Source organism: Streptomyces sp. NPDC002209 (assembly GCF_042890265.1).
Lineage (GTDB): Bacteria > Actinomycetota > Actinomycetes > Streptomycetales > Streptomycetaceae > Streptomyces.
In genome coordinates, this window is the sequence record NZ_JBIARX010000005.1 from 1 (window position 1) to 55,247 (window position 55,247).

Consider the following 55,247-nt stretch of genomic DNA (forward strand, 5'->3'; position numbering starts at 1 on the left):
ACGCCCGGTTACATTCCGAACCCGGAAGCTAAGCCTTTCAGCGCCGATGGTACTGCAGGGGGGACCCTGTGGGAGAGTAGGACGCCGCCGAACAATCATTGTAGAAAAGCCCTGTACCGGGTATCCGGTACAGGGCTTTTCTGCGTTCAGGGGCCGTGCAGCTTCCTGTAGGGTCATGAGGCATCGTTCGTACGTTCAACAGTGGAGGCCCCCGGGTGGAGGTCCAGGAGACTCGGGTTCAGACGGACCGAATTTTCACCATTCCGAACATCCTGAGCATGGCTCGCCTCGTCGGCGTGCCCCTGTTCCTCTGGCTGATTCTGGAGGAGCACGACGGTTGGGCCTTGGCGGTCCTCATGCTCAGCGGGGTCAGCGACTACCTCGACGGCAAGCTGGCACGGCGCTGGAATCAGATCAGCAGCCTGGGCCGGCTGCTGGATCCGGCCGCGGACCGGCTGTACATCCTCTCCACGCTCTTCGGCCTGACCTATCGAGACATTCTGCCGCTGTGGCTCACCGGGGCGCTGATCGCCCGTGAGCTGATGCTGCTGGTCATGGTCTGGATCCTGCGCCGCCACGGCTATCCGCCGCCGCAGGTCAACTTCCTCGGCAAGGCCGCGACCTTCAACCTGATGTACGCCTTCCCTCTGCTGTTGCTCAGTGACGGTACGGGTTGGTTGGCCTGGATGGGGGCAGTTTTCGGATGGGCGTTCGCCGGATGGGGTACAACCCTCTACTGGTGGGCAGGAATCCTTTACGTGGTGCAAGTCCGCCGGCTCGTGAAGGCGGACGCCGCGGCCGATTGAGCTCGCTCGGCGCCCGGCTGACGCGGAAAAGTTGCGGAGTCACCGTCCGGGACGGGTGAGGTCGGCGAGAACGTCGTCTCTCAAGGAGGACTCTTCCGACATGAAGGCCGTCGTGATGGCCGGCGGCGAAGGCACTCGCCTTCGCCCCATGACCTCGAGCATGCCCAAGCCGCTCCTGCCGGTGGCCAACCGGCCGATCATGGAGCACGTGCTCAGGCTGCTCAAGCGGCATGGGCTCAGCGAGACCGTTGTTACCGTCCAGTTCCTGGCGTCACTCGTCAAGAACTACTTCGGTGACGGCGAGGAGCTCGGAATGGAGCTCACCTATGCCAACGAGGAGAAGCCACTCGGCACTGCCGGCAGTGTGAAGAATGCCGAGGAGGCCTTGAAGGACGACGCTTTCCTCGTCATTTCCGGCGATGCACTCACCGACTTCGACCTCACCGACCTCATCCGCTTCCACAAAGAGAAGGGCGCACTCGTCACGGTGTGCCTGACCCGGGTGCCGAACCCGCTGGAATTCGGCATCACCATCGTGGACGAGGAAGGAAAGGTCGAGCGCTTCCTCGAAAAGCCGACGTGGGGCCAGGTGTTCTCGGACACCGTCAACACCGGTATCTACGTCATGGAGCCCGAGGTCTTCAATTACGTGGACCCGGATGTTCCGGTCGACTGGTCCGGCGATGTCTTCCCGCAGCTGATGAAGGAAGGCCGGCCGATCTACGGCTATGTGGCCGAGGGCTACTGGGAGGACGTCGGCACGCACGAGAGCTACGTCAAGGCGCAGGCCGACGTACTCGAGGGCAAGGTCCAGGTCGAGATGGACGGGTTCGAGATCTCGCCCGGCGTGTGGATCGCCGAAGGCGCCGAGGTGAGCCCCGACGCCGTGCTCCGCGGGCCGCTGTACATCGGTGACTACGCCAAGGTCGAGGCCGGTGTGGAGATCCGCGAGCACACCGTCGTCGGGTCGAACGTCGTCGTGAAGAGCGGGGCCTTCCTGCACCGGGCCGTCATCCACGACAACGTCTACATCGGGCAGCACAGCAATCTGCGCGGCTGTGTCATCGGCAAGAACACCGACATCATGCGGGCCGCCCGGATCGAGGACGGGGCCGTCATCGGTGACGAGTGTCTGGTCGGTGAGGAATCGATCATTCAGGGGAACGTGCGGGTCTACCCCTTCAAGACGATCGAGGCCGGCGCCTTCGTCAACACGTCGGTGATCTGGGAGTCCCGCGGGCAGGCGCACCTCTTCGGCGCCCGTGGCGTCTCCGGGATCCTGAACGTGGAGATCACCCCCGAGCTGGTGGTCCGGCTCGCCGGCGCGTACGCGACGACCCTGAAGAAGGGGGCGACGGTCACCACGGCCCGAGACCACTCCCGTGGCGCGAGAGCGCTCAAGCGGGCCGTGATCTCGGCGCTGCAGGCCAGCGCGATTAACGTGCGCGACCTGGAGAACGTACCGCTGCCCGTTGCGCGGCAGCAGACCGCGCGCGGCAGCGCGGGCGGGATCGTGCTGCGGACCTCGCCGGGAGTGCCGGACTCGGTCGACATCATGTTCCTGGACGAGCGGGGAGCGGACCTCTCGCTCCAGCAGCAGCGCAAGCTGGACCGCGTGTACGCGAGGCAGGAGTACCGGCGGGCGTTCCCGGGCGAGATCGGTGACCTCCAGTTCCCGGGCAGCGTCTTCGACGCGTACACGGGTTCTCTGCTGCGGCGGGTGGATACGACCGGGATCGCCGATTCCGGGCTCAAGGTGGTCGTGGACGCCTCCAACGGCAGTGCCGGGCTGGTTCTGCCCAGCCTGCTGGGCCGGCTCGGCGTGGACGCACTGACGATCAATCCGGGGCTCGACGAGACCAGGCCGACGGAGACCGCGGAGTCCCGGCGGGCCGGGCTGGTGCGGCTCGGGGAGATCGTGGCCTCGGCGCGGGCCGCGTTCGGGGTGCGGTTCGACCCGGTGGGAGAGCGGATCTCCCTGGTGGACGAGCGCGGGCGGATCATCGAGGACGACCGGGCGCTGCTGGTGCTGCTGGACCTCGTGGCGGCCGAGAAGCGCAGCGGCAAGGTGGCGCTGCCGGTGACCACGACCCGTATCGCCGAGCAGGTGGCGGCGTACCACGGGACGCAGGTCGAGTGGACGACGACCTCGCCCGACGACCTGACGCGGGTGGGCCGGGCGGAGAACACGATCTTCGGCGGGGACGGCCGGGGCGGATACATCGTCCCGGAGTTCAGCAGCGTCTTCGACGGTTCGGCGGCCTTCGTGCAGCTGATCGGTCTGGTCGCGCGGACCCAGCTCACGCTGAGTCAGATCGATGCGCGGATACCGCGAGCCCATGTACTCAAGCGGGACGTACCGACCCCGTGGGCGGTGAAGGGGCTCGTGATGCGGCGGGTCGTGGAGGCGGCCGGGGACCGGCAGGTGGACACCACCGACGGTGTGCGGGTGGTCGAGGCCGACGGGCGGTGGGCGCTGGTCCTGCCGGACCCGGCGGAAGCGGTCACGCACCTGTGGGCCGAGGGTCCCGACGACGCGTCCGCGCAGGCGCTGCTGGACGAGTGGGCGGGCGTGGTGGACGGCGCCGGGCACTGAGTGCCGGAGACGTCGTGGACCTGCGCAGTCCGGTGGACGGGGTGAGGAGCGCGTTGCTCCCTGTCCACCGGACGGGCGCATTCGGTGCGGGCGGCGCCGACATGCGACGATGAGCGGCATGTCGCAGCCGCCCCACAACCGGAGTTCGGCGCCGGCGCCTCCTGCGCGTCCGGACGCATCCATGTCGCTGCTGACGCACGTGATGGACCACAGTCTCGACGAGGGCTATGCGGAAGCGTCGGCCCGGCGCGAGGCGGAGGGTACGGCGGGCCTGCCGCGCACCCTCAAGGCCAAGCTGGCGCTCGGCGCCGGGCTCGTGCTCGCCGCCATGGTCGTCACGCTGGGCGCCGCCCAGGCGCGGATAGCCGCCCCGGTGCTGGCCAAGGAGCGGCAGGAGCTGATCGACCGGGTGCAGCGGGCCGACGAGCGCGCGGACGGCCTGGAGCGGGACATCGAGCGGCTGAGGGCGATCGTCGCGAGCCGCCAGCGTGAGGCGCTCAAGCAGCACGGCGGTGACCAAGGACAGCTCGTGGCACTGCTGGCCGGTGCCACGGAGGCCCGCGGTCCGGGGGTCAAGCTGGTCGTGGACGATGCCAAGGGCTCCTCGTCGGGCGGCGGCGGCAAGCCGCGTGAGAACGCCGGGTTCTCGGATACCGGCCGGCTCCGGGACCGGGACATGCAGAAGATCGTCAACGGGCTCTGGCAGTCCGGGGCCGAGGCCATCTCGATCAACGGGCAGCGGCTGACGGCGCTGTCGGCGATCAGGGCCGCGGGTGACGCGATACTGGTCGACAACAGGCCGCTGGTACCGCCGTACGAGGTGCTGGCGGTGGGGGACAAGAAGCGGCTCGGTACCGCGTTCCAGGACTCCGCGGACGGCCAGTACCTGCACGCGCTGCAGGAGAACTACGGGATCCGCTACACCCTGTCCCCCGCGGACGAGCTGCGGCTGCCGGCCGCGTCGAGCCTGACCGTACGTACAGCTACAGCAGAAGAGCCGAAGAAGGGTGCATCGTGATCGCGGTACTGGGCCTGGTGGCCGGAGTGGTGGTCGGACTTCTGGTCCGGCCCGAAGTGCCGGCCGTCGTGGAGCCTTATCTGCCGATCGCCGTGGTGGCGGCGCTGGACGCGGTGTTCGGGGGCTTGCGCGCGATGCTGGACGGCATCTTCGTGGACAAGGTCTTCGTGGTGTCGTTCCTGTCGAACGTGGTCGTGGCGGCGCTGATCGTCTTCCTCGGTGACAAGCTGGGCGTCGGCTCGCAGCTGTCGACGGGTGTGGTCGTGGTCCTCGGCATCCGCATCTTCTCCAACGCCGCGGCCATCCGCCGGCACGTGTTCCGGGCGTGAGGCCGATGAGTACGAACGACAACCCGCCCGAGGAGCCGATGGGCTCGGAGCTCCCGCCGCAGGACCGGCCCGAGCAGGGCGCGCAGCGCGAGGCAGAGCCCGCCCGGCCGCCCCAGCCGACTCGGCCCGCCGAACCCGCCGAACCCGGTGAGACCGCCGCACCCGGCGAACCCGGCGAGACCGCCGCACCCGGCGAGACCGCCGTATCCGAGGCGGCCGCCGCACAGGCCGCCGAGCCTGCGCAGACCGGCCGGCAGCGGCTGGCGGAGGGGCTGTGGCCGCCGCGGGTGAGCCGGGCCCAACTGATCGTGGCGCTGCTCCTGTTCGTCCTCGGGCTGGGCCTGGCCATCCAGGTGCGCTCGAACAGCGACTCCAGCGCGCTGCGCGGGGCCCGTCAGGAGGACCTCGTGCGGATCCTCGACGAGCTCGACGGGCGGACCAAGCGCCTGGAGGACGAGAAGCAGCAGCTGGAGGACCAGCGCAAGGAGTTGGAGAGCAGCTCCAACCAGGCCGAAGAGGCCCGGCGCCAGACGATCGAGAAGGAACGCCAACTCGGGATCCTGGCCGGTACGGTGGCTGCGCAGGGGCCGGGCATCACGCTGAAGATCACCGATCCCAAGGGCCAGGTGCAGTCGGACCAGCTGCTGGACACCCTCCAGGAGCTGCGGGCGGCCGGGGCCGAGGCGATCCAGATCAACGGTGTGCGCATCGTGGCGGGCTCGTTCTTCTCGGACGAGGGCGGCGGGATCGGGATCGACGGTAAGAAGATCACACAGCCTTACGAGTTCAAGGTGATCGGCAAGGCGCAGGATCTGGAGCCCGCTCTGAACATTCCCGGCGGTGTCGTGCAGACGCTGGAGAAGGAACAGGCCACCGTCGCCGTCACACGGTCGGCGAAGATCGTTGTGGATGCCTTGCGGGCTGCGAAGCAGCCTGACTACGCTCGGTCGTCATCGTCGTGATGCGGGACGGGGAGCGGACGGCCCCACGCGGGCTGATGCCTGCGGGGGGTCGGCGCACTGAAGTCGTGGTGCGTGGTGGAAACTGTCTGGTGGTTACGGACGTTGTGAGAATGTCCGGGTCGGCAGGTGTGTGCATTCGGAGTTCGTCCTGCCCCACGGGCGGGTCTGTTTCGTTCAAGGGGAATCGCCCGTGAAGTTGTTTGAGAAGTTGTTCGGAAAGAAGAACCGCGAGGACGGTGCAGCGAAGCACCGCGCGGGGCAGGGAGAGGTGGAAGGGCAGGGCGACCGGCCGCTCTTCCGTGACGAGGTCGCCGGCGCGGGTGATGTTCCGGGCGCGCCGGGCGCGTCGTCTGTTGACCCTGCCGGTTCCGGACGCATAGGTTTCGGTGAACCATCAACCTCAAGTTCGGGTGGAGGGTTTGCCCCCGACCCGTATGCCACCAATGCCTCCGCGGGGCAGCCGCGGCGCGAGGAGCCGTCCATGTCGGCCGAGCAGGTTTGCAGCAGGTGCGGACACCGCAGCGATGCGGCCAGCCGGTTCTGCTCCAACTGCGGCGCGCCGCTGCGGGCGGGCCTGACGCCGGAGCGTGCCTCGGAGACCACGTCCACCATCTCGATCTCGGGCCTCGAGGCCTACGAGGCCGAGGTGTCCGGACAGCAGCACGTGTCGTCCTCGCTGTCCCCCGAGGCCCAGGCCGCGGTGGAAGCTCTGCCTCCGGGTTCCGCCCTGCTGATCGTGCGGCGCGGCCCCAACTCCGGCAGCCGCTTCCTGCTGGACGGTGAGCTGACCACGGCGGGCCGGCACCCGCAGAGCGACATCTTCCTGGACGACGTCACGGTCTCCCGGCGGCATGTCGAGTTCCGCAGGAGCCAGGACGGCGGCTTCACCGTCGCCGACGTGGGCAGCCTCAACGGCACGTACGTCAACCGTGAGCCGATCGACTCGGTCGCCCTGCACAACGGCGACGAGGTGCAGATCGGCAAGTACCGGATGGTCTTCTACGCGAGCCTGCGGGGCATCTGACCGCCCCCTGGGCTCCGCCCGGGGGGACCCCCACCTCCGGCTGCGTCCGGGGGGATCCCCAGAGGGAAGGTCCCATGCTGCGTACCCCCACCGGCGGTGCCCCGAAGAGCGGCACCGCCGGCTCGTCCGGGCGGCTGGTGAGCATCGGCACGGTGCTCACCATGCTGCGCGACGAGTTCCCCGAAGTCACGATCTCGAAGATTCGTTTCCTGGAGGCGGAGGGGCTCGTCGAGCCCAGGCGCACACCTTCCGGATACCGCAAGTTCAGTACGCAGGACGTCGAGCGGCTGGCCCGCATCCTGCGTCTGCAGCGGGACCACTACCTGCCGTTGAAGGTCATCCGCGAACAGCTGGACGCGCTCGCCCGCGGTGAGCAGATCCGCATCCCGTCGCCCACGGCGCACGGGGACTGCGTCGATCCGGCCGGCCCTTCCGCCGTCTACGGCGAGGTGGGCCGGGAACGGCCGGCCACGGCCCGCGTGGGCCGCGCCGAGCTGTTGGCCGCGGCCGAGGTGGACGAGGCCCAGCTGGCCGAGTGGGAGTCGTACGGGCTGATCGGCGAGGCTCCGGGCGGCGGATTCGACGCCGAGGCGGTCACGGTGGCCCGCCTGGTGGCCGATCTGGGCCGGTTCGGGCTGGAGCCCCGGCACCTGCGGGCCATGAAGGCCGCCGCGGACCGGGAGGCGGGGCTGGTGGAGCAGGTCGTCGCACCGCTGCGGCGGCACCGCAACCCGCAGACCAGGGCGCATGCCGAGGCCACCATGAAAGAACTCGCGGGGCTCTCCGTACGGCTCCACGAGGCCTTGGTACAGACGGCTCTCGGGGTCCGTCTGCACTGACGTCGGGGATCTTCGAGGGGGGCCCGACTACCCAAACCTGCCGAGCAGGTCCTAGGGTTGCTGTGTGAACGAGCTCGACGTTGTGGGTGTCCGGGTGGAAATGCCCTCCAACCAACCGATCGTGCTCCTGCGTGAAGTGGGAGGCGACCGGTACCTCCCCATCTGGATCGGACCAGGGGAGGCGACCGCCATTGCCTTCGCGCAGCAGGGCATGGCCCCTGCCCGGCCGCTGACGCACGACCTGTTCAAGGACGTGCTGGAGGCGATCGGCGAGGAGCTCACCGAGGTCCGGATCACGGATCTGCGGGAGGGCGTCTTCTACGCGGAGCTCGTCTTCGCCAGTGGGGTCGAGGTGAGCGCGCGGCCCTCCGATGCCATAGCGCTGGCCCTGCGGACGGGGACGCCGATCTACGGCAGCGACGGCGTGCTGGACGACGCCGGAATCGCCATTCCGGACGAGCAGGAGGACGAGGTGGAGAAGTTCCGCGAGTTCCTCGACCAGATCTCTCCGGAGGACTTCGGCACCGGGCCGCAGTGAGCCGCCGACCGCGCCGTCCACGGGGAGCGACAGCTCATTCGGTCAGCAATTCCCCGATATAGGGCACGGGAAACCACTCTCAGGGTGATTATCACTCGGCGTGCCGAGTGTGGCGATCGTTGACGCACCCCTGGTGACTGCCTACCTTCGAGGGGGCAGGTCAAGGACGGAGGGTCGGCGTGAGAGTCACGGGCGACGGTACGACCGGGGGCATCCCCGTGCGGAGTGACGGTGGGCCGTACCCGCTCCACGGCAGCGCGGCAGGTTCCGCGCGCCGTCAGCCGGAGGCGGCGACGGTCACAGCCGCCGGCGCGGACCCGGCACCCGAACAAGTCGGCTACCGGGGTCCGACGGCGTGCGCCGCGGCGGGCATCACGTACCGGCAGCTCGACTACTGGGCGCGGACCGGGCTGGTGGAGCCCACGGTGCGCCCCGCGTACGGCTCGGGCACGCAGCGCCTGTACAGCTTCCGGGACGTCGTCGTCCTCAAGATCGTCAAGCGCTTCCTGGACACGGGTGTGGCGCTGCAGAACATCCGGACCGCGGTCCAGCACCTGCGGGACCGCGGATTCGCGGACCTCGAGCGCATGACGCTGATGAGCGACGGCGCCACCGTGTACGAGTGCACCTCGCCGGACCAGGTCGTGAGCCTGCTCCAGGGCGGGCAGGGCATCTTCGGGATCGCCGTGGGCGTGGTCTGGCGCGATGTCGAGAACGCGCTGTCGCAGCTGCACGGCGAGCGGGTCGACACCGGCGAGACGGTGGTCGGCCACAACCCGACGGACGAGCTGGCCGCACGGCGCAACCGGGCCGGTTGAGACCGGGCCCCGGCCCGGCCGCGCACGCGCCGGGCCCGGCCCCGGCCGATTGTCAGTGACGTAAGGCAGCATCGGGGCTGTGAGAGCCGCGCCGACCATCCTGCATCTGGACATGGACGCCTTCTACGCATCCGTGGAGCAGGCATCGAAGCCGAGCCTGCGCGGCAAGGCCGTGATCGTCGGCGGGCTCGGCCCGCGCGGCGTGGTCGCCACCGCCTCCTACGAGGCCCGCCGCTTCGGGGTGCACTCGGCGATGCCGATGGCCCAGGCGCGGCGGCTCTGCCCGAACGGCGCCTGCCTGATCCCGCGCTTCAGCCTGTACCGGGCGGTCAGCGACCTGGTCATGGCGCTGCTGCGGGAGCTGTCGCCGCTCGTGGAGCCGCTCAGCCTGGACGAGGCGTTCGTGGACCTGGAGGCGGGCGGAACCGCCTTCGACGCGGAATCCGCCCTGGAGACGGGGCAGCGGCTGCGGGCGGACATCCTGGCGGCGACCGGGCTCAGCGCCTCGGTGGGGCTCGCGGGGTCGAAGATGCTGGCGAAGGTGGCCTCGGAGGAGGCCAAGCCGGACGGGCTGCTGCTGATCGAGCCGGGCACGGAGCGGGCCCTGCTCGCCCCGATGTCGGTACGGACCCTGCCGGGGGTGGGGCCGGCCACCGGGGAGCACCTGCGGCGGGCCGGGATCACCACCGTGGGGGAGCTGGCCGAGGCCGGCGAGGACGAGCTGGTCCGGATGGTCGGGCGCGCGCACGGGCTCGGGCTGTACCGGATGGCGCTGGGGCTGGACGACCGGCCGGTGGTCGCCGAGCGCGACGCGAAATCCGTGTCCGTCGAGGACACCTTCGACGTGGACCTGCACGACCGGGTGCGGATCCGGGGCGAGGTGCAGCGGCTCGCCGACCGGTGTGTGCACCGGCTGCGGGAGTCGGGGCACTCCGGGCGCACGATCGTGCTGAAGGTGCGGCGCTACGACTTCTCGACCCTGACGCGCTCCGAGACGCTGCGGGGGCCCACCGACGACCCCGCGGTGGTGCGGGAAGCCGCCGCGCGATTGCTGGAGGCGGTGGACACCACGGGCGGGGTGCGGCTGCTGGGGGTGGGCGTGACCGGGCTGGCGGACTACACGCAGGAGGACCTGTTCGCGCAGTCCATGGCCGCGGAGGCGGCTGCCGGCGCCGCTGCGGAGGCTGCCCCGGCGGGCGAGGGCGGGGCCGCTGAGCCGGACGGGGCTGCGGAGGCGACCGGAACGGCAGGGCCGGGAGGGTCCGCTGGGCCGGCAGGGCCTGGTGGGCCCGCAGAGGCCCCCGAGGGCGCGGAGCCGGGCGGGGAGCCCGAGCCCGCCCGGGAGCGCCGCTGGGCGGCCGGCAGTGACGTACGGCACGCCGTGTACGGGCCGGGGTGGGTGCAGGGCAGCGGGGTCGGGAGGGTGACCGTGCGCTTCGAGCGGCCCGGATCGCCACCGGGCCGGGTGCGCACCTTCCGGGTGGACGACCCCGAGCTGGAGCCGTCCGATCCGCTGCCCCTCGTGGGGGAACCCGTCCCGGGACAACACACCTAGGGGGTGTCGTCGCCGTTCGCCAGGCGGCCGAAGTCGCGCTGGATGTCCGACGGGAGGGAGACGTCCAGTCCGTAGTGGTGGTAGAGCTGCAGCTCCTGTTCGGGGGAGAGGTGGCGGCCGACGCCGAAGTCCGGGGCGTCCTTGATCAGGGAGCGTTCGAAGGGGACGCGCAGGGTGTCGTCGACCACCTCGCTCGGTTCCAGTGGGACGAACGCGTCCCGGCTGAACAGGCCCGTCCGGACGGCGGCCCACTCGGGCACGCCCGTGGCATCGTCGAGGTAGACCTCGTCGACGGTGCCGATCTTGGTTCCGTTGCGGTCGAACGCCTTGCGGCCGATCAGGCTGCGCGGATCGATGTCGGTCTGCACGGTCCCTCCATATGGTCGCAACTCCTCCGTAACGACTACAAAAGTGCATTTCCGGAGTGGGGGCCACTCGAAGGAGGGCGGAGAACCTCGCTGGTAGGCTGGGTGACGGCTGTTGACCCTGTGCGGGAGAGTCCTCCGAGTGAGCTCGACGGAGGCGCCGAAGGAGCAAATCCTCCCCGGAATCTCTCAGGCATACGTACCGCACGTGACGAGGCCACTCTGGAAAGCAGGGGCAGGTACCGGGCATGCAGTGCCGGTTCCTCCCCTCACCGACGGTGAAAGCCGGAATCCGCGGGTCATCCCCGCGACTCCGGCGAAGCTCTCAGGTTGAGATGACAGAGGGGGAGGCCGTCCGGGTGCCCGCGCCGTGGTACCCCTCGCAGGTCGTACGACCCAGGAGGCCTCCGTACATGACCGCCAACCGCATTCCGCTCTCCCAGCTGGAGCGAGGGATCCCCTTCGAGCAGCGCCACATCGGCCCGGATGCCGAGGCGCAGGCGAAGATGCTCGCCCACGTGGGCTACGGCTCGCTGGACGAACTGACCGCCGCCGCGGTACCGGATGTGATCAAGAGCGCCGAGGCGCTGAACCTGCCCGAGGCGCTGACCGAGGCCGAGGTGCTGGCCGAGCTGCGCTCGCTGGCCGACCGCAACCAGGTCCTGACGCCGATGATCGGCCTCGGCTACTACGGGACCTTCACCCCGCCGGTGATCCTGCGCAACGTCATGGAGAACCCGGCCTGGTACACGGCGTACACGCCCTACCAGCCCGAGATCTCGCAGGGCCGCCTCGAGGCGCTCCTCAACTTCCAGACCGTCGTCGCGGACCTCACCGGCCTGCCGACCTCCGGCGCCTCCCTGCTCGACGAGGGCACCGCGGCCGCCGAGGCCATGACGCTGGCCCGCCGCGTGGGCAAGTCCAAGGGGAACATCTTCCTCGTCGACGCCGACGCGCTGCCGCAGACCATCGCCGTGATCGAGACCCGCGCCGAGCCGATCGGCATCGAGATCGTCGTCGCCGACCTGTCCGAGGGCATCCCGGCCGAGGTCGCCGAGCGCGGCGTCTACGGCGTGCTCCTCCAGTACCCGGGCGCCTCCGGTGCCGTACGGGACATCAAGCCGGTCATCGACCAGGCGCACGGCCTCGGCGCGATCGTCGCCGTCGCCGCCGACCTGCTCGCCCTGACCCTGCTGACCTCCCCGGGCGCGCTCGGCGCGGACATCGCCGTCGGCACCACCCAGCGCTTCGGCGTCCCGATGGGCTTCGGCGGCCCGCACGCCGGCTACATGGCCGTCCAGGACAAGCACGCCCGCTCGCTGCCGGGCCGCCTCGTCGGCGTCTCCGTGGACGCGGACGGCAACAAGGCGTACCGCCTGGCGCTGCAGACCCGTGAGCAGCACATCCGCCGTGAGAAGGCCACCAGCAACATCTGCACCGCGCAGGTGCTGCTCGCCGTCATGGCCGGCATGTACGCCGTCTACCACGGTCCGGACGGCCTGCGGACGATCGCCCGCCGTACGCACCGCTACGCGGCGCTGCTCGCGGCCGGCCTGACGGCCGGCGGGGTCGAGCTCGTGCACGGCGCGTACTTCGACACCCTCACCGCCCGGGTGCCCGGCAAGGCCGCCGAGGTCGTCGCCGCCGCCCGCGAGGGCGGGGTCAACCTGTTCCAGGTCGACGCCGACCACGTCTCCGTCTCCTGCGACGAGACCACCCTGCGCGCCGGCGTCGAGGCGGTCTGGGCCGCCTTCGGTGTCACCGCCGACATCGAGGCCCTCGACGAGACCGCCGCCGACGCCCTGCCCGAGGGCCTGCTGCGCTCGGACGACTACCTGGCGCACCCGGTCTTCCACCAGCACCGCAGCGAGACCGCGATGCTGCGCTACCTGCGCAAGCTGGCGGACAAGGACTACGCGCTGGACCGCGGCATGATCCCGCTGGGCTCCTGCACCATGAAGCTCAACGCGACCACCGAGATGGAGTCGGTCACCTGGCCGGAATTCGGCCAGCTGCACCCGTTCGCCCCGGTCGAGCAGGCCGAGGGGTACCTCACGCTCATCACCGAGCTGGAGGAACGTCTCTGCGAGGTCACCGGCTACGACAAGGTCTCCATCCAGCCGAACGCCGGCTCCCAGGGTGAGCTCGCCGGCCTGCTGGCCGTCCGCGCCTACCACCGGGCGAACGGCGACGAGCAGCGCACCGTCTGCCTCATCCCGTCCTCCGCGCACGGCACCAACGCCGCCAGCGCCGTGATGGCCGGCATGAAGGTCGTCGTCGTCAAGACCGCCGACGACGGCGAGGTGGACGCGGCCGACCTGCGCGCCAAGATCGAGCAGTACCGCGACGAGCTCGCCGTGCTGATGATCACGTACCCGTCCACGCACGGTGTGTTCGAGGAGCACGTCGCCGACATCTGCGCCCAGGTGCACGAGGCCGGCGGCCAGGTGTACGTGGACGGCGCCAACCTCAACGCCCTGGTGGGCCTGGCCAAGCCGGGGCACTTCGGCGGCGACGTCTCGCACCTGAACCTGCACAAGACCTTCTGCATCCCGCACGGCGGCGGCGGCCCGGGCGTCGGCCCGGTCGGTGTCCGGGCCCACCTGGCCCCGTACCTGCCGAACCACCCGCTCCAGCCGACCGCGGGCCCGCAGACGGGCGTCGGCCCGATCTCGGCGGCGCCGTGGGGATCGGCCGGCATCCTGCCGATCTCGTGGTCGTACGTGCGCCTCATGGGCGGCGAGGGCCTCAAGCGCGCCACCCAGGTGGCGGTGCTCGGCGCGAACTACATCGCCAAGCGCCTGGAGCCGCACTACCCGGTGCTCTACACCGGCCCGGGCAACCTGGTCGCGCACGAGTGCATCATCGACCTGCGCCCGCTGTCGAAGGCGACGGGCGTCAGCGTGGACGACATCGCCAAGCGCCTGATCGACTACGGCTTCCACGCGCCGACCATGTCGTTCCCGGTCGCCGGCACGCTGATGATCGAGCCGACGGAGTCCGAGGACCTCGCCGAGATCGACCGTTTCTGCGATGCGATGATCGCCATCCGCGCCGAGATCGAGCGGGTCGCGGGCGGCGAGTGGCCGGTGGACGACAACCCGCTGGCCAATTCCCCGCACACGGCGGCGGCGCTGGGCGGCGAGTGGAACCACCCGTACAGCCGCGACGAGGCCGTCTTCCCCGGCGGGGTGACGGCGGCGGAGAAGTACTGGCCGCCGGTACGCCGTATCGACGGTGCCTTCGGCGACCGCAACCTGGTGTGCTCCTGCCCGCCGCTGGACGAGTACGACAACTGAGCCGTACGGCACTACGACACCGTGTCCGTTCGGTGACATGACATATTCGTATGACATGACGGCATGACGAAGGGGCCGGTCCGGGAGAATGATTCCCGGGCCGGCCCCTCTGCGTTCTTGTTCCGTTCCGTTCTGTTCCGTTCACGCCGTGCTGTCGTCGGACTAGGCCGCTTTCATCACCTGCGCCGCCGCGAGCGGGCGGTGCGGGGCGATGATCTGGCCGTCCGGCAGCAGCTCACCGGTGTCCTCGAAGAGCAGGACGCCGTTGCACAGCAGGCTCCAGCCCTGTTCCGGGTGGTTGGCCACGGGCTTGGCGGCCTCCCGGTCGGCGGAGTCGGCTGACGGGCACGCTGGCTGGTGCTGGCACATGGATGCGTTCTTTCGCTGCGATGTGGTCTGTGTGCTGCGGCTCGATGCGTTGTTCATGGCCGCCCCCCGTATCAACGTCTTGGTTTGGTCAGGGTCCCAGTGTTGCCCTCCGGACTTGAGTCCGCAGGGATTTCCCGGCAGCTGTCCTCATAGATTGATGACGCATCACTCGTGCGGGCGGTTCAGCTCAACTCCCCTGTCATTTCGGGTGGTTCGCAGGTGACCCGAGTGGGCTAGACCGAATGGGTCGTACGGGTCACCGGCCCCGCAACGGGCCAGCTCAGACCATGACCGCACGCCGCTCGGACCGTGTTCGGACCGTGTTCGGACCCGGCTCGGGCTCCGCTCGGGACCTGCTCGGGCCGCGCGTCAGGCCGCCGGCGCGGCCAGCGACGGCGGGAGCGGCGGACTCGGCGGAGCGAGCCGGTGGGTCATCACGGGCAGCAGCTCGGACACCGGATGCGGCCGGTACGCGGCGATGCCGGGCGGGGCGGGCGCCAGCGGTACCAGCAGATCCGCGGCGGCCGGCAGCCCGGAGGACGCGTCGGCGCCGACCGCTCCGTGCAGCCACAGCGTCAGCATGTACAGCTCCGGTACGGACAGCAGTCGCGGCTGGTAGCTCTTGCCGAGGGATTCGGCCTGGCGCAGGGCGCGTTCGGTGGCCGCGACATAGGGGCCCTCGAAGAAATGGGAGAAGGCCCAGCCGTCCGGCGTCAGCCGGGTGTCCGCGGCGGCGACGTAGCGGTCGCCGCTGCGGATCAGGAACCGCCAGGCGGTCAGCCGGGTGCGGGGCGGACGGCCCCCCGCAGTCAGCTCCGAGATGTTCAACCGGTCGAGGACGTGGACCGGAAGCGGCAGTTCGGCGGTCATCGGACCCTGCAGCGCGCGCAGGGCCGGAGTGTGCGCCTCGTGGACGGCGGTGGGGGAACCGAGTGCCGCGAGGACGCTGCGCAGGGCGGGCGCGGGAGCCGGAGGGACATGCAGCGGCATGGTGGGTCGCCTCTCACTTGGGAGACCTGTGGATCGGGGCAGGTGCGGACGGCGCTGTCGCATTCTGGGGCCAGAGGGGGGCTGAGGGGCAATGGCCGCGCGCCAACTCTCTGCCTCGTTTGCGGAGTTTATACGACATGTGTTCACGCAGTGTTTCGGCTAGCTGTCCCGCCTATTGCCGACAAGGCGCTTACCGGTCCCGCTGACATGGCGTTCATGCCGGTTGCGCGCGAACAAGTCGCGCTGACCTCGGAGGTTACCGGACAGGGGCTCGGCTGGAAAGCGCCCATTTTGCGGAACCGGCACAACGCATGCGGAATTTGCATACGGTGTCTTGCCAAGTGAATGTGCCATAGCGCCCTTCGGCCAAACCGGCGCGCGCTCCCCGCCACACACGCCCCCTCGGCGTTATCGATCACGCCGCCGGGGCATCATCGACCGTACACGCGCGCCTGGGTGGCACAGGCCAGGCCCACTCGAGGAGGGACGCTTCGATGGGGGAGAAGGTCGTGGCGGGCGGATTCGACCTGTCCGATCGGCAGAAGTATCGGAGGAAGCTTCACGAGTGCTTGGAGGGGCTGGAGCGGCTTCTGGCGGAGAAGAGGTTCGATCGGCCCAAGAACATGATGGGGCTGGAGATCGAGCTGAATCTCGCGGGTGCCGACGGGTTGCCGAGAATGGTGAATGCCCAGGTTCTGGAGCGGATTGCGAGCCCTGATTTCCAGACCGAACTCGGAATGTTCAACCTGGAGGTGAACGTGCTTCCGCACCGGCTCGGCGGCCGGGTATTCGACCAGCTCGCCGAGGAACTGAGTGCGGGGCTCGGCTATGCCCACCGGCAGGCCGCGGAGATCGACGCCGGGGTGGTGATGATCGGCATCCTGCCGACGATCACCCGCTCCGACCTGGTCACCGCGAACCTTTCGGCGGTGGACCGCTACTCGCTGCTGAACGAGCAGATCCTGATGATGCGCGGCGAGGACTTCATGCTCGACATCGACGGGGTCGAGCGGCTCACGTGGAGCACCGGGTCGATCGTCCCGGAGGCCGCCTGCACCTCCGTGCAGCTGCACCTGCAGGTGACCCCGGCCCGGTTCGCCGACGTGTGGAACGCGGCGCAGGCGGTGACCGCCGTACAGATAGCCGTGGGCGCCAACTCCCCGTTCCTGTTCGGGCGTGAGCTGTGGAGGGAGTCCCGGCCGCCGCTGTTCACCCAGGCCACCGACACCCGGCCGCCCGAGCTCCAGGCCCAGGGGGTGCGGCCGCGGACCTGGTTCGGGGAGCGCTGGGTGGAGTCGGCGTACGAGCTCTTCGCGGAGAACGTCCGCTACTTCCCGGCCCTGCTGCCCATCTGCGACGAGGAGGAGCCGCTGCGCGTGCTCGCCGAGGGCGGGGTGCCGAGCCTGCAGGAACTGGTCCTGCACAACGGCACGGTCTACCGGTGGAACCGGCCCGTGTACGGGGTCGCCGACGGGATGCCGCACCTGCGGGTGGAGAACCGGGTGCTGCCGGCCGGGCCGACGGTCGCCGACGTCGTGGCGAACGCCGCCTTCTACTACGGACTCGTCCGTACGCTCGCCGACGAGCAGCGGCCGGTGTGGACCCGGCTGCCGTTCGCCGAGGCGGAGGCCAACTTCGACGCGGCCTGCCGGTACGGGATCGACGCGCGGCTGCGCTGGCCGCGCCGGGGACGGGGCGGCGGGCTGGCCAGTGTGTCGGCCGTACGGCTGGTCCTGGACGAACTGCTGCCGATGGCGGCGGCAGGGCTGGACGCCTGGGGCATCGAGCCCGCCGACCGCGACCACTACCTCGGCATCATCGAGGAGCGCTGCCAGCGGCGGGTCAACGGGGCGACCTGGCAGGTGGACACCTACCACCGGGCGCTCGCATCCGGGATGGAACGGGACGCGGCGCTGGCCGCGATCACCCGGCGCTACAGCGAGCTGATGCACAAGGGCGACCCCGTGCACACCTGGCCCGTCGGCCTGGTGGACGAGGAGGTGAGCGCCCCGGTGCCGGCCCGGCGCTGAACCTCCGCCGAACCGGTCGCCGTGCGCGCGTTCCGGATCCGGTGATCCCCTTGCCCTGCCGACGAGGCAGTATGGGGTGGACGGAAGCGGAACGGCGGGACGGAGTCGGACGTGCGGGCGGAGCCGGAGCCGGTGGTCAAGGCGTTGCACGAGGACGGGCGGGGGGTCCTGCGCACCGAGACGCTGCTCGTGCTGGCATTGTCGCTGGGGGCGAGCGCCTTCTCCTCGCTGATCAGCTTCATCGGCTCGCTGACCAAGCCGGGCGGCCTCAAGGACCAGGCCGCCACGCTCAACGGCTCGCACGCCCCCGGCCGGCCGTGGCTGGACCTGGCCTGGCAGATGTTCGGCATCGCCACCGCGCTGGTGCCGGTGCTGCTGGTCGCCCACCTGCTGACCCGGGAGGGCGCGCCGGGGCTGCGGGTGCTGGGCTTCGACCGCACCCGGCCCGGCTGGGACCTGGGGCGCGGGGCCCTGGTCGCGGCCGGGATCGGGAGCGCGGGGCTGGCCTTCTACCTGGCGGCGCAGGCGAGCGGCTTCAACCTCACGGTGGTGCCGGAGGCGCTGCCGGACGTGTGGTGGAAGTTCCCCGTGCTGATCCTCTCCGCGCTGCAGAACGCGGTGGTGGAGGAGATCATCGTGCTGGCCTACCTGCTGCGCCGACTCGATCAGCTGGGCTGGTCGCCGACGGCCGCGCTGCTGGCCAGTGCGGTGCTGCGCGGCTCGTACCACCTCTACCAGGGCATCGGCGGCTTCCTCGGCAACATGGTGATGGGCGTCGTCTTCGTCCTGGCCTACCGGCGCTGGGGCCGGGTGGCTCCGCTCGTCGTCGCCCACGCACTGCTCGACATCGTGGCCTTCGGCGGGTACGCGCTCCTCGCGGGCAAGGTGGGCTGGCTGCCGACCCCGTAGGCGGCCACCCCCTAGGGGGCGGCCAGCAGCTCGCCGTCGATGACGGTGACCGCGTTGCCGGTCAGGAGCGTACGGTCGCCGGCCAGCCGGACCGTGACGAGGCCGGTGCGCGCCCCGCCCTGGAGCCCGACCAGCGAGGTGCGGCCCAGGCGTGCGGCCCAGAACGGGGCGAGCGCGGTGTGGGCGCTGCCGGTGACCGGGTCCTCGTCGATCCCGAAGGCCGGGAAGAAGCCGCGGGAGACGAAGTCGTACCCGCGGGAGGGGTCCTCGGCGGCCGCGGTGACGATCACCCCGCGGCGGGAGTAGCCGCGCAGGGCGGCGATGTCGGGGGTGAGCTCGCGTACGGCCCGCTCGTCCGCCAGCTCGACGAGCAGGTCGCCGATGTGCTCGGACGTGTCGTGGACGGACCTGATCCCGGCGCCCAGGGCGCTGCGTACGGCGGGGTCCGCGTCCACCGGTGTCAGCGAGGACGTCGGGAAGTCCATCGTGATCGTGCCGTCCTCGGCGGCCTCAGCCGTGAGGACGCCGCACCGGGCGGAGAACCGGATCAGGCCCGTGGCCAGGCCGCTCGTCGCGATCACGTGCGCCGTGGCGAGCGTGGCGTGGCCGCACATGTCGACTTCCGCGGACGGGGTGAACCAGCGCAGGGCCCAGTCGGCGTCCCCGCCGGGCGGCAGCGGGCGGGCGAACGCGGTCTCGGAGAGGTTGACCTCGCTGGCGACCTGCTGGAGCCAGGTGTCCGCAGGGAACTCCCCGTCGAGGAGGAGGACCCCGGCGGGGTTGCCGCGGAAGGGGCGGTCGGTGAAGGCATCGACGATTCGCAGGCGCATGGAGCGACCGTAGGCCCGGTTCCTGATCGTCGGCAAAGGCCAATCCGGGATGACCGGCCCCGTCCCGGTGACGATGGGGCCTGCGCTCCGCCCTCTCACACGCTCAGGACCGGAGGACCGCGTCCGCGAGCGCGACGACGACCCCGTCGCCATTGCAGGAGGACGGCTCACTGATGTCCGGCTGGATGCTGAGCCTGACCACGTTGGAGATGTCCACCGTCACGGTCTGTGGATGGTTGATCTCCAGCATGACGTTCTTGCGTACCTTCCCATCGCCGTTGATCGACAGCTTTCCGGGCTTGGCCACGCTGTTGTCGTCGAGCCCCACGGTGAGGGTGAGGGTCTTGTACCGCTGGTTGATGCTGTACTCGAGGCCTTCTTGACAGGGGTAGCGAAAAACCATGGCGTTTGAGTAGGTCTTGCCCCCCAGGGTGGCGGAACTGAGGCTGGTCTTGTCGCTGTCGAAGGGGCCGAGCGAGGTGAGGTCTTTCAGGGGGACTCCACCCGACGGCAAAGGAGCGGGACCGGGCGGCTCCCCTGTGCCACCCACTTGGGCGGGCGGTGAAGCCGTAACGGTGACGGTCGCCGTTGCGCGGATGGTCTCCGTGACCGTGACGGTCCTTGCGGTGGGTGAGTTGACCACGGCCGGCAATCCGAAGAAGCCGAGCAGCAGACCGATGACTGCGGTGATGGCGGAGACCAGGGCTGCGACCTCCCCCAAGCGCCGGGGTGTGGGTGTGGGCGTGGGCACTGGCTCGGGGCCCGGTGGCGTCGACGGTAACGGCGGAATCCCGTCGCCCGGCGGTGGTGATGCACTCACAGAACGGCCCTCCAGCAGGCATGGGTGGAAGAGCATTGAACTCGATCAGTTGGTCGTGGCACCAGATGTCAGGCCTCGTGGGGACCGGCCAAAGTCCAGTGAGACGGGACAGCCTGGTCAGACGCGTGTTCGTTACGAGTTTCCGATATATCGTTGACGCATCGCGATGGGTCAGCGATAGTTGACGTATCGCAAGAGCGATAGCGAGAAACCGGAAGGCGAAAGGAGCGCAGCCATGCGTTCACACGGACAGCACGAACACGAGCACGGACGGGGCCACGGCCACTGCGGGCCCGATCGTCGGGAGGAGTTCCAGGGGAGGCGCGGAGCCTTCGGTCCGTTCGGACCGCCCTTCGGCGGCGGCCCCTTCGGCGGGCGCGGCGGACGCGGCGGACCGCGCGGCCGGGCCCGGCGGGGAGACGTGCGCGCCTCGATCCTGGCGCTGCTCAAGGACCGGCCGATGCACGGCTACGAGATGATCCAGGAGATCGGCGAGCGCAGCGGCGGGGCCTGGAAGCCCAGCCCGGGCTCGGTCTACCCGACCCTGCAGCTGCTCGAGGACGAGGGGCTCATCACCAGCGAGAGCGAGGGCGGCAAGAAGCTGTTCACGCTCACCGACGCCGGCCGCACCGAGGCCGAGTCGGCCCCCGAGGCCCCCTGGGCCGAGGCCGGGCGCGGGTTCGACTTCGAGGCGATGCACGAGGTCCGGACGGCCGGAATCGGCCTGTTCGAGGCCTTCGGCCAGGTCTTCAAGACCGGCTCGCCCGAGCAGCGCGAGAAGGCCCTCGCGGTCATCAACGACGCCCGCAAGAAGCTCTACCTGATCCTGGCCGACGAGCACTGAGCCCGCCGGCCGGCGAAAACCGCGCGCCCCGCGAGTCCTCTCGCGGGGCGCGCCGTCGTACCTGCGTACCGGCCGGGGAGGCGGGGTCAGACGACCAGGCCGGCGAGCTTGCGGAGCGACTCGTTCAGGGCGGCGGTGGCCGAGTCCTTGAGCTTGCCCGCCATCAGGGAGACCGCGGCCCCGTTGAACTCGCCGTCGATGCGGACCGTGGTGGCCCCGCCGTCCGGGATCAGGGTGTACCGGGTGAGGATGGCCACGCCCATCGGGCCCTTGCCGGTGATGGCGAAGACGCGCTCGGTCTCCAGCTCCGAGACGGTCCAGGCGACCTCGGCCGGGAAGCCCATCATCTTCATGTTCTCCTCGAAGGTGGCGCCGACCGCGAGGGTCTCGGGGCCGCCCTTCGGGAAATTGGTGTGGGTCATGCTCCACTGGCCGTAGGCCGCCCAGTCCGTCAGCTGGGCCCAGAGCTTCGCGGCGGACGCCTCGATGCGTGATTCCGCGGTGACTTCGGCCATGCGACCACCCCTTCTCGTCGGGTACGTGCGGCGGAACGTAGCCCCGGTGGGCGGAACATTCAATACTGACGACCTGTCAGAAATGGACGGCCCGGTCACGGCGGGTCTCGGATGCGTCTCAACAGGTGTCATGTCTGTGACGGTACTGACCGGCCCTGCCATGATGGCCGGATGCAAGCGTCAGGGAGAAACGCCGGACTGGGCCTCGCGCTCGTCTCGGCGTTCACGTTCGGTGGTTCGGGTGTGGCGGCCAAGCCGCTGATCGAGGCGGGTCTGGACCCGCTGCACATGGTCTGGCTCAGGGTGGCCGGGGCGGCGCTGGTGCTGTCCCCGCTGGCCTGGCGGCACCGGGACCTCCTGTTGCGCAAACCCCTGCTGCTCGCCGGCTTCGGGCTCGTCGGCGTCGCGGGCGTGCAGGCCTTCTACTTCGCCTCCCTGTCCCGGATCCCGGTCGGCGTGGCCCTGCTCCTGGAGTACCTCGGCCCGGCGCTGCTGCTCGGCTGGATCCGCTTCGTGCAGCGCAAGCCGGTGACCCGGGCCGCCGCCGCCGGCGCCGCCGTGGCCGTCGTGGGGCTGGCCTGTGTCGTCGAGATCTGGTCCGGGCTGAGCCTGGACCTGCTCGGAGTGCTGCTCGGCCTCGCCGCCGCCTGCTGCCAGGCCGGCTACTTCGTGTTCGCGGACCACGGTGCCGACGGCGCCGTGGGCGACGACGTGCCCGACCCGCTCGGGGTGATCGCGTACGGCATGCTCGTCGGCGCGCTGGTGATGACGGTGATCGCCCGGCCGTGGGAGATCGACTGGCAGCTGCTGGGCGGGCAGGCCGCGATGGGGGAGCTGACGGTGCCCGCGTGGGTGCTGCTCGGCTGGGTGGTGCTGATCGCGACGGTCTTCGCGTACCTGACCGGTGTGGTCTCGGTGCGCAAGCTGACCCCCCAGGTGGCCGGCGTCGTGGCCTGCCTGGAGGCGGTCGTGGCCACCGTCCTGGCCTGGATCCTGCTCGGCGAGCACCTGTCGACCCCGCAGATCGTGGGCGGTGCGCTGGTGCTGGGCGGGGCCTTCATCGCCCAGTCCTCGCGGCCCACCCCGCCGGGAGCGGTGGAACCGGAATCGGCTGTTCTGGACCGCGAGACGACGACGGCCTAAGGTGGCGATCATGCATTCGACCGTGCTTCCGCCTCCCGCCGCGTAGCCGCGGGCAGCTGCCCCTCGTGACGAAGGCCCGGCCCGGGGAGTTCCCGGGCGGGTCCGCGCTGCCCGCGAAGCGATGACCTTCCCTTTCATCCTTCTCGCATGCGCGGAGCACACTCGTGTCGAATCCTTCGCCCGCCTCTCCCTCGGCTGCCGCTGGGGGCACCCCCGGGCGCAGTCTGCTGTACCTCGTCGTCGCCGGAGCCGCCTGGGGCACCGCCGGGGCGGCCGCCTCCCTCCTCTTCCTGGCCAGTGACCTCGGCCCGCTCGCCCTGTCGTTCTGGCGGTGTGCCGGCGGGCTGGTGGTGCTGCTGGGGGTGCTCGCCGTACGCCGGCCCCGGGGCCCGCGGCGGGCGGCGCGGCCGTCGGTGGCCTCGCTGATCGGGACGGGGCTGATGTTCACCCTGTTCCAGGCCGCGTACTTCGCCGCCGTACGCGAGACCGGCCTCGCGGTCGGGACCGTGGTGACCCTGGGCGCCGGGCCGGTGCTGATCGCGCTCGGGGCGCGGCACTGGATGGGCGAGCGGCTCGGCCGGGGCGGGGTGGCCGCCGTCGTCGGGGCGCTGGCCGGGCTCGCCGTGCTGGTCCTGGGCGGCGGGGGCGGCGAGGTGCGGCCGGCCGGCGTCGGCTGGGCCCTGCTGTCGGCCGCCGGGTACGCCGCGATGACCCTGCGGGCCCGCTCGCTGGGGCGGCGCGGGGCGGGCGGGGACCCGCTGGTCACCACCGCCTGGTCGGTCGCGGTGGGCACGGTGTGCCTGCTGCCGCTCGCCGCGGCGGAGGGGCTGGTGCCGCACACCGCCGAACTCGGGCGGGTGCTCTGGCTGCTGGTGTACGTGGCCACCGTGCCGACGGCCCTGGCGTACGCGCTGTACTTCACCGGGGCCGCCGCGGTGCGGGCCGCGACGGTGTCCGTGATCATGCTGATCGAGCCGGTCAGTGCGGCGGTGATCGCCGTGCTGGTGCTCGGCGAGCGGCTGACCGGCGCCGTGGTGCTGGGCACCGTACTGCTGCTGACCGCGGTGGGCGCGCTGATCGCGGCCGAGGCGCGCAGGCCGGCGGGCGGGCCGGTGGTCCGGCCCGCCCGTGAGAGCCGTGAGGCTCATGAGACCCGCGAGTCCCAGGAGCCCCGGGAGGCTCAGAGCGCGGCGAGGTAGCCCGGGGTGGCGATCCCGGGGGCCAGGTCGTCGGCCGGGATCGGGGTCCCGTGCACCGGCGCGACCGGGACCACGCCCGCCCAGTAGGGCAGGTCCATGTCCTCGGGCTCGTCGTTGGGGCCGCCGGTGCGGAGCTTCGCCGACACCTCGTTCAGGTCCAGGCGGATCACCGCGGTGGCGGCGAGCTCCTTCGCGTTGGCGGGCCGGGAGTCGGCCGAGCGGCCCGGCACCACGTGGTCGACGAGGGCGTCCAGGGCCATCCGGCGCTCGTCCTCGTCGGTCACCTGGTAGGCGGTGCCGTGCACGATCACCGAGCGGTAGTTGATCGAGTGGTGGAAGGCCGACCGGGCCAGCACCAGGCCGTCCACGTGCGTCACGGTCAGGCAGACGGGCAGGCCCGGGTCGGTCTGGCCGGCGGCGAGCAGCGGGCGCGAACCGGTCGAGCCGTGGACGTACAGGGTCTCGCCGACCCGGCCGTAGAGCGTCGGCAGGACCACCGGCGCGCCGTCGCGGACGAAGCCGAGGTGGCAGACGTAGGCCTGGTCGAGTATCGAGTGGACCGTCTCGCGGTCGTAGCGCGCCCGCTCGCGGGAGCGGCTCGGGACGGTGCGGTCGGTGGGCTCGTATCCGCCGTTCGTCCCGTTCGTCTCGGGCATCTCTTGCGTGTCGGTCGTCGCGGTCATGATGCGCGCTCCGTTGTACTAGTGCATACTGGGCTTTGTGCTAGGAGAGTATCGGATCGCAGGGCGCCGCGCATCGGATATCGCGGCCAGTGTCGAGGCGGGCGTCGGATCGGGCGCGCTTGCGCCGGGAACGCTGCTGCCGCCGATGCGGGAGCTCGCAGGGGTGCTGGGGGTGAACCCGAACACCGTGGCCGCCGCCTACCGGACGCTGCGCGAGCGCGGGGTCATCGAGACCGACGGGCGGCGCGGCAGCCGGGTGCGGGGGCGGCCGGCGAGTGCGCCGCGCGACGAACTGCGGATGGCGGTGCCGCCGGGCGCGCGGGACGTCGCCTCGGGGAATCCCGACGTACGGCTGCTGCCTTCGCTGGACGGGGCCCTGGCCGAGGCCGCGCGCCGGTACGCACAGGCCCCGACCCTGTACGGGGACGACCCGGTGGTACCGGACCTGCAGCGGCTGGCCAGGGCGGACCTCGACGCGGACGGGGTGCCGGCCGGGCCGGTGGGCGTGACCTCGGGCGCGCTCGACGGGATCGAGCGGGTCCTGGCCGCGCACCTGCGGCCGGGGGACGCGGTGGCGATCGAGGACCCGGGGTGGGGGAGCGTGCTGGACCTGGCGGCGGCGCTGGGTCTGCGCGTGGTGCCGGTGGCGGTGGACGACGACGGGCCGGTCGTCTCGTCGGTGGAACGGGTGCTCGCGGAGGGCGCGCGGGCGCTGCTCGTGACGGCGCGGGCGCAGAACCCGACCGGGGCGGCGGTCGGCGCGGACCGGGCGGCGGAGCTGCGCGGCGTGCTGGCGCGGTACCCGGAGGTGCTGGTGGTCGACGACGACCACGGGCACGCCATCGTGGACGTGCCGCTGCACTCGCTGGGCGGGGTGACCCGGCACTGGGCGCTGGTGCGGTCCACGGCGAAGGCGTACGGGCCCGACCTGCGGCTGGCGGTGCTGACCGGCGACGCCGTGACCCTGGACCGGGTACGGGGGCGCCAGCGGCTCGGCCCGGGGTGGGTGAGCCGGCTGCTCCAGTACGCGGTGGTCGAGCTGTGGACCTCGGGCGCGGTGGACCGGGCGGCTGTCGCGCGCTCCTACGGGGAGCGGCGGGACGGGCTGGTCACGGCCCTTCGGGAGCGGGGCGTACGGGCCCACGGGCGCACCGGGATGAACGTGTGGGTGCCCGTCGCCGACGAGACGGGGGCGGTGACGCGGCTGCTGGCCGCGGGCTGGGCGGCGGCCCCGGGCGGCCGGTTCCGGGTGGAGTCGGGGCCGGGCGTACGGATCACGGTGTCGGGCGTGCAGATCGGCGAAGTGCCGGGGCTCGCGGCCGCGGTGGCCGCATCGGTCCGGCCCGCGACGGGCGGCCGCTTCGACTGACTGCCCCGCCGGCCGGACGATGCTTCGACGACACGGCCTAGCTTCGGCGGGTCTGGGTCAGGGCTGCTCCGGCCAGGACGATCGCCGCGCCCACCGGGGTGTTCCAGTGGAGCTGTTCGCCGAGGAGCAGGACGCCTGCGGCGGTGGCGATGACCGGGATGAAGTACGTGACCATCTGGGCCGTGGTCGGGCCGACCTCCGCCACCAGGCCGTACTGCATCTGCAGGGCCATCCCCGTGCCCAGGGCGCCCAGCGCGATCACCGACAGGGTCGGCCAGAGCGGGAACGAGGCGGGCGCCGAGGTGAACGCGACGCTGACCGCCAGCAGTTGGAGCGTGGAGAGCATCAGCTGGGCGCCGGTCATCGCCACCGGTGAACCGGGGACCGACGCCAGCGTGCGCCGGACGTAGATCCAGCCGATCGGGTAGCAGAGCGAGGCGAGCAGGGCGAGCGCGGTGCCCTTGGCGTCGATGCCCGAGAAGCCCTGCCAGGCGCCGAGGACCGTCAGGACGCCGAGGAAGCCCAGGCCCAGGCCGGCGAAGCGGCGGCGCGTCGGGCGGTCCTCCGACAGGGCCACCAGCGACAGCGCCATGCCCCACAGCGGCGAGGTGGCGTTGCAGATCCCGGCCAGGCCCGACGGGATGCTCAGCTCTGCGTACGAGAAGAGCGAGAACGGGGCGGTGTTGAGCAGGAGCGCCGCCACGGCCAGGTGCGCCCAGGTGCGGCGGCCCCGGGGGAGGGGCTCGCGGCGGACCACGAGCACGGCCAGCAGCGCCAGCGCCCCGAACAGCACCCTGCCGAGGGCGACCTGGAAGGGGGCGTACGCCTCCGTGCCCACCTTGATCAGCAGGAAGCTGAAGCCCCAGACCACCGAGAGGACCGCGAAGCGGAGCCGCCAGTCCACCCGCCTGGTCCGGGTGGGGGCGGCCGGCAGGGCGAGGGTGGGGCGAGGGGTGGCGGGTGCGCTCATGCGGAGTACTCTGCTCCGCCCGACTGCTTAGGACAAGCGAGACTTCTTCGCGGTGACGGCGTAGCATTGCTTACATGTTGAACCTGGAGCGCCTGCGTACCCTCGACGCCCTCGCCCGCCACGGTTCGGTCAGCGGCGCGGCCGACGGGCTCCACGTCACCACCTCCGCCGTCTCGCAGCAGATGGCCAAGCTGGAGCGGGAGGTCGGCCAGCCGCTGCTGGCCAAGAACGGCCGCGGGGTCCGGCTCACCGACGCGGGCCGGCTGCTCGCCGATCACGCGGCCCGGATCATCTCCCAGGTGGAGCTCGCCCAGGCCGACGTGGAGGCTCAGCGGGGCTGCGCCGTCGGCGAGCTGCGGATCGGCGCCTTCCCGACCGCCATGCGCGGACTGCTGCCCCAGGCGCTGACCGCCCTGCGCGCCGACCACCCCGAACTGCGGCCCCTGGTACGGGAGCAGGAGCCCGAGGACAGCATGGCGGCCGTCGTGCGCGGCGACCTCGACCTGGCCCTGGCCATCGACTGGCACAACAAGCGGATGCCGGTGCCCGCCGAGCTCACCCGGGCGCACCTGCTCGACGACTCCTGCGACATCGCCGTGCCGGCCGGGCACCGGCTGGCCGACCGCGACCCGATCTCCCTCTCCGAGTTCGCCGACGACGACTGGATCTCCTGGAACGAGGGCCAGTTCTGCCACGAGTGGCTCGTCTACACCCTGCGCGGCACCGGCATCGAGCCGCGCATCGCGCACATCGCCGAGGAGCACCACACCCAGCTGGCCTTCGTGGAGGCCGGGCTCGGGGTGTGCGTGACCCCCCGGCTCGGGCGCGGTCCGGTGCCGGCCGGGGTCCGGCTGCTGTCCGTGAGCGACGCCGTCCGCCGCCACGTGTACGTCGTCTGGCGGGCGGACGCCGACCGGCGGCCCTCGATCCGGGCCGCCGTCGAGGCCCTGCGGCAGGCCGCCGCCTCGGTGCGCTGACGACGCGGCCGAGCAGGCCGAGCAGGCCGAGCAGGCCGCGCAGGCCGCGCGGGCGCCGCAGCGTCAGAGCTTGCGGAAGTCCCACGAGACGATCGACTCCGGGGTGAGGCGGATCCACGCGTGGCGGCCGTCGTGCGGCATCTCCTCGATGCCGAAGTTCTTGGCCGGGAACAGCCGTTCCGCCTCGGCCAGCTCCGGGCAGGGCTCGCCCGTCCGCGGGGACTCGCCCACGAAGACGGCGCTGCCGGAGAGTTCGACCCCGCGCAGCTCGTCGTACGTCTCGCCCGCGTCCACGACCACGGAGATCCGCGGGTCCCCCCGCAGGTCGGACCAGCGGCGGCTGCGCGTGATCGAGTACAGCCACAGCGAGGCGCCGTCCCAGGCGAACCACAGGGCGCCCACGTGCGGACGGCCGTCAGGGGAGACGGTCGCCACCCGGCAGGTGCGCTGCTCGCGCAGGAAGGCGTCCACTTCCTCGTCGGTCATCATGATGCGGCGGCCCCGCCGCTGTGATCCGTCCATCCGTCCCGCACCCCTTCACATCTGACTGAGTGTCAGGAATCATGCGGGATCGACGGTCGCCACGCCAGGGGGAGCCATGCCGCAGCCGGAACTCGATCCCGCCACCACCGCATTGCTCACCGTCGAGTGCCAGAACGGCGTCGTCGGCGAGGAGAGCGCCCTGCCCGAGCTGGCGAAGGAGGCCCGGGACTCCGGGATGCTGGGGCGGGTGGCCGCGCTGGTCGACGCCGCGCACGGGGCCGGCGTACAGGTGCTGCACGCGATCGCCGAGCGGCGGCCGGACGGGCTGGCGGCCAGCGCCAATGCGCGGCTGTTCCGAGCCGCCGGGAAGCTGCCCGTCCGGCAACTGTCCGGCAGCCGGGCCGTGGAGGTGGCGGCCCCCATCGAGGTCGCCGGGAACGACCTGGTGGTCCGCCGGCTGCACGGGCTCTCGCCGATCGCCGGCACCGACGTGGACGCCCTCCTGCGCAACCTCGGCATCCGCACCCTCGTCGTCGCGGGGGTCTCCTCGAACATCGCGATCCCGAACACCGTCTTCGACGCCGTCAACCTCGGCTACCGGGTGGTGGTGCCGTCCGACGCCATCGCGGGGGTGCCCGCCGCGTACACCGCCGAGGTGATCCGCAACTGCCTGGCGCTCGTCGCGACGCTCACCACGACCGAAGCCCTCCTCGCGCAGTGGGCCCCCGCGCGCTGACCCCCGTAACCTGGGCGGATGCTGTCCGAAGTGATCGCGACCCGTTACGTCACGCCTCTGCGTGAGGGCGGCTCGCTCCCGGGGATCGTCGAGGCCGACGACCTCGGTACCTACGTCATGAAATTCACCGGAGCCGGCCAGGGCCGCAAGACCCTGGTCGCCGAAGTCGTCTGCGGGCGCCTGGCGCAGCGCCTGGGCCTGCGCGTCCCGCGGCTGGTGCAGATGCAGCTCGACCCCGTGATCGGGCTCGGCGAACCCGACCAGGAGGTCCAGGAGCTGCTGAAGGCCAGCGGCGGACTCAACCTCGGGATGGACTACCTGCCGGGGTCGATCGGCTTCGACCCGCTCGCGTACCAGGTGGACCCGGCCGAGGCGGGGCGCGTGGTCTGGTTCGACGCACTGATCAACAACGTCGACCGGTCCTGGCGCAACCCGAACATGCTGGTCTGGCACGGGGACCTGTGGCTCATCGACCACGGCGCCACCATGATCTGGCACCACAACTGGCCCACCGCCGAGAGCGCCGCGGCCAAGCCGTACAACGCCTCCGACCATGTCCTGGCCCCCGTCGGCCCGGACATCGCGGCGGCCGCCGCCGCGCTCGCGCCCCTGGTGACCCGGGACCTGCTCGAGGAGGTCGTCGCGGACGTGCCCGACGAGTGGCTGGTCGACGAGCCGGGCTTCGACTCCACCGACGCGGTGCGCCGCGCCTACGTGGAGGTGCTGCTGCCGCGCGCGGCCACGATCCACGAGAGGATCTCGATGGAGGCCGAGGTGAAGGCGCCCTCCAAGCCGCCCGGGTGGCTGACCGACCATCTGACCGAATGGCCCCACAAGACCAAGAAGAAGAGCGACAGCGAGTGACCAAGCGGGACGTGTTCGAGTACGCGCTGGTGCGCGTGGTGCCCCGGATGGAGCGCGGCGAGTGCTTCAACGCCGGCGTGATCGTCTACTGCCGGGCGCGCTCGTACGTGGCCGCGCGCACCCACCTGGACGAGGCCAAGCTCCTCGTCCTGGACCCGGAGGCCGACGTGGCCGGCGTACGCGCCGCCCTGCACGGGGTCGAGGGCGTGTGCACCGGCGGCGAGTGGGCCGGGCAGGCGGCGGGCGACGACGCGGGCCGCAGGTTCCGCTGGCTGATCGCCCCGCGCAGCACGGTGGTGCAGCCCGGGCCGGTGCACACCGGGCTGACGGCCGACCCGGAGGCCGAGGTGGAACGGCTGCTGGACCTGCTGGTGCGCTGATCCGTACGGCCGCCGCACGACGCTTTCCACGGTGGCCTCCGTGACGTGAGGAGCCTTGGGGCCGGGTGCCGTTGACACCGGGTGCCAGGGCTCCTAGCGTCTCCTCAGCTGAAGCTACTAAGCGGTTGCTCACCCATGAGGAGCCGCTGAGGATTCCGAGCGCGAGGAGATCCACCATGTCCACCACCGAGCAGCGCGTCGCGATCGTGACCGGGGCGGCCCGGGGCATCGGCGCGGCCACCGCCGTGCGTCTGGCCGCCGAAGGCCGGGCGGTCGCCGTGCTCGACCTCGACGAGGCGGCCTGCAAGGACACCGTCGAGGCGATCACCGCGGCCGGCGGCAAGGCCCTGGCGGTCGGCTGCGACGTCTCCGACGCGGCGCAGGTGGAGGCGGCCGTCGAGCGCGTCGCGAGCACCCTGGGCGCCCCGACCATCCTGGTCAACAACGCGGGTGTGCTGCGCGACAACCTGCTCTTCAAGATGAGCGAGAACGACTGGGACACCGTCATGAACGTCCACCTGCGCGGTGCGTTCCTGATGTCGAAGGCCTGTCAGAAGCACATGGTGGAGGCCAAGTTCGGCCGCATCGTCAACCTCTCCAGCAGCTCGGCGCTGGGCAACCGGGGCCAGGTCAACTACTCCGCGGCCAAGGCCGGTCTGCAGGGCTTCACCAAGACCCTGGCCATCGAGCTCGGCAAGTTCGGCGTCACCGCCAACGCCGTGGCCCCCGGTTTCATCGTCACGGAGATGACCGCCCAGACGGCCGCCCGTGTCGGCATGGGCTTCGAGGACTTCCAGGCCGCCGCGGCCACCCAGATCCCCGTCCAGCGCGTCGGCCGCCCGGACGACATCGCCAACGCGATCGCCTTCTTCACGGGCGAGGCCGCCGGCTTCGTCTCCGGCCAGGTCATGTACGTGGCCGGCGGCCCGCTCAACTGACGAGAGGCAGGGCGCAGGCTCATGACGAACAGCAGCACGAACGCGGCGGACAGCGGCAAGGTCGCACTGATCACCGGTGCGAGCCGGGGCATCGGCTACGGCATCGCCGAGGCGCTCGTCGCGCGCGGCGACCGGGTGTGCATCACCGGGCGCAACGAGGACGCCCTCAAGGAGGCCGTCGAGGCGCTCGGCGCGGACCGGGTGATCGGGGTCGCCGGCAAGGCGCACGACGAGGCCCACCAGGCGGTCGCGGTCGAGCGGACGATGGAGGCCTTCGGGCGGGTCGACTTCTTGATCAACAATGCGGGCACCAATCCGGTCTTCGGTCCCATCGCCGACCTGGACCTCGGGGTCGCGCGCAAGGTCTTCGAGACCAATGTGATCTCGGCGCTCGGCTTCGCCCAGCGGACCTGGCACGCCTGGCAGAAGGACAACGGCGGTGCGATCGTGAACATCGCGTCCATCGCCGGAGTCTCCGCCTCGCCCTTCATCGGCGCGTACGGGATGAGCAAGGCCGCCATGGTCAACCTCACCCTCCAGCTCGCGCACGAGATGGCGCCCGGGGTCCGCGTGAACGCGATCGCGCCCGCGGTGGTCAAGACGAAGTTCGCCCAGGCGCTCTACGAGGGCCGGGAGCAGGAGGCCTCGGCGGCCTACCCGCTCGGCCGGCTCGGGCTCCCGGAGGACATCGGCGGGGCTGCGGCTTTTCTTACATCTGCACAAGCGGAATGGATCACTGGGCAAACTCTGGTCGTTGACGGAGGAATGTTCCTCAATGCCGGAGTCCACTGATCGATAATCGGACGCATTTGCCTCCTCGGGGGAGGCAAATGCGTACCTAATATGCACGAAATCGGTCAAGTGTCACATGAAACCTGCCCATTGGATTTGTGAGGCACTGCGGTAGGGTCTGCCGCACCCCTGGCTGATCGAGGAGCGTGCACGTGTTCATCCGGACCAGATGCCTGCAGATCACTGCGGCCCTTGCGTCCATATCCCTGCTCGCCGGATGCGGTCTGCTTTCGGACGACAGCAGTGACGCCGCGAAGAGGATCGTCGTCGGCACGACGAGCGCCCCGAGCACCCTCGATCCCGCCGCCGCCTGGGACGGCTCCTGGGAGCTGTACCGGAACGTCTACCAGACCCTGCTGGCGTTCCCCACGGGCTCCACCAAGCCCCAGCCCGACGCCGCCCAGAACTGCGAGTTCACCGACGCGGCGAACGAGTCGTACCGGTGCACCCTGAAGAAGGGCCTGAAGTTCTCCAACGGCGAGGCGCTCGACGCCAAGGCAGTCAAGCACTCGCTCGACCGGATCCGGACGATCAACTCCCAGACCGGCCCGCAGGGCCTGTTCGGCAGCCTGGACAAGATCGAGACCCCGGACGCGCTGACGGTCGTCTTCCACCTGAAGACCCCGGACGCCACCTTCCCCTTCGTCCTCGGCTCGCCGGCCGCCTCGCTGGTCGCCCCGAAGGACTACCCGGCCGACAAGGTGCGGGAGGACGGCAAGGTCACCGGCTCCGGCCCGTTCGTGCTCGACTCCTACAAGGAGGGCAGCGAGGCGGTCCTCGGCAAGAACGGGACCTACAACGGCTTCGCGAACCGGCGTAACGACGGGGTGACCATCCGCTACTTCGCGGACTCCACCAAGATGGTCGCCGCGCTCAAGGACAAGGAGATCGACGCCACGTACCGCGGTCTGTCGGCCCCGGAGATCAAGGACCTGCAGACCCCCGCCGCGCACGCGCTGGGCGTCCAGGTCGTCGAGAACGTCGGCGCCGAGATCCGCTACCTGGTCTTCAACCCCAAGGACCCGCAGGTCGCCAAGCTGCCGGTGCGCCAGGCCATCGCCCAGGTCATCGACCGCGGCGCGATCGTCTCCAAGGTCTACCAGGGCACCGCCGAGCCGCTGTACTCGATGGTCCCCAAGGGGGTCGTGGGCCACAAGACGCCGTTCTACGACAAGTACGGCCAGGGGGACGTCAAGAAGGCCCAGAAGATCCTCAAGGACGCCGGGATCACCACGCCGGTGGAGCTGACCTTCTGGTACACCACCGACCGCTACGGCGCCTCCACGGCCGACGAGTTCACCGAGCTCAAGCGCCAGCTGGACGAGAGCAACCTCTTCAAGGTCACCCTGCGGGGCCAGCCCTGGAAGGTGTTCCAGGTCGGCTACAAGAACGGCGAGTACCCGGTCTTCGGCCGCGGCTGGTTCCCCGACTTCCCGGACCCGGACAACTTCATCGCGCCGTTCGTCGGCAAGGACAACGCGGTCGGAACCCCGTACGAGCCCGCCGAGATCCTCACCGACCTGCTGCCCAAGTCCCGCCGCGAGAGCGACCGCGCGGCCGGTGTCCGCGAGTTCGAGCAGGCCCAGCAGATCTTCGCCGAGGACGTCCGGCTCCTGCCGCTGTGGCAGGGCAAGCTGTACGTCGCCGCCCGTGAGGACATCGCCGGCGCCGAGCGGGCGCTCGACCCGCAGACCGTCTTCCAGATGTGGGAGCTGTACCGCAAGACCAGCTGGTAGCCCCTGCCGCGGGCGCCCCCGGGCGCCCGCGGATGAGGCGTTGTCAGTGCCCCCCGGTAGGTTCTGAGCTGTTGCACCACGCAGTTGCACGAACTTGTACCGGAGGTTGTAGACGTGACCCAGATGCTGCCCGAGTCCTGGCTCCCCGTCCTCGGCGACGAGCTGGACCAGCCCTACTTCAAAGAGCTCACCGAGTTCGTCGAGAAGGAGCGGGCGAACGGGCCGGTCTACCCGCCCCGCGAGCAGGTCTTCGCTGCCCTGGAGGCCACTCCCTTCGACAAGGTGAAGGTCCTCGTCCTCGGCCAGGACCCCTACCACGGCGCCGGCCAGGGCCACGGCCTGTGCTTCTCCGTGCAGCCCGGGGTCAAGACCCCGCCCTCGCTGCGCAACATCTACAAGGAGATGCACGCGGAGCTGGGCACGCCCGTCCCGGACAACGGGTACCTGATGCCGTGGGCCGAGCAGGGCGTCCTGCTGCTCAACGCGGTGCTCACCGTCCGCGAGGCCGAGCCCAACTCGCACAAGGGCAAGGGCTGGGAGAAGTTCACCGACGCCGTGATCCGCGCGGTGGCCGACCGCCCCGACCCGGCCGTCTTCGTGCTGTGGGGCGCCTACGCGCAGAAGAAGCTCCCGCTCATCGACGAGGAGCGGCACGCGGTCGTCAAGGGCGCCCACCCCTCCCCGCTGTCGGCGAAGAAGTTCTTCGGCTCCCGGCCCTTCACGCAGATCAACGAGGCCGTCGCGGCGCAGGGCCATGAGCCGATCGACTGGCGGATCCCGGACCTGGGCTGACGCCCCACCGCGCCTCGGCGCCATTGCCGGTGCCTGCCGTTAGCGTCGTGACGAACCAGGCCGGAGCAGGTCTGGCCGAGCAAGCCGGAGGCCGCCGTGACGGAGCAGCAGGAGGCGTCGGAGGACGCCGTCATGACCAGGATCGGCCAGGCCGTCATCCTGCTGCACGCCGGTGACCGCGAGGAGGCCCGCAACCGCCTCGGCGAGATCTGGAACGAGATCGGCGAGGACGGCGACTGCCTCCACCGGTGCACGCTCGCGCACTACATGGCCGACGCCCAGGACGACCCCGCCGACGAGCTGGCCTGGGACCTGCGGGCCCTGACCGCCGCCGACGGGCTGGGCAGGGGGCAGCGGGACGGGCTGCCCGCGCAGCACGAGCCGCACCCCGCCGTGCGCGTGTTCTACCCGTCCCTGCACCTCAGCCTGGCCGCCGACTACGTCAAGCTCCGGCGGCCGGAGGCGGCGCGGGTCCACCTGGCCCGGGCGCGGGCCGCCACCGGGGCCCTGGCCGACGACGGGTACGGGAACGGCGTACGGGCCGCCATCGCCCGGCTGGAGCGGCGGCTGGCCGCGGAACCGGACAGGGGGCCCCGGCCGTTTCCGGAGCAGCACCCGTAGCGCGCTCAGCCGCCGTGGACGCCCGCGCAGATACGGGCCTCCGGGCTGTCCGGGTGCCAGCGGCCGTGCCGGCGGCCCAGCGCGCACACGTCGGCGGGCCGGACCGGCAGCTCCTTCACCAGCTCGCGCGGCACCTGCGCGTCCGGCCCCGACGGGCCCGTACGGCCCCCCTTGCCCGCTGAGGGGCGTGCGGCGGGCCGGTGCGGCTCCGGGATGTCCGGAACCGGCGGTACGGCCTGTGAGGGCCCCTCGGGCGCCGTGCCCGCCGCACCCGATGCACCCGTCGTGCCTGCCGGGAGCGCCGCGCTGCGGGGCGCCGCCTGCCGGCTCCCCGCGGAGGCCGCCGGCTGCGCGGAGTGCCCCGGTACGGCCTTCAGCGCCTCCAGGGCGGGCGCCTGGACCGCCACCGGCGCGGCCCCCGGTCCGCCGCGAGGCTCGTACTGCGGCGGCGCCCCCCTCGTGCCGGGGGCGGCCGCCGGCTGCATCGGGGCGGGGGTCACATTCACGCAGCCGGAGACGGCCGAGACGGCACAGGCGACTCCGAGCAGCAGCTTTGTCGTGGTTCGCGTTGGATGCACTCGCGCAACTCTGCTGTGCGAGGACCCCGTTGCGAAAACCCGGAGCCGATATTGACCCCGCACGGGTGACGGACATCCGCCGGACACCGGCCCGGCACCCGCTCGCGCCGGACGCCTCAGTCGCCCGTGGCGCCGTCGATCTGCTCGCGCAGCAGGTCGGCGTGCCCGTTGTGGCGCGCGTACTCCTCGATCATGTGCGTGTAGACCCAGCGGAGGCTGAACGTCTCGCCGCGGTGGTGGCTCCCGGGATCCGACAGCAGGTCCAGCGAACGGCCCGCCGCGGCCCGGCGCGCCAGCTCGACCTCGGTCTGCCAGGTCTGCTCGGCCTCGGCCCCGGTGTCCCCCGCGCCGAACTGGAAGTCCCCGTCCGGGTTCTCCCGCGTGCAGTACAGCTCGGGGAGGTCCTCGCCCAGCATGATCTCCCGGAACCAGTACCGCTCCACCTCCGCCATGTGCCGTACGAGGCCCAGCAGGCTCAGTTCGGAGGGGGCGAGCGCGGCGCGGCGCAGCTGCTCGTCCCCGAGCCCCTCGCACTTCCAGGCGAGGGTGGCGCGGTGGTAGTCGAGCCAGCCGTCCAGCATCTCCCGCTCGCTCGCGGTGGTGGAGGGCTCGGTGCGGTGGGATCCGGTGGTGGTGGTCATGACCCACATCCTCGGCGAACGCGGGCCCCGCCACCAAGGATTAAGCTGCGGAAGTCCAGCACGGATCAACCTGGAGGTTCCCGGTGAAGGTCGGCGTCATCGGACTCGGCGACATCGCCCAGAAGGCGTACCTGCCCGTCCTCACGGTCCGCCCGGGCGTCGAGCTGCACCTGCAGACCCGTACCCCGGCCACGCTGGAGCGGATCGGGGAGATGCACCACATCCCGGCCGCACGCCGGCACACCGACCTCGACGGACTGCTGGCCGAAGGCCTCGACGCGGCATTCGTGCACGCCCCGACGGCCGTTCACCCCGAGATCGTGACACGGCTGCTCGAAGCGGACGTGCCGACGTACGTGGACAAGCCGCTCGCCTACGAGCTCGCGCGATCGCGGCGGCTGGTCGAACTGGCCGAGGAGCGAGGGGTGTCGCTCGCCGTCGGCTTCAACCGCCGCCACGCGCCCGGCTACGTGCAGTGCGCCGACCACCCGCGCGACCTGATCGTCATGCAGAAGAACCGGATCGGGCTGCCCGAGGACCCCCGAACCTTCGTCCTCGACGACTTCATCCACGTCATCGACACCCTGCGCTTCCTGCTGCCCGGCGAGACCGACCACATCGACGTCCGGGCCCAGGTGCGCGACGGGCTGATGCACCAGGTCGTCCTGCAGCTGTCGGGCGCCGGCTTCACCGCGCTCGGCATCATGAACCGGCTGTCCGGCTCCAACGAGGAGATCCTCGAGGTGTCCGGGCAGGAAACCAAGCGGCAGGTCGTCAACCTCGCCGAGATCATCGACCACCGGGGCCAGCCGACCGTGCGGCGCCGCGGGGACTGGGTGCCGGTCGCCCGCCAGCGCGGCATCGAGCAGGCCGTGGACGCGTTCCTGGAGTCCGTCGCCGCGGGCAGGACGGTCGGTGCCCGCGACGCGCTGCTCACCCACGAGCTGTGCGAGCAGGTGGTGTCGTCGGCTCTGGAGCAGGCTTCCTGAGCCCGAGCGACCGGGCGCCCTCGAGCGTGCAGTACGCCGCCAGCAGCGCGAGGGCGGCCCCCACGGGCCAGTCCCCGAAGCGGACGTAGAACGTCGTGCCGCGGGCGAGCGGGACGTCGTACACCTGCGCCGCACGCGCGGAGGTCGCCAGCGCCGGACCGATCCGCTCGCCCGAGGGGCCGTGCACCTCGCTGATCCCGGTGAGGGTGGCGTGCACCACGGGGCGGCCGTTCTCGGCGGCGCGCACGGCGGCGAGCGAGGCGTGCTGCGCCGGCGCCCAGCTGTGCTGGAAGCTCGAGGTGGCCGACTGGGCGATCAGCAGGGCGGCCCCGTCGCGGGTCAGGCGGCGGCTCATGTCGGGGAAGGCCGACTCGAAGCAGACCAGCGGGCCGAACCGCACACCGGGCCGCCCCGGCAGGCCCATCAGCACCGGGTGCTCCCCGCGCCGGCGGTCCTCGCCGGCGGCCTTGCCGACCGATGTGGCCCAGCCGAGCAGGGACCGGGCCGGTACGTACTCGCCGAAGGGGACCAGGCGCATCTTGTCGTACCGGTCGCCGGTCGGCCCGCGGGGGCCGACGAGGACGGAGCTCTTGTAGATGCCGCCGTCGGGCAGCGCGGCCGCCGTGGCGACCGGCGTCGCAGCCGGGCCCGGCGGTCGCCGGGCGTCGACGTTGACCAGCAGCGGGGCGCCGACCTCGGCGGAGAGCGAAGCGAGGCGCCGGGCCAGGTCCGGACGCGCCGCCAGGTCCGCCCCGACGCTGCTCTCGCCCCACACCACCAGGTCCACCGGCTGCCCGGCCAGCGTCCGTGTCAGCCGCTCCCCGGCGGCGAACCGGACGTCGGTGCTGTCCGGGCCGTCCGCCACCAGGCCCGGCTGTACGACGGCCACGCGGAGCGTGCCCGACACCTCGGGCCGCGGCACCCACAGCCACACCACCCCGGTCAGCACCGCGCACCCCGTCATCCCGGCCACCGCCGGGACCCGGGCGCCCGGCACCGCGATGAGCAGCACCAGCCCGCAGTTCACCGCCACCACCAGCAGGCTCACCAGCCACACCCCGCCCACCGAGGCGAGCCGCAGTGCGGGCGCCACCTGCCACTGGCTCGCCCCCAGCAGCCCCCACGGCCCGCCGAGCCCCTGCCAGGACCGGGCCAGCTCCGCCAGCAGCCAGGCCGCCGGTACGAGGAACAGCGCGGCCGTCGCCCGGCCCGGATCCGGGACCCCGCCGAGGAACTCCCTCACCAGCAGGGCCCAGGGGATCCAGAGCAGCCCCAGCAGGGCCGCCACCAGCAGCAGGAACACGTGCAGGCTGGGCAGCAGCCAGTGGTGCACGGCGACGATGAACCCGGCGCCGCCGAGCCAGCCTTCCAGGGCGGCGCGCCGCCCCGTCGGCGCCGACCTCAGCAGCAGCATCCAGGGCACGAGGGCGACGTACGCGAACCACCAGAGCGACGGGGCGGGGAAGGCGAGGCAGGCCAGCGCCCCGGCGGCGACCGCGGCCGCCGCACGCCAGCACCGGGTCCGCTTCGAGAGCATGACGCGCCTCCGCTTCCAGTGTGGAACAGGGCCGCCCGGGCGGCCGTTCGAGCAGGGTCCGGAGACGGTCTACGCGGACACGTGCCGCCATTTCTCGTGCACGGTGACGCGGGTGAGGCGCCAGCCGTCGCGGGCGGTACGGGCGAGAGCGAAGGTGTAGCGGCCGGCGGCGACGAAGTTCGGCGCGGTGACCGACCCGTCGAACTCCTCGCCGGCCAGCCGCATCGGGTTGAGGAAGTCGGCGCGCACCTCGGCCCGGTCGCCGGGGGAGCCGCCGAGGTACTCCAGCCGGATCAGCCGGTTGACGATGAGGTGCTGGCGCACCGGGAACAGCTTCATGGTCTGCGCGAGCCAGTCCGCGACCTCGGCGGCCGGGCCCTCGATCCCGCCCGCCGAGCCGTAGTCGGCCCGTCCGGTGGGAGTGAACAGCGCGCGGTACGCCGTCCAGTCGCCGTCGTCCACGGCCACCGCGTAGCCCGTGACCACCTCGTCGATCGCCAGCCGGTCCATGACCGTGGCGAGGTCCACACGCTGCGTCATCGGGTCAGTGTGGGGGCGCGGGGCGGCGAGGCCAAGGGGCGTGCGCGCACCGGATCTCCGCGCAGGCGATCAATGACCGGAATGCGCCTCCCGCTGCCGGACCACGACGAGGAACGCGTCTGTGGCCAGGTCCATCACCACCTCGGCCGGCACGCCCTCGCGCATCCGCTCGGCGGCGTACTCCTCGGCGGGCCAGCTTCCCCTCGGACTTCCGGCCGGAAACCGCTCCAGCACCACTCGACCCATGGGACACCCCCTGCTGCTTGCCTTCCGGTCTCTTCAGGTCTCTTCAGGCACAACGACGCGGAGGCCGCCCGGGAACGTTCCCGAGCGGCCTCCGGTTCACGCGAAGCGGTGAGCGGCGGCGGTGTCAGCCGGCCGACTCGGCGGCGAAGGGGCTGAGCACGCCCATGCCGATCAGTACGAACAGTGCGATGCCCAGGGCGATCCGGTAGACGACGAAGGGCATGAAGCTCTTGCTGGAGATGAACTTCATGAACCACGCGATGACGGCGTAGCCCACGAAGAACGCGATGACCGTGGCGAAGATCGTCGGCCCCCAGGTGATGTGACCCGGGCTCTCGATCACGTCCTTGATCTCGAACGCGCCCGAGGCCAGCACGGCCGGGATGGCGAGGAGGAACGAATAGCGGGCGGCCGCCTCGCGCGTGAAGCCCAGCAGCAGACCGCCGGAGATCGTCGCACCGGAGCGGGAGACGCCCGGGATCAGGGCCATGGCCTGGCAGAGACCGAAGATCAGGCCGTCCTTGACGCCGAGCTCCTTGAGCGTCTTGCGCTCGCGGATGGCGCGGTGCCGGCCACCCTCCTCGTCGCGGGCGGCCAGCCGGTCCGCGATGCCGAGCACGACGCCCATGACGATCAGGGTGGTGGCGGTCAGCCGGAGGTCGCGGGCCGGGCCCGTGATCTGGTCCTTGAACGCGATGCCGAGGACACCGATCGGGATCGACCCGACGATCACCAGCCACCCCATCTTGGCGTCCTGCTCCGAGCGCAGCGCCTTCGTGAACAGCGAGCGGAACCAGGTGGAGATGATCCGCGCGATGTCCTTGCGGAAGTAGATCAGCACGGCGGCCTCGGTGCCGATCTGCGTGATCGCGGTGAAGGCCGCGCCCGGGTCCTGCCAGCCGGCGAATGCCGCGGTCAGCCGGAGGTGGGCGCTGGAGGAGATCGGGAGGAACTCCGTAAGCCCCTGGACGAGACCGAGGATTAGGGATTCGAACCAGCTCATGTCGGGGTGCGCTCGTCCTTGTGATCGTCGGGCAGTTCGGGTCCGATGCTAGGGCCCGTGGGGAGCGGCACTGACCACAGGGGGGTGCTGGGGTACATGATCGTACGTTTCGCACGCCGGTACGGGCACCAGCCGGCGCCGTGCCCGCCACCCGACGACCGCGGCCGCCACCGCCGAGACGGCGATGAAGCCGAAGGAGGCGAGGAAGGCGGGGGAGTCCGGCGAGGAGGCGCTCGCGCCCGCGACCACGTACGCGGCGGTGTTCGGGACGACGCCGATCGCCGTCGCGAGGAGGAAGGGGAGCCAGCCGCAGCGGGACACGGCGGCGCAGTAGTTGGCGACCGCGAACGGCAGCCCGGGGAAGATGCGGACCGCCAGCATCGAGCGGAAGCCGTGCCGGGCCAGCTGGTCGTCGGCCGCCCGCAGCCAGCGGCCGCGCAGCAGCGGCCGTACGGCGTCCCGGCCCATCAGCCGGCCCAGCCCGAAGGAGATCCCGGCGCCGATGACGGAGCCGCCGACCGCCGCGACCAGGCCGAACGGGATGCCGAAGACGGCCCCCGCCGCCAGGTTGAGCAGCGGGCGCGGCACCAGGGCCGCCGTGGCCACCCCGTACGCGGCCGCGAACAGCAGGACCGCGGCGCCCACCGGCAGACCCGGGGGCCAGCCCTCCGACAGGATGCGCTGGGGCTCGTACACCACGACGCACACGCCGGCCGCCAGCAGCAGCACGACGAGCAGCGACAGCCGGGTCCACGGCGCGAGGAGGAGGGACATCCCGGGAGACTAGCCGACCGGTGTGACGTCGCGCCGTAATCTGGGCCTCATGCGGCCGAACGACCAGCGCCCCCCGAAGGTCCCGCGCAGCGCCCTGGCGGACACCCTCCTCGACCGCCTCACCACCACGTACGGAGCGGCCGCCGACCAGGCCGAGGCCCGGTCCATGGCCGCGTACATGAAGGACGTCGCGCCCTTCCTCGGCCTGCGCACCCCGCTGCGGCGCGAGCTGTCGAGAGCCGTGACCGCGCAGACCCCGAAGCCGGCGGAGGCGGACGTGGCGGCGCTCGTGCTGCGGTGCTGGGAACTGCCGGAGCGCGAGTACCACTACTTCGCCGTGGACTATCTGCGCTGGCACGTCGGGGTGTGCTCCTCCGGGTTCCTGCCGGTGGTCCGGCAGCTGATCGTCACCGTCCCGTGGTGGGACACCGTGGACCACCTCGCGGCCCACGCGGTCGGCCCGCTCGTGGCCGCCGACCGGGCGCTCACGGCCGTGACGGACGAGTGGATCGGGGACGAGGACCTCTGGCTCGCCCGCACCGCCCTCCTCCACCAGCTGCGCTACAAGTCCGCGACGGACACCGGGCGTCTGTTCGGCTACTGCCGCCGCCAGTGCGGCCACCCGGACTTCTTCATCCGCAAGGCCATCGGCTGGGCGCTGCGCGAGTACGCGAAGACGGACCCGGCGGCGGTGCGCGCCTTCGTCGAGGCGGAGCGGGCCTCGCTCTCCCCGCTCTCCGTGCGCGAGGCGCTCAAGAACCTGTAGGGGGTGTCCGGCGGATCGCGGCCGGGCCCGGGTCCGCCGAACACCCCCCGTCCGCGCGGTAATTCGTTCGACGTGCCCGGGCCGGTCCGGCAGGATCGGGGGCATGTCCCGGTACGCCTTCCCCGCAGCGCCGTCCGCAGTCGCGGACGCGCCGAAGGCTGCCGCTTTCCTCTTCGAGGCAACTGCCTTCGCCGCATTCGACGGCGCACGAAGCTGACCCTTCCCGGACAGTCCGGCGGACCCCGCAGGGGGAGGGTCGGCTCGGCCTCCGGGGTCCCGTCGCAGTTTCGGATCATCGAATCAACGGGAAAAGACATCATGGCCAAGACGGCCTTCGTGCGCACCAAGCCGCACCTCAACATCGGCACCATGGGTCACGTCGACCACGGCAAGACCACCCTCACCGCCGCCATCACGAAAGTCCTGGCCGAGCGCGGCGGCGCCTCCTTCGTGCCGTTCGACCGGATCGACCGGGCCCCGGAGGAGGCCCGGCGCGGCATCACCATCAACCTCACGCACGTCGAGTACGAGACCGACACCCGGCACTACGCCCACGTGGACATGCCCGGGCACGCCGACTACGTCAAGAACATGGTCACCGGCGCCGCGCAGCTCGACGGGGCGATCCTCGTCGTCTCCGCGCTCGAGGGGGTCATGCCACAGACCGCCGAGCACGTGCTCCTCGCCCGGCAAGTCGGGGTCGACCACATCGTCGTCGCGCTCAACAAGGCCGACGCCGGGGACCCCGAGCTCACCGACCTGGTCGAGCTCGAGGTCCGCGAGCTGCTCACCGCCAACGGGTACGGCGGGGACGGTGCGCCGGTCGTACGGGTCTCCGGACTCGGTGCGCTGGAGGGCGACCCCCGCTGGACCGGGGCGATCGAGGCGCTGCTCGACGCCGTGGACACGTACGTGCCGATGCCCGTGCGGTACACGGACGCGCCGTTCCTGCTGCCCGTCGAGAACGTCCTGACCATCACCGGACGCGGAACGGTCGTGACCGGCGCCGTCGAGCGCGGCAGCGTCCGCACGGGAGACCGGGTGAGCGTCCTCGGCGGCGACGGCGAGCCCGTCGAGACCGTGGTGACGGGCCTGGAGACCTTCGGCAAGCCGATGGAGTCCGCCGAGGCCGGGGACAACGTCGCGCTGCTGCTGCGCGGGGTGCCCCGGGACGGAGTGCGCCGCGGGCAGGTGGTCGCCGCGCCCGGGAGCGTCGTGCCCAGGCGCCGTTTCACCGCGCAGGTGTACGTGCTGTCCGCGCGGGAGGGCGGGCGTACGACACCGGTGGCGTCCGGGTACCGGCCGCAGTTCTACATCCGCACCGCCGACGTGGTGGGGGACGTGGACCTCGGCGCGGCGGGGGTGGCCCGGCCGGGCGAGACGGTCGCGATGACCGTCGAGCTCGGACGGGACGTTCCGCTGGAGGCGGGGCTCGGCTTCGCCATCCGTGAGGGCGGACGGACCGTCGGCGCCGGGACGGTCACGGCCGTCCTCGACTGAACCGCCGCCCGCAGCGGCGTCGGCGTCCCGACGCCCCTGCCGTGGTGGCGGCGGTCCGGTTGCGCCAGACTGCCGTCACCACGGGGGCGCGAAGAAGGGCGGGCGGGGATGGACGGCGGCGGTACGGCACTGGTGCTGGGCGGCGGAGGACTCACCGGCATCGGCTGGGAGTCCGGGATCCTGTACGGCCTCGCGCAGGCGGGCGTGGACCTGGCCGCCGCCGACCTCGTCGTCGGCACCTCGGCCGGCTCGGTGGTGGGCGCCCAGCTCACCTCCGGGCTGCTCACCCCGCAGGAGCTGTACGAGCGCCAGCTCGGCGACCCCGCCGGAGAGGCCGTCGCCCGGTTCGGTACGGGACTCCTCGCGCGGTACGCCGTCGCGATGGTGCGCTCGCGGGACCCGGAGGGCTACCGCAGGCGGGTCGGCGCCCTCGCGCTGGCCGCCGACACCGGCGGGGAGGCGGAGCGGCGCAAGGTACTGGAGGCCCGGCTCGTCTCGCACGAGTGGCCCGAGCGCAGGCTGGTGGTCACCGCCGTCGACGCGCTCACCGGCGAGCTGGCGGCCTTCGACCGGGAGAGCGGGGCCGGGCTGGTCGACGCGGTCTCGGCGAGCTGCGCGGTGCCCGGGGTGTGGCCGCCGGTCACCGTGGGCGGGCGCAGGTTCATCGACGGCGGGATCCGGTCGGCGACCAACGCCGACCTGGCCTCCGGCTGTGCGCGGGTGGTGATCCTCGCGCCGCTGGCGCTCGGATCCGGGCTCGTCCCCTCGCCGGCCGCCCAGGCGGCGCGGCTGCGGGAGGCGGGGGCGCAGGTGCTGCTGATCACCCCGTCCGCGCAGGCCCGCAAGGCCTTCGGGCGCAACGTCCTGGACCCGGCGCGGCGGGCCCCGGCGGCGCGCGCCGGGCTCGCGCAGGCGGCGGAGCACGCGGCCGAGGCGGCGGCCGTCTGGGCGGCCTGAGGTACTGCCTGCCGGACAATGGTGCGGTGAGCGACGAACAGATCCCGGTCGTCCGGGACGTGGGCCAGGGCACCGCCAAGCTGATGCCGGACGTGGACCGGGAGCGGGCCTGGCTGCTGACGGTCGACGGCGCACCGCAGTCGTACGTGGACCTCGACCATCCCGAGTACCTGGAGTTCGAGTACGTACGCCGGCTCGCGCACGTCCTGGACTGCGTGGCGCAGCCCGGGACCGCGCTGGACGTGCTGCACCTCGGCGGCGGCGCGCTGACGCTGCCGCGGTACGCGGCGGCGACCCGTCCGGGCTCCCGACAGGAGGTGGTGGAGTTCGACGCCGCTCTGGTGGAGCTGGTCGCGGAGCACCTGCCGCTGCCGGCCGGGTCGGGCGTCACGGTGCACGCCGCCGATGCCCGGGCCTGGCTGGAGGGCGCGGCCGCCGACAGCGCGGACCTCCTGGTCGCCGACGTGTTCGGCGGCTCGCGGGTGCCGGCGCAGCTGACTTCCGTGGAGTACGCGCGGGAGGCCGCCCGGGTGCTGCGGCCGGGCGGGGTCTACGCGGCCAACCTGGCGGACGGGGCGCCGTTCGGGTTCCTGCGGGCCCAGCTCGCCAATTTCGGCGCGGTGTTCGGGGAGCTCGCGCTCGTCGCGGAGCCGGGCGTGCTGCGCGGGCGGCGGTTCGGGAACGCGGTGCTGCTCGCCTCGGACGCGGAGCTGCCGGTGGCCGCGCTGGCGCGGCTGTGCGCGGCGGACGCGTTTCCCGCGCGGGTCGAGGCGGGGGCGGCCCTGGCCCGGTTCATGAAGGGGGCGTCGCCGGTGGGGGACTCGGACGCCGTTGCCTCGCCGGAGCCGCCGGAGGGCGCGTTCAGCCTGGGCTGATCTTGGTGGCCGCGGCCGCCGGGTCGGATGCCGCGGCGGCCGGGACCGAGGAGGCCTTCGGGGGCGAGGGCTTGCGGGTCAGGCGGCGCACGTCCGGGACGAAGAGGACGGCCGCGGTGCCCAGCACGACCAGCGAGGCGCAGCCCCACAGGGCCCAGGTGCGGCCGAAGGCCGACTCGACCGGGCCGGCCACGGCGGTGGCCAGCGGGAGCATCGACACCGAACCGAACCAGTCGTACGCGGAGACCCGGGAGAACTTCTCCTCGGGGATCTCCTGGTGCATGGTCGTCATCCAGTTCACGCCGAACACCTCGATGGCCGTGCCGCTGACGAACATCACCGCGCACAGGCCCCACACCGGCAGCGGGACCGCCAGACCCGCCGACGGCAGCGCCAGCGGGAACACGCACAGGGTGCCGACCAGCAGCAGCCGGCGCGGTTTCCACACCATCATCAGGACGGCCCCGGCGATGGTGCCGATGCCGAAGAAGCCCAGTGCCAGGCCCCAGGGGGCGGGCCCGCCCAGCTGGTCGCGGGCGACGAGCGGGCCGTAGACCGCCTCGGCCGCGCCGACGACGGCGACGACCACGGAGAACTGGAGCACGATGCTCCACAGCCAGGGCCGGGTCCGGAACTCCACCCAGCCCTCGCGCAGGTCCGCCAGCAGGCCGCCCCCGCCGGCCCGGTCGGGGACGTGACTGACGTCGAGGAAGGCGCGGAGGGCTCCGGCCAGCGCGAACGCGGCGGCGTCCACCGCCAGGACCCAGCCGGGGCCGATCGCGGCGATCATGGCTCCGCCGAGGGCCGCCCCGCCGATGCCGGCGCCGTTCATCGCCATCCGGAAGAGGGCGAAGGCGCGGTTGGCGTGCTCGCCGGAGACGCTGGAGAGCAGCATGCCCTCGGCGGCCGGGTTGAAGAAGGCCGTGCCGGTACCGCACAGCGCGGTGAGCAGCATCATCTGCCACAGCTGCGGATGCCCGGTCAGGACCAGTACGGCGAAGGCCGCCTGCGAGACGCAGTTGAGGGCGTTGGCCGCGACCATCACCCGGTGCCGCGGCAGCCGGTCGGCGAGGGCGCCGCCGATGAGCAGGAAGAGGACGAGCGGGAGCGTGCGGGCCGCGGCCACGAGGCCGACGTCGCCGCCGGACCCGCCGGCCTCCAGGACGGCGAAGGCCGAGGCGATGAGGGCTCCGTGGCTGCCGAGGTTCGTCACGACCGCGGCACCCGTCAGAAGGGTGTAGTTGCGGCCTGCCCAGGCGGGCCGGCGGCGGTGGGCGGTCGTACGGGACGGGGCGGCGGGGGGAGAGCTCACCCCCGGACTATCCACGCCCCGGGCCGAGAATCCAAACGGATTGCGGCCCGGGGCGCGGGGTCGAACGGATGGTGCGAAGGGGCGGACCTGTGACGTGTGACCCGTGCGTCAGCCGTTGCTTGCGGTGCCGTTGAGGCGTACCGAGCTGAGGATCTTGTCCATCGTCTCCTGGGGGACCTCGCCCTGGACGCCCGAGGCGGCGAAGAGGACCCAGCTGGAGAAGTCACCGTTCGCGGTCTTGAAGCTGAACGCGATCGACTTGCCGTCCGAGGAGCACTTGTTCTCCTTGGGCACGCCGGTGGCCGTGGCGGTCGCCATGTGGCCCTTGAGGCCGGAGGAGGTGGTGTACTCCTTGGGCTCCGAGACCTTGACGGTGCCCTTCGGCGCCTTCTGCGCGAACGCCGCGAACGCCCAGTTGCCGGCCTCGTTCTTCACGGCCTCGGCGGTGTCCTTGGCGCCCTGGCCGCCCTTGGTGCCGGTGCCGGCGAGCTCGGTCGACTCCTCACGGCCGTCCTTGTTGGAGTCGACCTTGCACCAGTCCTCCTTGAGGAAGGCCGGCGCGGAGAAGCTGACGATCGGCTTGCCGTCGTTCTTGACCGCGTCCTCGAAGCCGGCGATGACGCCGGCGCTCGACACGTTCCACTCCGGCGGAACGTCGAAGGCGGTGCCGTACTTCGGGTTGACGACGACCTTCCAGCCCGGGATCACGGGCTTGACGTCGCCGCCGGCACGCGGGTTGGCGCCGGGCGAGGCCGGGGCGTCGGACGTGGCCGGGGCCGAGGAGGCGGCGGCGGGCTTGTTGTCCGCCTCGTCCTTCTTGTTGTCGTCCCGGGTCAGGACGAACGCGCCGGTGGCGGCCGCCACCACGACGACGGCGGCCGCCGCGACGATGGCCACGGTCTTGGTCGCGTACGGGCTGCCGCCGCCCTGCGGCGGCACGGCCTGCTGGGGCTGGCCCCACGGCTGGACCGGCGGGGGCGTCTGGTAGCCGGCCTGCGGGTATCCGTAGCCCGGCTGCTGCTGGTACGGGTTCGGCTGCTGTCCCGGCTGCGCCGGCTGCCCCTGCTGCTGGTACGGGTTCTGATGCGCGTCCTGAGGGTTCTGCTCTCCCCCGGGCGGCTGCTGCTGTCCTGGCCACATGGCCGGTAACGATAGTGGGAGTGGGTGTGGGGAGGCACGTCCGCCCCATGTGAAGGTCTGGCCAAGGGTGTCTACTCGCGGGTAACATCGCGTTCCATGAGCGCAGATCAGATGAACGTGGGCGAACTGCTCGCCGCGACGGTGCCGATGGCCCGGACCCTGAACCTCCAGTTCCTGGAGACCACCCCCGAGCGCGCGGTAGTCCGGCTGCCGGACCAGCCCGACTACCACAACCACGTGGGCGGCCCGCACGCCGGAGCCATGTTCACCCTCGCCGAGTCCGCGAGCGGCGCGATCGTCCTGGCCGCCTTCGGCGACCAGCTCTCGCGCGCCGTGCCCCTCGCCGTCAAGGCCGAGATCGGCTACAAGAAGCTCGCCAAGGGCGTCGTGACCGCCACCGCCACCCTCGGCCGCCCGGCCGCCGAGGTCGTCGCCGAACTCGACGCGGGCGGCCGCCCCGAGTTCCCGGTCACCATCGCCATCCAGCGCGAGGACGAGGCCGTGACGGGCGAGATGACCGTGGTCTGGACCCTGCGCCCGAACGCGTAGCCGACGCCGCCGGTCGAGAACCCGCCCGGGACGAGGGAGAACCCCCGTCCCGGGCGGGTTCCGTGTTTCCGGTCGGCGCCGGCGCCGGGCGCTGCCCATGCGCGGCGTGGCCGGAACGGACCGGTTCGCTCCGGGAGGCGGGGAATTGCGTCCGGCTGCGGTGGGGCGCGCAGGACGCTAGAGTCCGCGTCCGACGATCAGGAGGTGGCCGTGGCCAAGGTCGACATCAGTCTCGACGCCGAGCTCGTGGTGGAGGTGATGGTCCTCGCCGGGATCGGTTCGCCCCAGGACGCGGTGGAGGCCGTCGTACGGGACTACATCGCGCGCGGGCACCGCACCGAGGCGCGCGTCCAGGCCCAGGACGGCCCGCGCCGCGAGGCCGAAGCCCTGGAGCCGCCGCCGCAGGGCTGAACCTCGGCCCAGCGGTGGCGCGTCTGAGCCGACCCGGGAGGGCCCACGGCGCACAGTGGGCGCGGGAGCGGTCCGGCGCGGGCCGCTCCCGCCGACCGGAGCCGCAGGGAGCGCCATGAGCGAGGCCGTGTCCAGACGCTGCGCGATGCGGCTGCTCGGGGCGCTGGGGGTCGCCCTGGGCGCGGGCGGCTGCGTGGCCGCGGTGCCGCCCGGCGCGGTCCCCCGTACGGCCCCGGCGACCGCCGCAGCCACCCCGGCCGGGGCCGGGCCCGGCAGCGCCGCCCGGATCGACGCCCTCCTGGAGCGGCTCACCCTCGAGGAGAAGACGGCCCTGCTGCACGGCGGCCCGGACCCCGCCCCGCTCGGCCAGGCCGGGTACGTGCCCGGCGTACCGCGCCTCGGCATCCCCGCACTGCGGCTCGCCGACGGGCCCGCCGGGGTGCGGGTCGCCGAACCGGCCACCGCACTGCCGGCGCCCGTGATGCTGGCCTCCGCCTTCGACCCGGCGCTGGCCCGCGAGTACGGCCGGGTCATCGGCCGCGAGGGGCGGGCGCTCGGCCAGGACGTGCTGCTGTCCCCGATGGCCAACCTGATCCGCACCCCCTACGCCGGGCGGAACTTCGAGACCTTCGCCGAGGACCCGCGGCTCACGGCGGACCTCGTCGCGGAGATGGTCCGCGGCATCCAGGACGAGGGGCTCATCGCCACCGTCAAGCACTTCGCCCTGAACAACCAGGAGCAGGGCCGCGACACCGTCGACGCCGTCGCCGCCGAACAGACCCTGCACGAGACGGAGCTGCGCGGCTTCGAAGCCGCCGTGGCCGCCGGAGCCGGCGCGGTGATGGGCGCGTACAACAAGGTCAACGGCACCTACGCCTGCGAGAACAAGCCGCTGCTCGACGAACTGCTGCGCGGGCGCTGGGGGTTCGGCGGCTGGGTGATGTCCGACTGGGACGCGGCCCACAGCACCGTCGCCGCCATCGGCGCCGGCCTCGACATGGAGATGCCCGGCGGCACCCACTTCGGCGCCCCGCTCCGGGAGGCCGTGCGCGGCGGCTCCGTCCACGAGGACACCGTGGACCTCGCGGTACGCCGGATCCTGGCCACCATGGACCGCTTCGGGCTGCTGGCGGCCCGCCCGGCGGCCCGGCCCGCCCGTGACGCCGCCGCCGGGGCCCGGGTCGCCCGCCGGGTCGCCACCGCGGGTGCGGTGCTCCTGCACAACGAGCACGCCACCCTGCCGCTGACCGGCGCCGCGGCCCGCTCGATCGCCGTGATCGGACCCACCGGCCAGGTGCCCTTCGTCAGCGGCGGGGGCAGCGCGCACGTGGCCGCCGACAAGGCGCTCGCCCCGCTCGATGCGATCCGGCAGCGCGCCGGGAACGGCAGTACCGTGCGCCACGCCCTCGGCGAGGACCTGTACGGCCGGCCGCTCCCGGCGAAACTGCTCACCCCGGCCGCCGACCTCGGCGAGCGGGGCGTGGACGCCGGGCGGAGCTGGAGCCACGAGGGCGAGTTCACGCTCGCCGCGGACGACGAGTGGACGCTGCTCGTCCACTACAGCGGGAAGCGGCCGAGCGTGCGCCTGGACGGCGAGGAAATGTTCCCCGTCCGGCAGGGCGCGGCCGAGTACTTCGCCGGCGGGCTCCTCGGCAGGGCGCCCGACGGGCTCGCCGTCCGCCGCCGCACCCTCGCCCTGACGGCGGGCACCCACCGGCTCGCCGTCTTCGCCGAGGGCGGGGCCAAGGGGCAGCGGTTCCGGCTGCGGCACACCACGAAGGCGACCCGGGCCGCCGACCTCGCCGAAGCCGTGAAGACCGCCGAGCAGGCGCGCAGCGTCGTGCTGTTCGCCTACGAGGACGCCACCGAGGGCAGCGACCGGACCTCCCTGGGCCTGCCGGGCGGGCAGGCACGGCTGATCGAGGCGGTCGCCGCCGCGAACCCCCGCACCACGGTCGTGCTCAACACCTCCTCCAGCACGACCATGCCGTGGCTCTCCCGTACCGGAGCGGTCCTGCAGATGTACTACCCGGGGCAGGAGGGTGCCGCGGCCACCGCCGACATCCTCTTCGGCGACGTGGACCCGGGCGGCCGGCTCACCCAGACCTTCCCGGCCGACGAGCAGGCGACCCCGGTCGCCGGCGACCCGCTGCGCTACCCGGGGGTGGGCGGCCGGCAGGAGTACACCGAGGGCGTCCACGTCGGGCACCGCTGGTACGACGCGCAGCACGTGGCGCCGCTGTTCCCGTTCGGGCACGGGCTCTCGTACACGACGTGGGAGTACGAGAAGCTGAGCGTCCGGCCGGGGCGCGACGGGCTGCGCGTGGAGTTCACCGTCCGCAACACCGGGCGCCGCAAGGGCACCGAGGTGGCCCAGGTGTACGTCGGCCCCTCCGCGGAGCTGAAGCTCGACCAGCCGGTGCGCGCGCTGGCCGGCTACCGCAGGCTCACCCTGGAGCCGGGCGAGGCGCAGCAGGTGGTCCTCGACGTCGACGCCCGCGCGCTGTCCTCCTGGGATCCCGAACGGCACGCCTGGGTGCTGGGTTCAGGCCGTCGTGAAGTGTTCGCGGGCCGTTCCTCCCGCGAACTCCACCTGACGGCGAAGGCTGTGGTGAACAGCAGATAGGCTGCCCGTTCGGCGTGTCACAGGGGACGCGCCGCCGCGATACGGGAGGACGTACCGGTGCACATCCAGGAATGGCTGGAGACGATTCCGGCGGTCAGCATCTATCTCCTGGTGGGTCTGGTCATCGGGCTCGAAAGCCTCGGCATCCCGCTGCCGGGGGAGATCATCCTGGTCAGCTCGGCGCTGCTGGCCTCGCAGCACGGCGAGATCGACCCCGTGGTCCTGGGCGTCTGCGCGTCCACCGGGGCGATCGTCGGCGACTCGATCGGCTACGCGATCGGACGCAGGGGCGGCAAGCCGCTGCTGGACCGGCTCGGCCGCCGCTTCCCCAAGCACTTCGGGCCCGACCACGTGGCCCAGGCGGAGCGCGCCTTCGACAGGTGGGGCATGTGGGCCGTCTTCTTCGGGCGGTTCGTGGCGCTGCTGCGGATCTTCGCCGGCCCGCTGGCCGGTGTGCTGCACATGCCGTACTGGCGGTTCCTGGTCGCGAACATCCTCGGCGGCATCCTCTGGGCCGGCGGCACCACCGCCGTCATCTACTCGATCGGCATCGTCGCGGAACCCTGGCTGAAGGGCTTCTCCTGGGTCGCGCTGGTGCTGGCGCTGCTGATCGGTCTCACCGTGACGCTCGTGCTCCGCAGCCGTATGAAGAAGGCGGCTGCCGCGTCGGGGACGGCCTCGGCCGAGACGGCTGCGGCGGAGACCGCCGCAGCCGAGTAGCGGACCGCCGCGCGGCCGGACGCCCTCCGGCCGCGGGCGTACGTACGCCCTACTGCGGGGGCTGGACGGCGGCCCGGTGCTGCTTGGCCAGGTCCGCGTACATCAGGGCGTTGACCTTGATGCCCTCGCGCTCCTCGTCCGTCAGCTCGCGCCGCACCTTGGCCGGCACGCCCGCGACCAGCGAACCGGGCGGGACGACCATGCCCTGCGGGACCAGCGCCTGCGCGGCCACCAGCGATCCGGCACCGATCACCGCACCGTTCAGGACGGTCGCGCCCATGCCGATGAGGCAGTCGTCCTCGACGGTGCACCCGTGCACCACGGCGTTGTGGCCGATGGACACGCGCTCGCCGATCGAGACCGGGAACCCGGGGTCGACGTGCAGCGTGCAGTTGTCCTGCACGTTGCTGTCCGCGCCGAGCGAGATCGGGCCGCAGTCGGCGCGCAGCACCGCCGAGTACCAGATGCTCGCGCCCGCGGCCATCGTGACCTCGCCGATCACGACCGAGGTGGGTGCGGTGAAGGCCGTGGGGTCGATCTGCGGGTTCTTGCCGCCCAGGCCCGCGACGAGTGCCCGGCCCTGGTCCGCCTGATACGTCATGTTCTCTTCCTCAGTCCTGTGCCGGCCCTGTCGGGCCGTGTCTGCCGTGACCTGCCGTGTCGCCCTACGGGCACGGTAGGGCACGCGCCCCGCGCGACCGGCGATGGGGTGAAGATCACGGCGCGCTCGGGGCGCTCTGCGCGTTACGGTGGCCCGGTGCCGAAGAACCAGAACACGTTCTCATCCCTGACGGCCCTGCGCCGCAGACTCGCCAACCGCGCGGTCCACGCCGGCTGGCGCTGGATGCAGCAGGCCGGTGCGGTCACCGCGCAGACCCCCGGGCGGCTGCGCTTCGGCGCGATCGGGCACGGCACCCGCCTCGCCTTCCCCCAGGGCACGGTCTTCGGCGAGCCGTGGATCCGCCTCGGCGAGCACTGCATCATCGCCGAGCAGGTCACGCTGACCGCCGGGATGATGCCCGGCCTCGACCTCGGCACGGAGCCGGTGCTGGTCCTCGGCAACGGCGTGGTGCTCGGCCGGGACACCCACGTCATCGCCGACACCCGGATCACCATCGGGGACGACACGTTCTGCGGGCCCGGGGTCTACATCACCTCCACCAACCACAGCTACGACGATCCGCACGAGCCCGTCGGCAAGCAGTGGCCGCGCAGCGCACCGGTGGAGATAGGCCCCGGCTGCTGGCTCGGCACGGGCGCGGTGATCCTGCCGGGGGCGCGGCTGGGACGCAACGTGGTGGTGGCTGCGGGGGCCGTCGTACGCGGTGAGGTGCCGGACCACGCCGTGGTGGCCGGGGCGCCCGCGCGGATCGTGCGCCGGTGGCAGCCGGAGACGGGCTGGCAGCCGCCGCTGCGGACCCCGGCGCCCGTACCGATACCGGACGGGGTGACGCCGGAGCAGTTGCGCGCGGTGGCGCAACTGGCGGAGGCCGAGCAGCGCCCGGCCGACGCGGCCGCGGAACCCGCCTGATCCACAGGACACCCCCTAGCCGGCCGCCAGCAGGACCGTGCCGGCGAGGGCCAGGCCGGTGCCGGCCGCCTGGACGGTCCGCAGCCGTTCCTTCAGTACGGCGAAGGCGGCGAGTGCGGTGATCACGGGGTAGAGCGAGGAGAGCACGGCGGCCACGGTCACCGGACCGTGCTGGGCGGCGATGGAGTACGTGCCGTTCGCCGCGACGTCCGCGAGGCCGACGAAGGCCAGCGCAGGCAGCAGCCCCCACAGGATCCGCGGGCTCGCGCCGGCCGGGAGGGCCGGGGCGCCGCGCCGGGTCCGGGCCCACAGGGCGGTGCCGCCCGCGGCCCCGTTGGTGACCCGCTGGACGAACAGGGCGAGGAACAGACCGGCGATGCTGCCGGAGGCGTGCGCGATCAGCGTCATCACCGAGCCGAACCCGAAGGCGGCGACCAGGGTGAGCACCACCGCCCGCCGCTGTACGGGCGCACCGCGCAGCTCCGGGCCGCCCGCCAGGACGATGCCCACGACGGCCACCGCGATCCCGGCGAACCGGCCGGGCCCGGGCCGTTCGCCCAGGGCCAGCCCCGCAGCGACGGGCACGACCACCCCGAGCGAGCCGAGCGGCGAGACCACGCCCATCGGCCCGAGGGCCAGGGCCTCGTAGAAGCTGAGCATGGCGACCGGCCCGACCAGGCCCGCGGCGACCGCGAACCACAGCTGCGGCCCGGCCTCCCGCCAGGCCCCGGTGCCCAGGACGACCGCGCCGAGCGCGACGGCGGCGAGGATCTGCGAGACCACGACCACCGTGAGCGCCGGCAGCCGGCGGGTCAGCAGCCCGCCGCCGAAGTCGGCGAGGCCCCACAGCGCGGCGCTGGCCAAGGCGAAGAGGGCGGTCATGACAGGGCCTCGCAGTACAGTGCAGTGAACGGTGGGGTGCAGCGTGGGGAACCACGCACGGGGTCCACGTCGTGCTGCCGGGGAGCTGACGCTCGTCGACGCCGACGAGCGCTACACGGTGCCGGCGGGCGGAGCCGTCTCCTTCGAGGCGAGCCTCCCGCACGCCTACCGCAACGAGGGCCCCGGCCCGACGGAGATGACCCCGGCCGTCTCGATCCCGCCCGTCGACGGCGCGCAGCGGACGGCTACAGCGCCGGGATCTCGATGGCGGGGCAGCGGTCCATCACCATGTCCAGGCCGGCCTCGCGGGTGCGCGCGAAGGCCTCCTCGTCGATCACGCCCAGCTGGAACCAGACGGCCCGCGCACCGACGGCCACGGCCTCGTCGGCGACCGCCCCGGCCAGCGCGCTGTTCACGAACACGTCCACCACGTCCACCGCGAACGGGATCTCCTCGAGCGAGGCGTACCCCTGCTCCCCGTGCACCGTCTGCGCCTTCGGGTGCACGGGGACCACCCGCTTGCCGAACCGC

The 55,247-nt window shown here is 72.1% G+C and carries 57 protein-coding genes, 1 rRNA gene and 1 riboswitch (1 of these 59 running past the window's edge); of the genes, 37 read left to right on the plus strand and 21 right to left on the minus strand.

Features of this window, described 5'->3' with window-relative positions:
* The 11 genes from rrf to ACFYXK_RS11630 all read left to right on the plus strand — a co-directional run.
* Window positions 1-93: ribosomal RNA gene (gene rrf, locus ACFYXK_RS11580) — 5S ribosomal RNA — on the plus strand; the annotation flags it as partial.
* Window positions 94-215: 122 nt separating this feature from the next.
* Window positions 216-806 (plus strand): CDP-alcohol phosphatidyltransferase family protein, encoded by a 591-nt coding sequence (locus tag ACFYXK_RS11585; RefSeq protein ID WP_266631309.1) that lies wholly within the window; start codon window positions 216-218, stop codon window positions 804-806.
* 100 nt (window positions 807-906) lie between these two features.
* Entirely contained in the window at window positions 907-3,402 is a 2,496-nt protein-coding gene (locus ACFYXK_RS11590) for a mannose-1-phosphate guanyltransferase (protein WP_053789732.1), read from the plus strand.
* 109 nt (window positions 3,403-3,511) lie between these two features.
* The gene (locus tag ACFYXK_RS11595) at window positions 3,512-4,420 is read left to right on the plus strand and encodes a DUF881 domain-containing protein (protein WP_389410962.1); all 909 of its coding nucleotides are present in this window, start codon (window positions 3,512-3,514) and stop codon (window positions 4,418-4,420) included.
* Window positions 4,417-4,749 (plus strand): small basic family protein, encoded by a 333-nt coding sequence (locus tag ACFYXK_RS11600; protein ID WP_030158423.1) that lies wholly within the window; start codon window positions 4,417-4,419, stop codon window positions 4,747-4,749. The genes ACFYXK_RS11595 and ACFYXK_RS11600 overlap by 4 nt, the downstream gene beginning before the upstream one ends.
* A 5-nt stretch (window positions 4,750-4,754) precedes the next feature.
* Window positions 4,755-5,711, plus strand: coding sequence for a DUF881 domain-containing protein (locus ACFYXK_RS11605; RefSeq protein ID WP_389410963.1), 957 nt, complete (start codon window positions 4,755-4,757; stop codon window positions 5,709-5,711).
* Between the two features lie 82 nt (window positions 5,712-5,793).
* The gene (locus tag ACFYXK_RS11610) at window positions 5,794-6,735 is read left to right on the plus strand and encodes an FHA domain-containing protein (RefSeq protein WP_389411326.1); all 942 of its coding nucleotides are present in this window, start codon (window positions 5,794-5,796) and stop codon (window positions 6,733-6,735) included.
* Window positions 6,736-6,809: 74 nt separating this feature from the next.
* Complete coding sequence (locus ACFYXK_RS11615) at window positions 6,810-7,574, plus strand: MerR family transcriptional regulator (protein WP_389410964.1); 765 nt, start codon at window positions 6,810-6,812, stop codon at window positions 7,572-7,574.
* 64 nt (window positions 7,575-7,638) lie between these two features.
* The gene (locus ACFYXK_RS11620; RefSeq protein WP_030009777.1) at window positions 7,639-8,112 is read left to right on the plus strand and encodes a bifunctional nuclease family protein; all 474 of its coding nucleotides are present in this window, start codon (window positions 7,639-7,641) and stop codon (window positions 8,110-8,112) included.
* A gap of 179 nt (window positions 8,113-8,291) precedes the next feature.
* Window positions 8,292-8,930, plus strand: coding sequence for a MerR family transcriptional regulator (locus ACFYXK_RS11625; protein WP_389410965.1), 639 nt, complete (start codon window positions 8,292-8,294; stop codon window positions 8,928-8,930).
* A 79-nt stretch (window positions 8,931-9,009) separates the two neighbouring features.
* On the plus strand, window positions 9,010-10,485 hold the full coding sequence (locus tag ACFYXK_RS11630) for a DNA polymerase IV (RefSeq protein ID WP_389410966.1): 1,476 nt from the start codon (window positions 9,010-9,012) through the stop codon (window positions 10,483-10,485).
* Here the strand turns inward: ACFYXK_RS11630 and ACFYXK_RS11635 are convergent.
* Window positions 10,482-10,853, minus strand: coding sequence for a PRC-barrel domain-containing protein (locus ACFYXK_RS11635; protein WP_037637096.1), 372 nt, complete (start codon window positions 10,851-10,853; stop codon window positions 10,482-10,484). The genes ACFYXK_RS11630 and ACFYXK_RS11635 overlap by 4 nt on opposite strands.
* A gap of 113 nt (window positions 10,854-10,966) precedes the next feature.
* Window positions 10,967-11,065, plus strand: a riboswitch (glycine riboswitch).
* A gap of 198 nt (window positions 11,066-11,263) precedes the next feature.
* Here ACFYXK_RS11635 and gcvP point away from each other — a divergent pair.
* Window positions 11,264-14,149: an aminomethyl-transferring glycine dehydrogenase gene (gcvP, locus tag ACFYXK_RS11640; protein ID WP_389410967.1), complete on the plus strand. Its 2,886-nt coding sequence runs from the start codon at window positions 11,264-11,266 to the stop codon at window positions 14,147-14,149.
* A gap of 162 nt (window positions 14,150-14,311) precedes the next feature.
* Here the strand turns inward: gcvP and ACFYXK_RS11645 are convergent, their stop codons facing one another.
* Together ACFYXK_RS11645 and ACFYXK_RS11650 are read right to left on the minus strand one after the other, a co-directional pair.
* Complete coding sequence (locus ACFYXK_RS11645) at window positions 14,312-14,518, minus strand: DUF5999 family protein (protein ID WP_030303831.1); 207 nt, start codon at window positions 14,516-14,518, stop codon at window positions 14,312-14,314.
* A 369-nt stretch (window positions 14,519-14,887) separates the two neighbouring features.
* Entirely contained in the window at window positions 14,888-15,508 is a 621-nt protein-coding gene (locus tag ACFYXK_RS11650; protein ID WP_389410968.1) for a hypothetical protein, read from the minus strand.
* A 494-nt stretch (window positions 15,509-16,002) separates the two neighbouring features.
* Between ACFYXK_RS11650 and ACFYXK_RS11655 the strand changes: the two genes are divergently transcribed.
* Both ACFYXK_RS11655 and ACFYXK_RS11660 read left to right on the plus strand, forming a co-directional pair.
* A complete protein-coding gene (locus ACFYXK_RS11655; RefSeq protein ID WP_389410969.1) occupies window positions 16,003-17,538 on the plus strand; it encodes a glutamate-cysteine ligase family protein in 1,536 nt (511 codons plus the stop codon).
* A gap of 111 nt (window positions 17,539-17,649) precedes the next feature.
* The gene (locus ACFYXK_RS11660) at window positions 17,650-18,447 is read left to right on the plus strand and encodes a CPBP family intramembrane glutamic endopeptidase (protein ID WP_383519169.1); all 798 of its coding nucleotides are present in this window, start codon (window positions 17,650-17,652) and stop codon (window positions 18,445-18,447) included.
* An 11-nt stretch (window positions 18,448-18,458) separates the two neighbouring features.
* On the opposite strand, the gene ACFYXK_RS11665 is transcribed toward ACFYXK_RS11660, so the two are convergent.
* On the minus strand, window positions 18,459-19,277 hold the full coding sequence (locus ACFYXK_RS11665) for a PhzF family phenazine biosynthesis protein (protein ID WP_389410970.1): 819 nt from the start codon (window positions 19,275-19,277) through the stop codon (window positions 18,459-18,461).
* Window positions 19,278-19,380: 103 nt separating this feature from the next.
* Window positions 19,381-19,998 (minus strand): NPCBM/NEW2 domain-containing protein, encoded by a 618-nt coding sequence (locus tag ACFYXK_RS11670; RefSeq protein ID WP_389410971.1) that lies wholly within the window; start codon window positions 19,996-19,998, stop codon window positions 19,381-19,383.
* 334 nt (window positions 19,999-20,332) lie between these two features.
* Between ACFYXK_RS11670 and ACFYXK_RS11675 the strand changes: the two genes are divergently transcribed.
* Entirely contained in the window at window positions 20,333-20,941 is a 609-nt protein-coding gene (locus tag ACFYXK_RS11675) for a PadR family transcriptional regulator (RefSeq protein ID WP_383519174.1), read from the plus strand.
* An 86-nt stretch (window positions 20,942-21,027) separates the two neighbouring features.
* Here ACFYXK_RS11675 and ACFYXK_RS11680 read toward each other — a convergent pair whose 3' ends face one another.
* The gene (locus ACFYXK_RS11680; protein WP_362637543.1) at window positions 21,028-21,456 is read right to left on the minus strand and encodes an SRPBCC family protein; all 429 of its coding nucleotides are present in this window, start codon (window positions 21,454-21,456) and stop codon (window positions 21,028-21,030) included.
* Window positions 21,457-21,627: 171 nt separating this feature from the next.
* Between ACFYXK_RS11680 and ACFYXK_RS11685 the strand changes: the two genes are divergently transcribed.
* Window positions 21,628-22,599, plus strand: a complete 972-nt coding sequence (locus ACFYXK_RS11685) for a DMT family transporter (RefSeq protein WP_389410972.1) — start codon at window positions 21,628-21,630, stop codon at window positions 22,597-22,599.
* Between the two features lie 164 nt (window positions 22,600-22,763).
* A complete protein-coding gene (locus ACFYXK_RS11690) occupies window positions 22,764-23,798 on the plus strand; it encodes a DMT family transporter (RefSeq protein ID WP_389410973.1) in 1,035 nt (344 codons plus the stop codon).
* On the opposite strand, the gene ACFYXK_RS11695 is transcribed toward ACFYXK_RS11690, so the two are convergent.
* Window positions 23,780-24,481, minus strand: coding sequence for a pyridoxamine 5'-phosphate oxidase family protein (locus ACFYXK_RS11695; protein ID WP_389410974.1), 702 nt, complete (start codon window positions 24,479-24,481; stop codon window positions 23,780-23,782). The two genes, ACFYXK_RS11690 and ACFYXK_RS11695, sit on opposite strands and share 19 nt — an antisense overlap.
* A 37-nt stretch (window positions 24,482-24,518) precedes the next feature.
* Here ACFYXK_RS11695 and ACFYXK_RS11700 point away from each other — a divergent pair, with 37 nt between their 5' ends.
* Window positions 24,519-25,850 carry an aminotransferase class I/II-fold pyridoxal phosphate-dependent enzyme gene (locus tag ACFYXK_RS11700; RefSeq protein ID WP_389410975.1) on the plus strand — a complete coding sequence of 444 codons (1,332 nt, stop codon included), beginning with the start codon at window positions 24,519-24,521 and terminating at the stop codon, window positions 25,848-25,850.
* Between the two features lie 37 nt (window positions 25,851-25,887).
* On the opposite strand, the gene ACFYXK_RS11705 is transcribed toward ACFYXK_RS11700, so the two are convergent.
* Entirely contained in the window at window positions 25,888-26,820 is a 933-nt protein-coding gene (locus tag ACFYXK_RS11705; protein WP_389410976.1) for a DMT family transporter, read from the minus strand.
* Window positions 26,821-26,894: 74 nt separating this feature from the next.
* On the opposite strand from ACFYXK_RS11705, the gene ACFYXK_RS11710 reads away from it, so the two are divergent.
* A complete protein-coding gene (locus tag ACFYXK_RS11710; RefSeq protein ID WP_389410977.1) occupies window positions 26,895-27,797 on the plus strand; it encodes a LysR substrate-binding domain-containing protein in 903 nt (300 codons plus the stop codon).
* A gap of 63 nt (window positions 27,798-27,860) precedes the next feature.
* Here the strand turns inward: ACFYXK_RS11710 and ACFYXK_RS11715 are convergent, their stop codons facing one another.
* Window positions 27,861-28,319 carry a pyridoxamine 5'-phosphate oxidase family protein gene (locus ACFYXK_RS11715; RefSeq protein ID WP_389410978.1) on the minus strand — a complete coding sequence of 153 codons (459 nt, stop codon included), beginning with the start codon at window positions 28,317-28,319 and terminating at the stop codon, window positions 27,861-27,863.
* A gap of 76 nt (window positions 28,320-28,395) precedes the next feature.
* Here ACFYXK_RS11715 and ACFYXK_RS11720 point away from each other — a divergent pair, with 76 nt between their 5' ends.
* From ACFYXK_RS11720 to ACFYXK_RS11755, 8 genes are all read left to right on the plus strand, one after another.
* Window positions 28,396-29,016: a cysteine hydrolase gene (locus tag ACFYXK_RS11720; RefSeq protein WP_389410979.1), complete on the plus strand. Its 621-nt coding sequence runs from the start codon at window positions 28,396-28,398 to the stop codon at window positions 29,014-29,016.
* Between the two features lie 18 nt (window positions 29,017-29,034).
* Window positions 29,035-29,880 carry a HipA family kinase gene (locus ACFYXK_RS11725; protein ID WP_389410980.1) on the plus strand — a complete coding sequence of 282 codons (846 nt, stop codon included), beginning with the start codon at window positions 29,035-29,037 and terminating at the stop codon, window positions 29,878-29,880.
* Window positions 29,877-30,260 carry a DUF3037 domain-containing protein gene (locus ACFYXK_RS11730; RefSeq protein WP_266669160.1) on the plus strand — a complete coding sequence of 128 codons (384 nt, stop codon included), beginning with the start codon at window positions 29,877-29,879 and terminating at the stop codon, window positions 30,258-30,260. Before ACFYXK_RS11725 ends, ACFYXK_RS11730 begins: the two co-directional genes overlap by 4 nt.
* A gap of 176 nt (window positions 30,261-30,436) precedes the next feature.
* Window positions 30,437-31,198 carry a 3-oxoacyl-ACP reductase FabG gene (gene fabG / locus ACFYXK_RS11735; protein ID WP_389410981.1) on the plus strand — a complete coding sequence of 254 codons (762 nt, stop codon included), beginning with the start codon at window positions 30,437-30,439 and terminating at the stop codon, window positions 31,196-31,198.
* A gap of 21 nt (window positions 31,199-31,219) precedes the next feature.
* Window positions 31,220-31,990: an SDR family oxidoreductase gene (locus ACFYXK_RS11740; RefSeq protein ID WP_389410982.1), complete on the plus strand. Its 771-nt coding sequence runs from the start codon at window positions 31,220-31,222 to the stop codon at window positions 31,988-31,990.
* A gap of 152 nt (window positions 31,991-32,142) precedes the next feature.
* A complete protein-coding gene (locus tag ACFYXK_RS11745) occupies window positions 32,143-33,726 on the plus strand; it encodes an ABC transporter substrate-binding protein (RefSeq protein ID WP_383519200.1) in 1,584 nt (527 codons plus the stop codon).
* 123 nt (window positions 33,727-33,849) lie between these two features.
* Window positions 33,850-34,518: a uracil-DNA glycosylase gene (locus ACFYXK_RS11750; protein WP_266673223.1), complete on the plus strand. Its 669-nt coding sequence runs from the start codon at window positions 33,850-33,852 to the stop codon at window positions 34,516-34,518.
* A gap of 96 nt (window positions 34,519-34,614) precedes the next feature.
* Window positions 34,615-35,139 (plus strand): hypothetical protein, encoded by a 525-nt coding sequence (locus tag ACFYXK_RS11755; RefSeq protein WP_389410983.1) that lies wholly within the window; start codon window positions 34,615-34,617, stop codon window positions 35,137-35,139.
* Between the two features lie 5 nt (window positions 35,140-35,144).
* On the opposite strand, the gene ACFYXK_RS11760 is transcribed toward ACFYXK_RS11755, so the two are convergent.
* A complete protein-coding gene (locus tag ACFYXK_RS11760; protein WP_389410984.1) occupies window positions 35,145-35,717 on the minus strand; it encodes a hypothetical protein in 573 nt (190 codons plus the stop codon).
* A gap of 116 nt (window positions 35,718-35,833) precedes the next feature.
* Window positions 35,834-36,358, minus strand: a complete 525-nt coding sequence (locus tag ACFYXK_RS11765) for a DinB family protein (RefSeq protein ID WP_389410985.1) — start codon at window positions 36,356-36,358, stop codon at window positions 35,834-35,836.
* Window positions 36,359-36,441: 83 nt separating this feature from the next.
* On the opposite strand from ACFYXK_RS11765, the gene ACFYXK_RS11770 reads away from it, so the two are divergent.
* A complete protein-coding gene (locus tag ACFYXK_RS11770) occupies window positions 36,442-37,347 on the plus strand; it encodes a Gfo/Idh/MocA family protein (protein WP_389410986.1) in 906 nt (301 codons plus the stop codon).
* On the opposite strand, the gene lnt is transcribed toward ACFYXK_RS11770, so the two are convergent.
* The 5 genes from lnt to ACFYXK_RS11795 form a co-directional block, all read right to left on the minus strand.
* Window positions 37,292-38,884: an apolipoprotein N-acyltransferase gene (lnt, locus tag ACFYXK_RS11775; RefSeq protein ID WP_389410987.1), complete on the minus strand. Its 1,593-nt coding sequence runs from the start codon at window positions 38,882-38,884 to the stop codon at window positions 37,292-37,294. The genes ACFYXK_RS11770 and lnt overlap by 56 nt on opposite strands.
* Window positions 38,885-38,953: 69 nt before the next feature.
* Window positions 38,954-39,424: a nuclear transport factor 2 family protein gene (locus tag ACFYXK_RS11780; RefSeq protein WP_389410988.1), complete on the minus strand. Its 471-nt coding sequence runs from the start codon at window positions 39,422-39,424 to the stop codon at window positions 38,954-38,956.
* 69 nt (window positions 39,425-39,493) lie between these two features.
* Window positions 39,494-39,670 (minus strand): hypothetical protein, encoded by a 177-nt coding sequence (locus ACFYXK_RS11785; protein ID WP_099893904.1) that lies wholly within the window; start codon window positions 39,668-39,670, stop codon window positions 39,494-39,496.
* A 124-nt stretch (window positions 39,671-39,794) separates the two neighbouring features.
* A complete protein-coding gene (locus ACFYXK_RS11790) occupies window positions 39,795-40,673 on the minus strand; it encodes an undecaprenyl-diphosphate phosphatase (protein ID WP_389410989.1) in 879 nt (292 codons plus the stop codon).
* Between the two features lie 48 nt (window positions 40,674-40,721).
* On the minus strand, window positions 40,722-41,447 hold the full coding sequence (locus ACFYXK_RS11795) for a TVP38/TMEM64 family protein (protein WP_389410990.1): 726 nt from the start codon (window positions 41,445-41,447) through the stop codon (window positions 40,722-40,724).
* A 49-nt stretch (window positions 41,448-41,496) separates the two neighbouring features.
* Between ACFYXK_RS11795 and ACFYXK_RS11800 the strand changes: the two genes are divergently transcribed.
* The 4 genes from ACFYXK_RS11800 to ACFYXK_RS11815 all read left to right on the plus strand — a co-directional run bounded on the left by ACFYXK_RS11800 (window position 41,497) and on the right by ACFYXK_RS11815 (window position 45,545).
* On the plus strand, window positions 41,497-42,213 hold the full coding sequence (locus ACFYXK_RS11800) for a DNA alkylation repair protein (RefSeq protein WP_389410991.1): 717 nt from the start codon (window positions 41,497-41,499) through the stop codon (window positions 42,211-42,213).
* Window positions 42,214-42,531: 318 nt separating this feature from the next.
* Window positions 42,532-43,713, plus strand: coding sequence for an elongation factor Tu (tuf, locus tag ACFYXK_RS11805; protein WP_389410992.1), 1,182 nt, complete (start codon window positions 42,532-42,534; stop codon window positions 43,711-43,713).
* A 108-nt stretch (window positions 43,714-43,821) separates the two neighbouring features.
* On the plus strand, window positions 43,822-44,670 hold the full coding sequence (locus tag ACFYXK_RS11810; protein ID WP_389410993.1) for a patatin-like phospholipase family protein: 849 nt from the start codon (window positions 43,822-43,824) through the stop codon (window positions 44,668-44,670).
* A gap of 83 nt (window positions 44,671-44,753) precedes the next feature.
* On the plus strand, window positions 44,754-45,545 hold the full coding sequence (locus tag ACFYXK_RS11815) for a spermidine synthase (RefSeq protein WP_389411327.1): 792 nt from the start codon (window positions 44,754-44,756) through the stop codon (window positions 45,543-45,545).
* On the opposite strand, the gene ACFYXK_RS11820 is transcribed toward ACFYXK_RS11815, so the two are convergent.
* On the minus strand, window positions 45,532-46,857 hold the full coding sequence (locus ACFYXK_RS11820; RefSeq protein ID WP_389410994.1) for an MFS transporter: 1,326 nt from the start codon (window positions 46,855-46,857) through the stop codon (window positions 45,532-45,534). The genes ACFYXK_RS11815 and ACFYXK_RS11820 overlap by 14 nt on opposite strands.
* Window positions 46,858-46,965: 108 nt before the next feature.
* The gene (locus ACFYXK_RS11825; RefSeq protein ID WP_389410995.1) at window positions 46,966-47,997 is read right to left on the minus strand and encodes a hypothetical protein; all 1,032 of its coding nucleotides are present in this window, start codon (window positions 47,995-47,997) and stop codon (window positions 46,966-46,968) included.
* Between the two features lie 96 nt (window positions 47,998-48,093).
* Here ACFYXK_RS11825 and ACFYXK_RS11830 point away from each other — a divergent pair, with 96 nt between their 5' ends.
* From ACFYXK_RS11830 to ACFYXK_RS11845, 4 genes are all read left to right on the plus strand, one after another.
* Entirely contained in the window at window positions 48,094-48,546 is a 453-nt protein-coding gene (locus ACFYXK_RS11830; protein ID WP_189973593.1) for a DUF4442 domain-containing protein, read from the plus strand.
* Between the two features lie 210 nt (window positions 48,547-48,756).
* Complete coding sequence (locus tag ACFYXK_RS11835; RefSeq protein ID WP_389410996.1) at window positions 48,757-48,957, plus strand: DUF2191 domain-containing protein; 201 nt, start codon at window positions 48,757-48,759, stop codon at window positions 48,955-48,957.
* Window positions 48,958-49,072: 115 nt separating this feature from the next.
* On the plus strand, window positions 49,073-51,583 hold the full coding sequence (locus ACFYXK_RS11840) for a beta-glucosidase (RefSeq protein ID WP_389410997.1): 2,511 nt from the start codon (window positions 49,073-49,075) through the stop codon (window positions 51,581-51,583).
* Window positions 51,584-51,640: 57 nt separating this feature from the next.
* The gene (locus tag ACFYXK_RS11845; protein ID WP_389410998.1) at window positions 51,641-52,303 is read left to right on the plus strand and encodes a DedA family protein; all 663 of its coding nucleotides are present in this window, start codon (window positions 51,641-51,643) and stop codon (window positions 52,301-52,303) included.
* A gap of 49 nt (window positions 52,304-52,352) precedes the next feature.
* Here ACFYXK_RS11845 and ACFYXK_RS11850 read toward each other — a convergent pair whose 3' ends face one another.
* Complete coding sequence (locus tag ACFYXK_RS11850) at window positions 52,353-52,904, minus strand: gamma carbonic anhydrase family protein (RefSeq protein ID WP_389410999.1); 552 nt, start codon at window positions 52,902-52,904, stop codon at window positions 52,353-52,355.
* Window positions 52,905-53,060: 156 nt separating this feature from the next.
* Here ACFYXK_RS11850 and ACFYXK_RS11855 point away from each other — a divergent pair, with 156 nt between their 5' ends.
* Window positions 53,061-53,834, plus strand: a complete 774-nt coding sequence (locus tag ACFYXK_RS11855; RefSeq protein ID WP_389411000.1) for an acyltransferase — start codon at window positions 53,061-53,063, stop codon at window positions 53,832-53,834.
* Between the two features lie 15 nt (window positions 53,835-53,849).
* Here ACFYXK_RS11855 and ACFYXK_RS11860 read toward each other — a convergent pair whose 3' ends face one another.
* Both ACFYXK_RS11860 and ACFYXK_RS11865 read right to left on the minus strand, forming a co-directional pair.
* A complete protein-coding gene (locus ACFYXK_RS11860; protein ID WP_389411001.1) occupies window positions 53,850-54,716 on the minus strand; it encodes a DMT family transporter in 867 nt (288 codons plus the stop codon).
* 245 nt (window positions 54,717-54,961) lie between these two features.
* A protein-coding gene (locus ACFYXK_RS11865; protein WP_383519240.1) for a CoA-binding protein crosses the window boundary here: on the minus strand, window positions 54,962-55,247 show its 3' portion. 119 nt of this gene lie beyond the right edge of the window; 286 of the gene's 405 nt are visible here — the last part of the coding sequence; the start codon falls outside the window, past its right edge; it ends in the stop codon at window positions 54,962-54,964.

Excerpts from the sequence above, each read along its gene's own strand:
- ACFYXK_RS11590 (WP_053789732.1), top strand. The coding sequence starts at position 907 with ATGAAGGCCGTCGTGATGGCCGGCGGCGAAGGCACTCGCCTTCGCCCC.
- ACFYXK_RS11595 (WP_389410962.1), top strand. The coding sequence starts at position 3,512 with ATGAGCGGCATGTCGCAGCCGCCCCACAACCGGAGTTCGGCGCCGGCG.
- ACFYXK_RS11605 (WP_389410963.1), top strand. The coding sequence starts at position 4,755 with ATGAGTACGAACGACAACCCGCCCGAGGAGCCGATGGGCTCGGAGCTC.
- ACFYXK_RS11615 (WP_389410964.1), top strand. The coding sequence starts at position 6,810 with ATGCTGCGTACCCCCACCGGCGGTGCCCCGAAGAGCGGCACCGCCGGC.
- gcvP (WP_389410967.1), top strand. The coding sequence starts at position 11,264 with ATGACCGCCAACCGCATTCCGCTCTCCCAGCTGGAGCGAGGGATCCCC.
- ACFYXK_RS11645 (WP_030303831.1), bottom strand. The coding sequence starts at position 14,518 with ATGTGCCAGCACCAGCCAGCGTGCCCGTCAGCCGACTCCGCCGACCGG.
- ACFYXK_RS11650 (WP_389410968.1), bottom strand. The coding sequence starts at position 15,508 with ATGCCGCTGCATGTCCCTCCGGCTCCCGCGCCCGCCCTGCGCAGCGTC.
- ACFYXK_RS11655 (WP_389410969.1), top strand. The coding sequence starts at position 16,003 with ATGGGGGAGAAGGTCGTGGCGGGCGGATTCGACCTGTCCGATCGGCAG.
- ACFYXK_RS11665 (WP_389410970.1), bottom strand. The coding sequence starts at position 19,277 with ATGCGCCTGCGAATCGTCGATGCCTTCACCGACCGCCCCTTCCGCGGC.
- ACFYXK_RS11675 (WP_383519174.1), top strand. The coding sequence starts at position 20,333 with ATGCGTTCACACGGACAGCACGAACACGAGCACGGACGGGGCCACGGC.
- ACFYXK_RS11680 (WP_362637543.1), bottom strand. The coding sequence starts at position 21,456 with ATGGCCGAAGTCACCGCGGAATCACGCATCGAGGCGTCCGCCGCGAAG.
- ACFYXK_RS11685 (WP_389410972.1), top strand. The coding sequence starts at position 21,628 with ATGCAAGCGTCAGGGAGAAACGCCGGACTGGGCCTCGCGCTCGTCTCG.
- ACFYXK_RS11695 (WP_389410974.1), bottom strand. The coding sequence starts at position 24,481 with ATGACCGCGACGACCGACACGCAAGAGATGCCCGAGACGAACGGGACG.
- ACFYXK_RS11705 (WP_389410976.1), bottom strand. The coding sequence starts at position 26,820 with ATGAGCGCACCCGCCACCCCTCGCCCCACCCTCGCCCTGCCGGCCGCC.
- ACFYXK_RS11710 (WP_389410977.1), top strand. The coding sequence starts at position 26,895 with ATGTTGAACCTGGAGCGCCTGCGTACCCTCGACGCCCTCGCCCGCCAC.
- ACFYXK_RS11715 (WP_389410978.1), bottom strand. The coding sequence starts at position 28,319 with ATGGACGGATCACAGCGGCGGGGCCGCCGCATCATGATGACCGACGAG.
- ACFYXK_RS11720 (WP_389410979.1), top strand. The coding sequence starts at position 28,396 with ATGCCGCAGCCGGAACTCGATCCCGCCACCACCGCATTGCTCACCGTC.
- ACFYXK_RS11725 (WP_389410980.1), top strand. The coding sequence starts at position 29,035 with ATGCTGTCCGAAGTGATCGCGACCCGTTACGTCACGCCTCTGCGTGAG.
- fabG (WP_389410981.1), top strand. The coding sequence starts at position 30,437 with ATGTCCACCACCGAGCAGCGCGTCGCGATCGTGACCGGGGCGGCCCGG.
- ACFYXK_RS11740 (WP_389410982.1), top strand. The coding sequence starts at position 31,220 with ATGACGAACAGCAGCACGAACGCGGCGGACAGCGGCAAGGTCGCACTG.
- ACFYXK_RS11750 (WP_266673223.1), top strand. The coding sequence starts at position 33,850 with ATGCTGCCCGAGTCCTGGCTCCCCGTCCTCGGCGACGAGCTGGACCAG.
- ACFYXK_RS11765 (WP_389410985.1), bottom strand. The coding sequence starts at position 36,358 with ATGACCACCACCACCGGATCCCACCGCACCGAGCCCTCCACCACCGCG.
- lnt (WP_389410987.1), bottom strand. The coding sequence starts at position 38,884 with ATGCTCTCGAAGCGGACCCGGTGCTGGCGTGCGGCGGCCGCGGTCGCC.
- ACFYXK_RS11780 (WP_389410988.1), bottom strand. The coding sequence starts at position 39,424 with ATGACGCAGCGTGTGGACCTCGCCACGGTCATGGACCGGCTGGCGATC.
- ACFYXK_RS11785 (WP_099893904.1), bottom strand. The coding sequence starts at position 39,670 with ATGGGTCGAGTGGTGCTGGAGCGGTTTCCGGCCGGAAGTCCGAGGGGA.
- ACFYXK_RS11790 (WP_389410989.1), bottom strand. The coding sequence starts at position 40,673 with ATGAGCTGGTTCGAATCCCTAATCCTCGGTCTCGTCCAGGGGCTTACG.
- ACFYXK_RS11795 (WP_389410990.1), bottom strand. The coding sequence starts at position 41,447 with ATGTCCCTCCTCCTCGCGCCGTGGACCCGGCTGTCGCTGCTCGTCGTG.
- ACFYXK_RS11800 (WP_389410991.1), top strand. The coding sequence starts at position 41,497 with ATGCGGCCGAACGACCAGCGCCCCCCGAAGGTCCCGCGCAGCGCCCTG.
- tuf (WP_389410992.1), top strand. The coding sequence starts at position 42,532 with ATGGCCAAGACGGCCTTCGTGCGCACCAAGCCGCACCTCAACATCGGC.
- ACFYXK_RS11810 (WP_389410993.1), top strand. The coding sequence starts at position 43,822 with ATGGACGGCGGCGGTACGGCACTGGTGCTGGGCGGCGGAGGACTCACC.
- ACFYXK_RS11815 (WP_389411327.1), top strand. The coding sequence starts at position 44,754 with ATGCCGGACGTGGACCGGGAGCGGGCCTGGCTGCTGACGGTCGACGGC.
- ACFYXK_RS11825 (WP_389410995.1), bottom strand. The coding sequence starts at position 47,997 with ATGTGGCCAGGACAGCAGCAGCCGCCCGGGGGAGAGCAGAACCCTCAG.
- ACFYXK_RS11830 (WP_189973593.1), top strand. The coding sequence starts at position 48,094 with ATGAGCGCAGATCAGATGAACGTGGGCGAACTGCTCGCCGCGACGGTG.
- ACFYXK_RS11840 (WP_389410997.1), top strand. The coding sequence starts at position 49,073 with ATGAGCGAGGCCGTGTCCAGACGCTGCGCGATGCGGCTGCTCGGGGCG.
- ACFYXK_RS11850 (WP_389410999.1), bottom strand. The coding sequence starts at position 52,904 with ATGACGTATCAGGCGGACCAGGGCCGGGCACTCGTCGCGGGCCTGGGC.
- ACFYXK_RS11860 (WP_389411001.1), bottom strand. The coding sequence starts at position 54,716 with ATGACCGCCCTCTTCGCCTTGGCCAGCGCCGCGCTGTGGGGCCTCGCC.